The 55742-nt window shown below is 62.8% G+C and carries 56 protein-coding genes, 1 tRNA gene, 2 pseudogenes and 1 riboswitch (2 of these 60 running past the window's edge); of the genes and pseudogenes, 32 read left to right on the forward strand and 27 right to left on the reverse strand.

The window, feature by feature from the left end; genetic code table 11:
• On the forward strand, positions 1-444 hold the 3' end of the coding sequence (polA, locus tag RM190_RS17710) for a DNA polymerase I (protein WP_311760794.1). The gene continues 2358 nt to the left of window position 1, outside the view; only the last 444 of its 2802 coding nucleotides appear in the window; the start codon falls outside the window, past its left edge; its stop codon occupies positions 442-444.
• A 76-nt stretch (positions 445-520) separates the two neighbouring features.
• Here the strand turns inward: polA and hemN are convergent, their stop codons facing one another.
• Positions 521-1876 carry an oxygen-independent coproporphyrinogen III oxidase gene (hemN, locus tag RM190_RS17715; RefSeq protein ID WP_311760795.1) on the reverse strand — a complete coding sequence of 452 codons (1356 nt, stop codon included), beginning with the start codon at positions 1874-1876 and terminating at the stop codon, positions 521-523.
• A gap of 49 nt (positions 1877-1925) precedes the next feature.
• Between hemN and fnrL the strand changes: the two genes are divergently transcribed.
• Positions 1926-2651: a transcriptional regulator FnrL gene (gene fnrL / locus RM190_RS17720; RefSeq protein ID WP_311760796.1), complete on the forward strand. Its 726-nt coding sequence runs from the start codon at positions 1926-1928 to the stop codon at positions 2649-2651.
• On the opposite strand, the gene RM190_RS17725 is transcribed toward fnrL, so the two are convergent.
• Entirely contained in the window at positions 2648-3481 is an 834-nt protein-coding gene (locus RM190_RS17725; protein WP_311760797.1) for a universal stress protein, read from the reverse strand. The two genes, fnrL and RM190_RS17725, sit on opposite strands and share 4 nt — an antisense overlap.
• 310 nt (positions 3482-3791) lie before the next feature.
• Positions 3792-5438, reverse strand: coding sequence for a serine hydrolase (locus tag RM190_RS17730; RefSeq protein ID WP_311760798.1), 1647 nt, complete (start codon positions 5436-5438; stop codon positions 3792-3794).
• 278 nt (positions 5439-5716) lie between these two features.
• On the opposite strand from RM190_RS17730, the gene clpS reads away from it, so the two are divergent.
• Genes clpS through RM190_RS17745 form a run of 3 tightly spaced genes read left to right on the forward strand, consistent with a single transcriptional unit; the run spans position 5717 to position 7866 of the window.
• Positions 5717-6034, forward strand: a complete 318-nt coding sequence (clpS, locus tag RM190_RS17735; protein WP_311760853.1) for an ATP-dependent Clp protease adapter ClpS — start codon at positions 5717-5719, stop codon at positions 6032-6034.
• 3 nt (positions 6035-6037) lie between these two features.
• Positions 6038-7057 carry a methyltransferase gene (locus RM190_RS17740; protein ID WP_311760799.1) on the forward strand — a complete coding sequence of 340 codons (1020 nt, stop codon included), beginning with the start codon at positions 6038-6040 and terminating at the stop codon, positions 7055-7057.
• Positions 7054-7866 (forward strand): SDR family NAD(P)-dependent oxidoreductase, encoded by an 813-nt coding sequence (locus tag RM190_RS17745; protein ID WP_311760800.1) that lies wholly within the window; start codon positions 7054-7056, stop codon positions 7864-7866. Before RM190_RS17740 ends, RM190_RS17745 begins: the two co-directional genes overlap by 4 nt.
• A gap of 2 nt (positions 7867-7868) precedes the next feature.
• On the opposite strand, the gene RM190_RS17750 is transcribed toward RM190_RS17745, so the two are convergent.
• Positions 7869-8276, reverse strand: a complete 408-nt coding sequence (locus RM190_RS17750) for a hypothetical protein (RefSeq protein ID WP_311760801.1) — start codon at positions 8274-8276, stop codon at positions 7869-7871.
• 80 nt (positions 8277-8356) lie between these two features.
• On the opposite strand from RM190_RS17750, the gene hemF reads away from it, so the two are divergent.
• Positions 8357-9217, forward strand: coding sequence for an oxygen-dependent coproporphyrinogen oxidase (gene hemF / locus RM190_RS17755; protein ID WP_311760802.1), 861 nt, complete (start codon positions 8357-8359; stop codon positions 9215-9217).
• The gene (locus RM190_RS17760) at positions 9208-9777 is read left to right on the forward strand and encodes a histidine phosphatase family protein (RefSeq protein ID WP_311760803.1); all 570 of its coding nucleotides are present in this window, start codon (positions 9208-9210) and stop codon (positions 9775-9777) included. Before hemF ends, RM190_RS17760 begins: the two co-directional genes overlap by 10 nt.
• On the opposite strand, the gene RM190_RS17765 is transcribed toward RM190_RS17760, so the two are convergent.
• The 4 genes from RM190_RS17765 to RM190_RS17780 form a co-directional block, all read right to left on the reverse strand.
• Positions 9774-10301 carry a sugar O-acetyltransferase gene (locus RM190_RS17765; protein ID WP_311760804.1) on the reverse strand — a complete coding sequence of 176 codons (528 nt, stop codon included), beginning with the start codon at positions 10299-10301 and terminating at the stop codon, positions 9774-9776. The genes RM190_RS17760 and RM190_RS17765 overlap by 4 nt on opposite strands.
• Positions 10302-10315: 14 nt before the next feature.
• Positions 10316-10675, reverse strand: coding sequence for an SUF system Fe-S cluster assembly protein (locus RM190_RS17770; RefSeq protein ID WP_311760805.1), 360 nt, complete (start codon positions 10673-10675; stop codon positions 10316-10318).
• A gap of 76 nt (positions 10676-10751) precedes the next feature.
• Positions 10752-11498 (reverse strand): MipA/OmpV family protein, encoded by a 747-nt coding sequence (locus tag RM190_RS17775; RefSeq protein ID WP_311760806.1) that lies wholly within the window; start codon positions 11496-11498, stop codon positions 10752-10754.
• 106 nt (positions 11499-11604) lie between these two features.
• The gene (locus RM190_RS17780) at positions 11605-13452 is read right to left on the reverse strand and encodes an ABC-F family ATP-binding cassette domain-containing protein (protein WP_311760807.1); all 1848 of its coding nucleotides are present in this window, start codon (positions 13450-13452) and stop codon (positions 11605-11607) included.
• Positions 13453-13579: 127 nt separating this feature from the next.
• On the opposite strand from RM190_RS17780, the gene ndk reads away from it, so the two are divergent.
• Complete coding sequence (gene ndk / locus RM190_RS17785) at positions 13580-14002, forward strand: nucleoside-diphosphate kinase (RefSeq protein ID WP_311760808.1); 423 nt, start codon at positions 13580-13582, stop codon at positions 14000-14002.
• Between the two features lie 82 nt (positions 14003-14084).
• Here the strand turns inward: ndk and RM190_RS17790 are convergent, their stop codons facing one another.
• From RM190_RS17790 to RM190_RS17810, 5 genes are all read right to left on the reverse strand, one after another.
• The gene (locus RM190_RS17790; RefSeq protein WP_311760809.1) at positions 14085-15281 is read right to left on the reverse strand and encodes a cytochrome b/b6 domain-containing protein; all 1197 of its coding nucleotides are present in this window, start codon (positions 15279-15281) and stop codon (positions 14085-14087) included.
• Positions 15281-15856, reverse strand: coding sequence for a thymidine kinase (locus RM190_RS17795; protein ID WP_311760810.1), 576 nt, complete (start codon positions 15854-15856; stop codon positions 15281-15283). Before RM190_RS17795 ends, RM190_RS17790 begins: the two co-directional genes overlap by 1 nt.
• A gap of 73 nt (positions 15857-15929) precedes the next feature.
• Entirely contained in the window at positions 15930-17372 is a 1443-nt protein-coding gene (locus tag RM190_RS17800) for a DEAD/DEAH box helicase (RefSeq protein WP_390908622.1), read from the reverse strand.
• 229 nt (positions 17373-17601) lie between these two features.
• A complete protein-coding gene (gene dtd, locus RM190_RS17805) occupies positions 17602-18051 on the reverse strand; it encodes a D-aminoacyl-tRNA deacylase (RefSeq protein ID WP_311760811.1) in 450 nt (149 codons plus the stop codon).
• 1 nt (position 18052) lies between these two features.
• Positions 18053-18277 carry a hypothetical protein gene (locus RM190_RS17810; protein ID WP_311760812.1) on the reverse strand — a complete coding sequence of 75 codons (225 nt, stop codon included), beginning with the start codon at positions 18275-18277 and terminating at the stop codon, positions 18053-18055.
• A gap of 94 nt (positions 18278-18371) precedes the next feature.
• On the opposite strand from RM190_RS17810, the gene RM190_RS17815 reads away from it, so the two are divergent.
• Positions 18372-18623, forward strand: coding sequence for a DUF2312 domain-containing protein (locus tag RM190_RS17815; protein ID WP_311760813.1), 252 nt, complete (start codon positions 18372-18374; stop codon positions 18621-18623).
• Between the two features lie 28 nt (positions 18624-18651).
• Here the strand turns inward: RM190_RS17815 and RM190_RS17820 are convergent, their stop codons facing one another.
• Positions 18652-19527 (reverse strand): hypothetical protein, encoded by an 876-nt coding sequence (locus RM190_RS17820; protein ID WP_311760814.1) that lies wholly within the window; start codon positions 19525-19527, stop codon positions 18652-18654.
• Positions 19528-19991: 464 nt separating this feature from the next.
• Here RM190_RS17820 and RM190_RS17825 point away from each other — a divergent pair, with 464 nt between their 5' ends.
• Entirely contained in the window at positions 19992-20606 is a 615-nt protein-coding gene (locus RM190_RS17825) for a TetR/AcrR family transcriptional regulator (protein ID WP_311760815.1), read from the forward strand.
• 16 nt (positions 20607-20622) lie between these two features.
• On the opposite strand, the gene RM190_RS17830 is transcribed toward RM190_RS17825, so the two are convergent.
• Positions 20623-20698, reverse strand: a tRNA-Thr gene (locus RM190_RS17830).
• A 243-nt stretch (positions 20699-20941) separates the two neighbouring features.
• On the opposite strand from RM190_RS17830, the gene rpsB reads away from it, so the two are divergent.
• The 10 genes from rpsB (at position 20942) to RM190_RS17880 (ending at position 29176) form a co-directional block, all read left to right on the forward strand.
• Entirely contained in the window at positions 20942-21721 is a 780-nt protein-coding gene (gene rpsB, locus RM190_RS17835) for a 30S ribosomal protein S2 (protein WP_311760816.1), read from the forward strand.
• A 108-nt stretch (positions 21722-21829) separates the two neighbouring features.
• On the forward strand, positions 21830-22741 hold the full coding sequence (tsf, locus tag RM190_RS17840) for a translation elongation factor Ts (RefSeq protein ID WP_311760817.1): 912 nt from the start codon (positions 21830-21832) through the stop codon (positions 22739-22741).
• A gap of 143 nt (positions 22742-22884) precedes the next feature.
• Positions 22885-23469, forward strand: coding sequence for a (d)CMP kinase (locus RM190_RS17845; RefSeq protein ID WP_311760818.1), 585 nt, complete (start codon positions 22885-22887; stop codon positions 23467-23469).
• A gap of 239 nt (positions 23470-23708) precedes the next feature.
• Complete coding sequence (gene rpsA / locus RM190_RS17850) at positions 23709-25388, forward strand: 30S ribosomal protein S1 (RefSeq protein ID WP_311760819.1); 1680 nt, start codon at positions 23709-23711, stop codon at positions 25386-25388.
• Positions 25389-25593: 205 nt separating this feature from the next.
• Positions 25594-25881, forward strand: a complete 288-nt coding sequence (gene ihfB, locus RM190_RS17855) for an integration host factor subunit beta (protein WP_311760855.1) — start codon at positions 25594-25596, stop codon at positions 25879-25881.
• 35 nt (positions 25882-25916) lie between these two features.
• Complete coding sequence (locus RM190_RS17860) at positions 25917-26315, forward strand: LapA family protein (RefSeq protein WP_311760820.1); 399 nt, start codon at positions 25917-25919, stop codon at positions 26313-26315.
• Positions 26316-26318: 3 nt separating this feature from the next.
• Positions 26319-26966 (forward strand): phosphoribosylanthranilate isomerase, encoded by a 648-nt coding sequence (locus RM190_RS17865; RefSeq protein ID WP_311760821.1) that lies wholly within the window; start codon positions 26319-26321, stop codon positions 26964-26966.
• The gene (locus RM190_RS17870; RefSeq protein ID WP_311760822.1) at positions 26963-27409 is read left to right on the forward strand and encodes a GNAT family N-acetyltransferase; all 447 of its coding nucleotides are present in this window, start codon (positions 26963-26965) and stop codon (positions 27407-27409) included. The genes RM190_RS17865 and RM190_RS17870 overlap by 4 nt, the downstream gene beginning before the upstream one ends.
• Positions 27410-27462: 53 nt before the next feature.
• On the forward strand, positions 27463-28695 hold the full coding sequence (gene trpB, locus RM190_RS17875; RefSeq protein WP_311760823.1) for a tryptophan synthase subunit beta: 1233 nt from the start codon (positions 27463-27465) through the stop codon (positions 28693-28695).
• Between the two features lie 109 nt (positions 28696-28804).
• Positions 28805-29176: a hypothetical protein gene (locus RM190_RS17880; protein WP_311760824.1), complete on the forward strand. Its 372-nt coding sequence runs from the start codon at positions 28805-28807 to the stop codon at positions 29174-29176.
• Between the two features lie 52 nt (positions 29177-29228).
• Here RM190_RS17880 and RM190_RS17885 read toward each other — a convergent pair whose 3' ends face one another.
• Complete coding sequence (locus RM190_RS17885) at positions 29229-29849, reverse strand: DsbA family protein (RefSeq protein ID WP_311760825.1); 621 nt, start codon at positions 29847-29849, stop codon at positions 29229-29231.
• Between the two features lie 91 nt (positions 29850-29940).
• On the opposite strand from RM190_RS17885, the gene alkB reads away from it, so the two are divergent.
• Complete coding sequence (gene alkB, locus RM190_RS17890) at positions 29941-30579, forward strand: DNA oxidative demethylase AlkB (RefSeq protein WP_311760826.1); 639 nt, start codon at positions 29941-29943, stop codon at positions 30577-30579.
• On the opposite strand, the gene RM190_RS17895 is transcribed toward alkB, so the two are convergent.
• Complete coding sequence (locus RM190_RS17895; protein WP_311760827.1) at positions 30570-30965, reverse strand: VOC family protein; 396 nt, start codon at positions 30963-30965, stop codon at positions 30570-30572. The genes alkB and RM190_RS17895 overlap by 10 nt on opposite strands.
• Positions 30966-31187: 222 nt before the next feature.
• Between RM190_RS17895 and RM190_RS17900 the strand changes: the two are divergent.
• The 5 genes and pseudogenes from RM190_RS17900 to RM190_RS17920 form a co-directional block, all read left to right on the forward strand.
• Positions 31188-31500, forward strand: a pseudogene (locus RM190_RS17900) (IS3 family transposase); the annotation flags it as partial.
• 551 nt (positions 31501-32051) lie between these two features.
• Entirely contained in the window at positions 32052-32513 is a 462-nt protein-coding gene (locus tag RM190_RS17905) for a hypothetical protein (protein WP_311760828.1), read from the forward strand.
• A 121-nt stretch (positions 32514-32634) separates the two neighbouring features.
• Complete coding sequence (locus RM190_RS17910; RefSeq protein ID WP_311760829.1) at positions 32635-34404, forward strand: SulP family inorganic anion transporter; 1770 nt, start codon at positions 32635-32637, stop codon at positions 34402-34404.
• Positions 34405-34425: 21 nt separating this feature from the next.
• Positions 34426-35253, forward strand: coding sequence for a polyphosphate kinase 2 (gene ppk2 / locus RM190_RS17915; RefSeq protein WP_311760830.1), 828 nt, complete (start codon positions 34426-34428; stop codon positions 35251-35253).
• 607 nt (positions 35254-35860) lie between these two features.
• A pseudogene (locus tag RM190_RS17920) lies at positions 35861-36160 on the forward strand (IS66 family transposase); the annotation flags it as partial.
• 113 nt (positions 36161-36273) lie between these two features.
• Here RM190_RS17920 and RM190_RS17925 read toward each other — a convergent pair.
• From RM190_RS17925 to RM190_RS17935, 3 genes are all read right to left on the reverse strand, one after another.
• Positions 36274-37005 (reverse strand): sulfotransferase family 2 domain-containing protein, encoded by a 732-nt coding sequence (locus RM190_RS17925; RefSeq protein WP_311760831.1) that lies wholly within the window; start codon positions 37003-37005, stop codon positions 36274-36276.
• 114 nt (positions 37006-37119) lie between these two features.
• Positions 37120-37929 (reverse strand): class I SAM-dependent methyltransferase, encoded by an 810-nt coding sequence (locus RM190_RS17930; RefSeq protein WP_311760832.1) that lies wholly within the window; start codon positions 37927-37929, stop codon positions 37120-37122.
• Between the two features lie 559 nt (positions 37930-38488).
• A complete protein-coding gene (locus RM190_RS17935) occupies positions 38489-39373 on the reverse strand; it encodes a LysR family transcriptional regulator (protein WP_311760833.1) in 885 nt (294 codons plus the stop codon).
• Positions 39374-39469: 96 nt separating this feature from the next.
• Here RM190_RS17935 and RM190_RS17940 point away from each other — a divergent pair, with 96 nt between their 5' ends.
• On the forward strand, positions 39470-40192 hold the full coding sequence (locus RM190_RS17940) for an SDR family oxidoreductase (RefSeq protein WP_311760834.1): 723 nt from the start codon (positions 39470-39472) through the stop codon (positions 40190-40192).
• Between the two features lie 268 nt (positions 40193-40460).
• Here RM190_RS17940 and RM190_RS17945 read toward each other — a convergent pair whose 3' ends face one another.
• From RM190_RS17945 to puuE, 5 genes are all read right to left on the reverse strand, one after another.
• Positions 40461-40655 carry a helix-turn-helix transcriptional regulator gene (locus RM190_RS17945; protein WP_311760835.1) on the reverse strand — a complete coding sequence of 65 codons (195 nt, stop codon included), beginning with the start codon at positions 40653-40655 and terminating at the stop codon, positions 40461-40463.
• A complete protein-coding gene (locus RM190_RS17950; protein WP_311760836.1) occupies positions 40652-41020 on the reverse strand; it encodes a hypothetical protein in 369 nt (122 codons plus the stop codon). Before RM190_RS17950 ends, RM190_RS17945 begins: the two co-directional genes overlap by 4 nt.
• A gap of 142 nt (positions 41021-41162) precedes the next feature.
• Entirely contained in the window at positions 41163-41696 is a 534-nt protein-coding gene (locus RM190_RS17955) for an RES family NAD+ phosphorylase (RefSeq protein ID WP_311760837.1), read from the reverse strand.
• Positions 41697-41745: 49 nt separating this feature from the next.
• Positions 41746-42585, reverse strand: coding sequence for a bifunctional allantoicase/(S)-ureidoglycine aminohydrolase (locus RM190_RS17960; RefSeq protein ID WP_311760838.1), 840 nt, complete (start codon positions 42583-42585; stop codon positions 41746-41748).
• 5 nt (positions 42586-42590) lie between these two features.
• Complete coding sequence (gene puuE / locus RM190_RS17965; protein ID WP_311760839.1) at positions 42591-44000, reverse strand: allantoinase PuuE; 1410 nt, start codon at positions 43998-44000, stop codon at positions 42591-42593.
• A 217-nt stretch (positions 44001-44217) separates the two neighbouring features.
• Between puuE and RM190_RS17970 the strand changes: the two genes are divergently transcribed.
• Positions 44218-45519 carry an NCS2 family permease gene (locus RM190_RS17970; protein WP_311760840.1) on the forward strand — a complete coding sequence of 434 codons (1302 nt, stop codon included), beginning with the start codon at positions 44218-44220 and terminating at the stop codon, positions 45517-45519.
• Between the two features lie 789 nt (positions 45520-46308).
• Here the strand turns inward: RM190_RS17970 and RM190_RS17975 are convergent.
• Positions 46309-51465 carry a RecQ family ATP-dependent DNA helicase gene (locus RM190_RS17975; protein ID WP_311760841.1) on the reverse strand — a complete coding sequence of 1719 codons (5157 nt, stop codon included), beginning with the start codon at positions 51463-51465 and terminating at the stop codon, positions 46309-46311.
• A 344-nt stretch (positions 51466-51809) separates the two neighbouring features.
• Positions 51810-52151 (reverse strand): hypothetical protein, encoded by a 342-nt coding sequence (locus RM190_RS17980; RefSeq protein ID WP_311760842.1) that lies wholly within the window; start codon positions 52149-52151, stop codon positions 51810-51812.
• A 251-nt stretch (positions 52152-52402) separates the two neighbouring features.
• Positions 52403-52599: riboswitch (cobalamin riboswitch) on the forward strand.
• 151 nt (positions 52600-52750) lie between these two features.
• Here RM190_RS17980 and RM190_RS17985 point away from each other — a divergent pair.
• The 4 genes in view from RM190_RS17985 to RM190_RS18000 are tightly spaced (each overlapping or abutting the next) and all read left to right on the forward strand, a layout consistent with a single transcriptional unit that may run on beyond the window.
• Entirely contained in the window at positions 52751-53761 is a 1011-nt protein-coding gene (locus tag RM190_RS17985; protein WP_311760843.1) for an ABC transporter substrate-binding protein, read from the forward strand.
• Positions 53758-54804, forward strand: a complete 1047-nt coding sequence (locus RM190_RS17990; RefSeq protein ID WP_311760844.1) for a FecCD family ABC transporter permease — start codon at positions 53758-53760, stop codon at positions 54802-54804. Before RM190_RS17985 ends, RM190_RS17990 begins: the two co-directional genes overlap by 4 nt.
• A complete protein-coding gene (locus RM190_RS17995) occupies positions 54801-55631 on the forward strand; it encodes an ABC transporter ATP-binding protein (protein ID WP_311760845.1) in 831 nt (276 codons plus the stop codon). Before RM190_RS17990 ends, RM190_RS17995 begins: the two co-directional genes overlap by 4 nt.
• Positions 55570-55742, forward strand: the beginning of a protein-coding gene (locus RM190_RS18000; RefSeq protein ID WP_311760846.1) for a pseudoazurin. 253 nt of this gene lie beyond the right edge of the window; only the first 173 of its 426 coding nucleotides appear in the window; the start codon lies at positions 55570-55572; the stop codon falls past the right edge of the window. The genes RM190_RS17995 and RM190_RS18000 overlap by 62 nt, the downstream gene beginning before the upstream one ends.

A 55742-nucleotide genomic window follows, 5' to 3' on the forward strand; every position in this document is an offset into this window, starting at 1 on the left:
GAGGCGCAAAGCTTCATCGACACCTATTTCGAGCGTTTCCCCGAAATCCGGGCCTATATGGACCGCACCGTGGCCGAGGCGAAGCAGGACGGCTATGTTCGCACCCTGTTCGGGCGGCGCATCAACACGCCGGGCATCAACCAGAACGGCCCCGCCGCCGGAGGAGCGCGCCGCGCTGCGATCAACGCGCCGATTCAGGGCGCTGCGGCCGACATCATCCGCCGCGCCATGATCCGGATGCCAGAGGCCATTCGCGACCTGCCCGCAAAGATGCTGCTGCAGGTTCATGACGAACTGGTCTTCGAGGTCGAGGAAACTGCGGTCGATGCCCTGATCGACGCCGCGCGGCAGGTCATGGAATCGGCGGCCGAGCCTGCCATCCGGCTGGACGTGCCACTGGTGGTGGATGCCGGACAGGGCGCGAACTGGGCCGAGGCCCACTGAAATGCGGGCGGGCGCCCTTCGCCGAAGGCGGGGGCCCGCGCATAAGCGACGGTGCCTAAGCGGGCTCCGTCAACGGTCAGATCGCGGTGGAATGCCCTGCGGGTGACATGGCGTAGGCATCGAACATCTGTGCGACCATGCGGGTCAGGGGGCGTCCTTCTGGAAGAATGCGCAAGCCGCCTTCATCCGTGCTGACAAGGTCGCCGAAGCGGTGCGAGACTTCGCCGAACAGCGCGGCCAGTGTCTCGGGTCCAAGGCCGTGGCCGGTCGCGAATTCTTCGGACGAAATGGCGAAATCGCACATCAGCGCCTCGATCATCCGGGCGCGCCACTTGTCCTCGGCCGAAAATTCGTGACCGCGTGAGATCGAAAAACGACTGTCGCGGATTGCCGAAACATAGGCCGGGGTCGCGGGCGCGTTTTGCGCATAACCTTGGGGCAGGCGCGAGATTGCCGAGGCACCCATACCGATCAGGATTTCGCCGCCGTCGTCCGTATAGCCCTGGAAGTTCCGCCGAAGGTGCCCCGCACGCTGCGCGCGGGCAAGCCCGTCGCCGGGTCGGGCAAAATGGTCGATACCTATTTCGTCATAGCCCTGCGATAGCAGAATCTCGCGCGCGACCTCGAACAGGTGCAGGCGTTCGTGCGGGTCGGGCAGGGATTCGGTCGGGATCATCACTTGACGCTTGGCCATCCACGGCACATGGGCATAGCCGTAAAGCGCGATCCGGTCGGGGGAAAGCTCCAGCAGCCGGTTCACCGTGTTCGCGATCCGGGTCTGGTCCTGATGCGGCAGTCCGAACAGGATATCGGCATTGACGCTGTCGATGTCTGTGGCGCGGATCATGTCAATGGCGCGACGCGTGACCGCAAAGCTTTGATCGCGGCCGATGACCTTCTGGATCTGCGGGTCGAAGTCCTGCACCCCGATCGAGGCGCGGGTCAGTCCGGCCTGCGCCAAGGCCTGCATCCGCGATTCGTCTATCTCGTTCGGATCGATCTCGACCGAAAATTCGGCGCCCTGATCCAGCGGAAATGCGGTCAGGACCGCATCCGCGACGCGGCGCATGGTATCGGCCGGCATCAGCGTCGGGGTTCCGCCCCCCCAATGCAGCCGGGAAAGGCGGATCCCGCGGGGCAGGGCATCGCGCAGCAGCGCCAGTTCTGCCAGCAGATCCTCGGCATAGGCACGCACAGGATCCTCGGACTGGGTGCCCTGCGTCCGGCAGGCGCAGAACCAGCACAGCCTGCGGCAAAACGGGACATGCAGGTAAAGCGAGATGGACGCGCCTTCGGGAATTTCGGCGAGCCACTCGCGATAACGCGACTCGTCCACCTTGGGCGAGAATTGCACGGCGGTCGGATAGCTCGTGTAGCGCGGGACCCGCGCGTCAAAGAGTCCCATGCGTTCGAGTTGCGATTGCTGTTCCATCTTCCTATCTTGCAGGGGACTTCCCCAATTTCCTTGATCCAGATCAAAAATGGCCCTGAACGTAGCGCCCCATTCGCAGCAAGCCTGCGATACCTGTCCTATTCGCCCGCACGCGGTTTGCGCGGGATCCCCGCCTGACCAACTTGTCGTGCTGGAAGGCCTGAAGTTCCGGCGCAGTTTTACTGCCGGGCAGGTGGTTGTCTGGGCTGGAGAGGAAATGGATTTCGTCGCCTCGGTCGTTTCGGGCGTCGCGGAACTTGGCCGCGAGCTTGAGGATGGCCGCCGCCAGATGGTCGGATTGCTGCTGACGGGCGACTTCCTTGGGCGGCCCGGCCGGGCGATTGCCCCCTATACGGTTGTTGCTGCGACGGACATGACATTGTGTTGTTTCCGCCGTCCGCAGTTCGAACAGCTTCTGACCAAGATGCCTGCCCTTGCCAACCGCCTGTTGGAGATGACGCTGGACGAATTGGACGTGGCGCGGGACTGGATGCTGCTTCTGGGGCGCAAATCCGCGCGCGAAAGGATCGCCTCGCTTCTGGTGCTGTTGGCCCGGCGCGAATCGGCGATGATCGGTCAGATTCCCACGGATCGCATCGCGATCGAATTGCCCATGACCCGGGAGGCGATCGCAGACCATTTGGGCCTGACCCTGGAAACCGTCAGCCGACAACTGGCTGCGCTGAAGGCTGACAAGGTGATCGTGCTGGACGGGAAGCGGCGCGTGACCGTCCCGTCCTTTGCCGCCCTCGTCGCGGAAAGTGCGGCGGCCTAGCGCGCCATCAGCACCGGCACCTTGGCCTTTTCCAGCATGCTGCGGGTCGCGCCGCCCAGAATCGCCTGGCGGAAGCGCGAATGCCCATAGGCGCCCATCACGACCATGTCAGCCCCGATCTCGGTCGCGCGGCGGCTGAGGATCTCGCTGACCAAGGGCAATGTTCGGGCGAGGACCGCGATTTCGGCCTTGACCCCGTGGCGGGTCAGCATCTTGCAAAGGGCGGCGCCCGGTTCGGACCGCTCGGGCCCGTGCGGAGAAGGATCGACCACCGTGATCTCGACCGATTCCGCGGCTTGCAGCAGCGGCAGGGCGCGACGGACCGCCACCAGCGCTTCGCTTGACTGGTTCCAGGCGATCAGGACTTTCTTGCCGAAGGGCTCGGTCAGTGTTTCGGGCACGATCAGGACAGGGGCCGAGCCTTCGAACAGCGCAGCTTCGGTGATCGCCTCGGCGTCCTGGGTCGCGCCCTCGCAATAGGGACGGCTCAGCACCACCAGGTCGGCATAGCGCGCGCGCATCCCGACCAATGTCGACAATCCACCGATCTGAGCCACGGCGGATTCCACACCCCAGCGAATATCCTCGGCCTTCAGGCGATCGCGGATCTTGTCCTCAAGCTCGCCCGCGGCGGCGATGGCCTTGTCGATCGATTCCTGGAAGACATAGGCTGAGGCCCCGGCATAGTAATACCCGCTTTGGGTGTGGTCGACGCCAAGACAGAAGACATCCAGATGCCCCTCCTCGCGTCTGGTCATGGCGATGGCCGATTCGAGTTGCTTGTGCTGCCGTTCATCGGTCAGCACGGTCAGGATGGATTTATATGCCATGAACCTCTCCTTTCGCCGCGATCCGCGGTTGCCTGTGGCAGAGGTGGTTCGCCCGGTCTGGATGGGCCACCCCCGATCCGATCTTAGCGCGCCGGGCCTTGGCCCGGATTGATGCATGTCAAAGTGTAACTCTTCGGCCCGCTTCTATAAATCGCCTTGTCGTTCCGACCCCTGCATCCGTTTCATCAACGCGAAAGGGCCGGGCTGGGTTGCAACAGATGGCGCAAGACCGGGCAGACCAGAGCAGCGTGCTGGCATGAAAAAGGGCCGCGCGGATCACCGGCGGCCCAATCCTGAAATTTCCGAAACCTCAGCGCGGGATGACGTTGCAGCTTTGCTGGCGAGCCATCAGTCGACCGCAGGCCAGTTCGGCCATGTCACGCGACATGCCGACGAAGTTCGCCTCATATCCGCGCTTGGTGGTCGTGACTTCGCTGGACGCGTTGCCCAGGGCATGGCTCTCCTGCAAGGCGGCACGTACCAGAAGCTGTTGCGCCTCAGCTTGCGAGCGGAAAAGCCCAAGCGTCACGCCAAAGCCCTTGCCAGATGTATCGCGGCTGATGACCTGTGCGGGTTCGTCATCCGTGGTGTCAACGGGATCCAGCGAGGCAAGGATGATTGCGTCGCCCCGCGGGGCAGGGGCGGCAGAGGCGGTCAGCGCCATCGTCGGGGCGGCCACGTCCGCCGCGTCGTCTTCGGTCGCGGCCGCAGGGGCGACCGCGCTCAGGACGAAAAGCGAAGCGGCCTTGGGTGCATCCAGACTGGCCCTTTCATCGCGGCGCGGCGCCGGAACCGGCCTTTGCGCGGGCAGGGCGGCGTCGGTGGGCGCATCCCCTTCGGGGCGGCTGCTGGGGCGCGGCGAAGTGGCGACCATGTCCTGATCACCCTTGGTCGAGGCCGTGGCGACCGGCGCACCCGGCTTGCGATGTGGCCGTGACCCGTCCGAGGCCGAGGCTTCACGGGCGCGGGACACCGCCGCCGCAATTGCCGCCGGGGTCACGATTCCCGCTGTCGAAGCGCGCGCCGCTGGCCTGTCAGACGAAGAGAGTTGCGGGACAGCGGCCGAATTGGCAGCCGCAGGAACTGGCGCGGCCGGCTCGACACGCGCGACCTGAACGCGCCGCGTTACCTCTTTCTTGACCATCAGCATCTCGGGCGGTGCGGGGCGTGCCTCGCGCGCCGTGCTTGACGCGCTGCCGAAGCCCGCATCCAGAAGCTGCGCCATGACCTGGTTGCGATGCGCGGTCGAGTTGCCGCCCATCACGGTCGCGATGATACGCTTGGAGCCCCGCTTGGCCGAAGCCGTCAGGTTGAAGCCTGCGGCCCGGGTGTAGCCGGTCTTGATCCCGTCCGCGCCCTCATAGCTGTCCAGGAACCTCTTGTTGGTGCTGGACACTTTCGCAATCCCCGCATCCGCCGAGCGGCGCGAGAAGATCGAGTAATATTGCGGGAAATCATAGAACAGGCGGCGGCCCAGCGTGGACAGGTCGCGGGCGGTGGAATAGTGCCCTTCGGTGGTCAGCCCGTTCGCGTTCACGAAATGCGTGTTCCGCATTCCCAGCGCCTTTGCCATTGCGTTCATCTGGGCCGCGAATTGCTGTTCCGAACCGCCCAGCCCCTCGCCGATGGTGGTGGCGGCGTCGTTCGCCGATTTCACCGCCGCGGCGCGGATCAGATAGCGCAGCTCGATCCTTTGACCTGCTTTCAGCCCCAGGCGCGACGGCGGCTGCGAGGCCGCGTGGCTTGATACCAGGAACTTGCTGTCCAGCCGCACCTGACCACGCTCAATGGCGTTGAACGCCAGGTAAAGCGTCATCATCTTCGTCAGCGATGCGGGGTGAAGCCTGGTGTCGGCGTTCTGGGAATAGATTTCCTTGCCCGTTCGCGCATCCATGACGAAAGCGGCAAAAGGCGCCGCGGCGACAGCCATCGGCAGCGCCCACGCAAATAGGATCATTAGTCCGAGGCGGACGTTTTGGGTGATTCTGCTCACTGTCCCGGTCTCTTCTGCCACTGAGGGTCCGTTCAAGGTGCGGACCCTTCATTAATAATTGGACAATATCACGCAAAGCCGGTTTCGAAAACCGTAAGTTTTCTTCCATTCGGCGAGCAAAGGCGGGGCTTTGCCACGCCCCGCGCGAGCGTCGCGATGCGGGGCTTACATCGGGCGCGAAAAATCCTATATTCGATGCCTGACATCAACCCATCCCATTGCAGGACGTGACAGATCCGCTCATGACCAACCGGCCAGATGACCGCGAGGATGTCGATCTCGCGGTCAAGACAAAGCCGCGCACCAAGCGGCCGCCCATGTACAAGGTGCTGCTGCTCAACGACGACTTCACGCCGATGGAGTTCGTCGTTCACGTGCTGGAGCGCCTGTTCAACATGACCCGCGCGCAATCCATCGAGATCATGCTGACCGTGCACCGCAAGGGCATCGCGGTCGTTGGCGTGTTCTCGCACGAGATTGCGGAAACGAAGGTCGCGCAAGTGATGGAACTTGCGCGTCGCCAGCAGCATCCGCTGCAATGCACCATGGAAAAAGAGTAGCAAGTGGCTAGTTCCCGATTGGAGCTGGTTTTCGGCGGGACACCGCCCGAAGGCCGCATTTTGTTGATCGGAGCAGGCGCGGACAGCGACCTGGTCCATTTTGATCCCGCGCGCACGCAGATCGTTCAGCGCATGTTCCCCGACGTGGCCGCGCTGAAGGTTCAGGGCTTTCAGTCCGTGACCGAGGCCGAGGGCGATTTCGACGCCGGTATCGTCTTTCTGCCCCGCGCGCGCGCCGAGGCGCGGGCCCGGATCGCGACGGCCGCAGAGCATCTGCCGCCCGGAGCTTCGCTGTGGATCGACGGCCAAAAGACCGACGGGATCGATTCCGTGCTGAAGGAATTGCGCGGCCTTGCGCCGGTGGACGAGGTCCAGTCGCGCGCGCATGGCAAGATATTCCGGATGGAACTGCCCGCACCCGGCTGGCTGCCCGAGGACTGGGCCGCCCGGGACCACGAGGCCGCTCCGGGCTTTGTTACCCGGCCGGGCGTCTTTTCTGCCGATGGGCCGGACCCGGCTTCGCAGGCGCTGGCCGCCCATCTGCCGGAAAAACTGCCGACCCGGATGGTTGATCTGGGCGCGGGTTGGGGCTGGCTTTCAGCCCAGGTTCTGACCCGGCCGGGGGTCGAGGTCCTGCATCTGGTCGAAGCCGATGCCGTCGCGCTGGACTGCGCGCGCCGCAACGTCTCCGATCCCCGCGCGCATTTCCACTGGGCGAACGCGCTGGACTTCCGCCTGTCCGAGCCCGTGAACGGCGTAGTCATGAACCCGCCCTTCCACGAAGGTCGGGCGGCCGACCCCAAGCTGGGCGCCGGTTTCATCCGCGCGGCAGCTTCTCTGCTGACAGGTGCCGGGCGGCTGTGGATGGTGGCGAACCGCCATCTTCCCTATGAGCAGACCTTGCGCGAAGTCTTTGGCGACGTGGCAGAACTGGGCGGTGACAGTCGCTTCAAGATCCTGACCGCGACCGGTGCGAAGCGCGCGGGCGCGCGGGGATCCATTCCGAGAGGACGCAGAAGATGAGCCTGTCCATTCAGGGCAAGACGGCCATCGTTACCGGGGCCGGGCGCGGCATCGGGCTTGCGATCGCGCGCCATTTCGAAAAGGCGGGCGCCAGGGTCATGTTTGCGGACAGCGACGAATCCGCGCTGGATGCTGAACTGGGCGACAGCGCGCAAGGCGACGGCCCGATCCGGTCCTTCGCCGGTGATCTGGGACAAAAGCTGACGTTGGCGAACCTGGTTTCGGCCACGATCGACGCCTTTGACCGCATTGACATTCTGGTGAACGCCCATCGGGCCGTGCAGGCCTGCGATCCCCTGACGGTAAGTGACGAACTGCTGGGCGACATGATGCGCGAGAACATGATCTCGGGGCTGAAGCTGTCGCAGATGGTCGCGAAGCGGATGGTGACGCAAGCGGACGAGGATGGGCAGGAAGACGCGCTGCAGAACGGCGCCATCGTCAACATCGCCTCGCTTGCCGCGGACCGTCCGCAGCCGCAGATGCTGGCCTATTCCATCGCCAGCGCGGCGCAGGCCCAGGCCACGCGTTCGCTGGCAATGGCGCTTGCACCAAAGCGGATCCGGGTGAACGGGGTGGCATTCGGCTCGATCCTGTCGAACCATGTCCAGATGAACCTGCGCGAGGATCCGAACCTGCGCGACCAGCTTGTCGCCGCGACCCCATTGGGGCGCATCGCCGGACCGGACGAGCTGGGCGACACCGTGCAGTTCCTGGCAAGCGAGGGCGCGGCTTTCATCACCGGGCAGATCATTCGCGTCGATGGCGGGCGCAGTCTGGGTGATCCCTTCGCGCCGGGTGTCTTCTAGGGCTACTTGGTTTCGGGATAGGCAGCCTTGCAAGCCTCGACCGCTTGCCGGGCCGAGGGCGTCAGTGCCTGCTTTCGCGCCTGCAGGTTGTCCCGCTTGCGCGTTTCCGCAGCCGGATCGATCGGCACACGATAGCGTTCGGTATCGACCACGTCGCGAAGGCAGGGGCGATACCCGACCATCCACGCACCGTCTGCGGCGTAGCGATAGGCGCACTGATCCCATTCGGTGCGCACCGTCTGCCGCTCTTCCCAGGCATAGCCGCGGGCCAGGTTGCCCTCGACCTCGGCCAGCAGGCTTGAAACGGCCCGATACTCGCCGGTATTGCGCCCGATGCAGCGTTCCTGCGGGGTTCCGCAGGCTGCGACAATCAGGACGGGCAAAAGGCCAAGCGCGATATTGCGGGGCATCGGCGGTATCTCTAGTTGTTCATTGCAAGCATATGGCCGGAGGCGATTTCCGGCAATTCACGAATGCAGGGGAACGGCGCATGGAAATGCAGGCAGAGCGTGGACAGGCAGCGGCGTGGTTCAGGGAATTGCGCGACCGCATCGTCGCCGCTTTCGAGACGTTGGAGGATGCGGGCCCCGGCGACGCGCCCGCGGGGCGCTTTGACGTGCGAGAGACCCGCCGCGGCGAGGATGGCGGTGGTGGGCTGATGTCCGTGATGCGGGGCGGCCGGGTTTTCGAGAAGGTCGGCGTGAACTGGTCGGCCGTTCATGGCACCCTTGCCCCTGCGGCGCGGGCTGCCATGGCCGATCGCGGGGTGCCGGGGATCGACCGCGACCCGCGCTTCTGGGCCTCGGGCATCAGCCTTGTCGCGCATATGCAGAACCCGCATGCGCCTGCGGTCCACATGAACACGCGCATGTTCTGGACCCCCGGCGCATGGTGGTTCGGAGGTGGAACCGACCTGAACCCTTGCCTTGAATATGCTGAAGACACAGCACATTTCCACGACACCTTGCGTCTGGCCTGCGCGCCGCACGACTGCGATTACTATGCCCGTTTCAAGGCTTGGGCGGACGAGTATTTCTTCATTCCGCATCGCGGTCGCGCGCGCGGCGTCGGCGGCATCTTCTATGACGACCTGAACAGCGGCGACTGGGCCGCGGATTTCGCCTTTACCCGTGCGGTGGGCGAGGCGTTCCTTCCTGCCTTTCTGCCGCTGGCGGAACGGCGCATGGCCCAGCCATGGGACGCCAAGGCGCGGGACGCGCAGCTTATCCATCGGGGCCTCTATGCAGAATATAATCTCGTCTATGACCGGGGCACGAAATTCGGCCTTGCGACCGGCCATGACCCCGAGGCCGTGCTGATGAGCCTGCCACCGCTGGCCAAATGGCCCTGAGCGTCTGGCCCGACCTGTACCTGCTGCGGCACGGACAGACCGAATGGAATGTCCAAAGCCGCCTGCAGGGCCGGCTCGATTCGCCCCTGACTGCATTGGGGATCGCGCAGGCGCGGCGGCAGGCCGAGATGGTCGCGGATCTGCCTAATGACCTCGCCTGCTTTTCCAGCACTGCCGGACGCGCCTTGCAGACGGCCCATATCGCGCTGGCGGGGCGCGACTTCCGCAAGGACGAACGCCTGCTTGAAATTGATGTCGGGAATTTTACCGGCGAACGCGAAGCTGATCTGCGCGCTGCGCATCCCGCGATCTTTCACGGTCATCCCCTGGCCTGGTACGACCGATCACCGGGGGGCGAGGATTTCGCCGCGTTGAAGGCGCGGGTTCTGGACTTCCTCAGCGAGTTGTCGGGGCCATCCGTCATCGTGACCCACGGGATCACCCTGCGGATGATCCGGCAGCTAGCGATGGGCACGGCAATGGAGCGGATCGCCGACCTGCCGGTGATGCAGGGCGCCCTTCACTGCATTCGTGGGGGCGCCGAGCAGGTCTTGCGTTAATCGGCCGAAATCTGGCGCGCGGGGTTTCCCGCGACGGTCGCCCCAGCCGGGACATCGCGTGTCACGACGGAGCCTGCCCCGACGATCGCGCCATCCCCGATGGTCACGCCCGGCAAGATGATCGCCCCACCGCCGATCCAGACGTCGTCCCCGACCAAGATCGGGCGGCCATATTCGATACCCTTGGCGCGGCTTGCCGCATCGCGCGGATGATCCGGGGTCAGGAACTTCACATGCGGCCCGATCTGGCAGCGCGCGCCGATGCGGATCTCGCACACATCCAAGAAGACGCAGCCATAATTGACGAAGCAATCGGGGCCGAAATGGATGTGCCTGCCGTAATCGACCTGAAAGGGGACGCGGATGACCGTGCCGTTCCAGGTTCCCAGAAGCTGCGTCAAGGTCCGGGCGCGGGTCTTGTCGCCGACTATCGTGGCGTTGTAGTCGCGCATCAAACCCTGGGCGGTCTTGCGCAAGGCGACCAGTTCACCGTCGCCGGGCTCGTAGGGACGGCCGGCCAGCATGTCCTCACGCGCCGTCAAATGAAGCCAAGCTCCAGCCGGGCTTCATCGGACATCATGTCCATACCCCATTGCGGTTGAAACGTCATTTCGACGTCGACCTGCTTGACCCCCGGCAACGGTTCGACCGCGTCGGCAACCCAGCCGGGCATCTCGCCCGCGACGGGGCAGCCCGGTGCGGTCAGCGTCATGATGATGCGGACCACGTTCTCGGCATTGATGTCGATGGTATAGATCAGCCCCAGGTCAAAGATATTGACCGGAATTTCCGGGTCGTAAACCGTCTTGCAGGCCTCGACCACGCTGTCGTAAAGCGGATGTTCTGTTGTGGAAGCGGCGATCAGCGGGTCGCCTTCCTTAAGATTTTCGGTCGTCATGCGGCACGTCCTGTCGATGCTTACGAAGTATATAGGACTCGGGGCCGCCGGGGTCCAGTGCGCAAGCGGGACGTGATCAGAAGCGGAAGTTCAACCGTCGCGCGATGCCCAGGTTGATCTCGGGCTGGTTGCGGTCCTGGACGACGGGGCTGTCGCCTGCATCGTAAAGCAGCCGACCATAGGTGATCTTGCCCAGAATCGATGTCTTGGGCGTCAGGCTGTAGCGCGCTTCCAGCGCGACATTGGCCGCATAGATCCCGCCCGAGGGGTCATAGCTGCGCAATCCGCTGGCCACCGATTCATCTTCGGTGACGCCGAAATAGGTGTCGGTGAAGCTGTCATCGCCAAGCTGCAGTTCCGCCGTAGTCCACAGCGTCAGCTTGTCGTTGATGATGAAGCGGTATTTCGTCCCGATCTCGCCCACTAGGCCATCATGCCCGCCGATCCCCACGCGCGCGGCGGCATAGCTGGTCGAATCGCCCGCGACATAGTTCACGCGCAAGCCGACTTCGCCCGTCCAGTCGATGTCGTCCAGTCCGCGCAGCTCTTCGTGGTCGTCCGCCTTGCGGTCGCCGATATAGCCGAATGAGGGGATCAGCGCGAAGCCCTGCTTTTCCTCACCGTCTTCGGTCCCAAGCGTCAGGTTGCGCATGGTGCCCCAAGGGCCCAGCTCGACGTCGTCGTCACCGAAATAGCCGGGGCCATAGCTGATACCGGCGCCGACGTCGAAAGAGGCTTCGCTGATGTTGTTGATCCACTGCGCATGCGCGGGCATGGCCAAAGCCGAGGTCGACAGAAGGGCAATGGCGAACAGGCAGCGCATCGGGGCATCCGGGGGAGGGGTGGTTGGTCGCAAGCTATTGACGATTCTGCCCCAAATCTCAACCCGGGAACATGCGGAGCGCCCGCATAATTCCCGAGTGTTGCATTCAGGTCCGCTCGGCCTCTTCCAGCCGCTCAAGCGCCTTCATCCACAAGCCCTCGGCGCGCAGCATCGCCTCACTCGCCTCGGCATGCTTCCGGCCGAATTGCTCGACCTTCAGCGCGTCGTCATAGGTCGATGGATCGGCCATGATGGCGTCCAGCTTTTCCAGCATCGCGCTCAGCTTCTCGATCCGTTCCTCAGCCTTGCGTGCCTCGGCCCGCAATTCCAGAATCCGGTCGCGCGAGGGGCGCTTCTGCACCGTCTTCCCCTCGGCACGGATCTCGGCCTTGTCGTCGCCCGACAGCAGCATCCGCCGGTAATCGTCAAGATCGCCCTGCCAGGCAGACACGCCACCCTGATCGACCAGCCACAGACGATCCGCAACCAGGTTCAGCAAGTGCATGTCGTGACTGACCAGCACCACCGCCCCGGTATAGTCGTTCAGCGCCTCGGTCAGCGCCTCACGGCTTTCGATATCCAGGTGGTTGGTCGGTTCGTCCAGGATCAGCAGGTGCGGTGCGTCGATCGTCGCAAGCAGCAGGGAAAGGCGCGCCTTCTGGCCGCCTGACAACTGGCCCACTTTGGTCTGGGCCTGCGCCTCCATCAGCCCGAATCCGGCCAGCCTGGCGCGGAGCCGTGGCGGTGCTTCATCGGGACGCAGCCTGCGGACATGATCCAGCGGCGTGTCGTCCAGTTCCAGTTCGTCGACCTGGTGCTGTGCGAAATAGCCGATCCGCAGCTTGCCCGAACGGGCGATGCGGCCTTCCATGGGCTCAAGCCGGCCGGCCAGCAGCTTCGACAAGGTGGATTTGCCCTGGCCATTGCGGCCCAGCAGGGCAATGCGGTCGTCCTGGTCGATGCGCAGATCCAGCTTCTTCAGGACCGCGCGGCCGTCATAACCAACGGACAGCCCGTCCAGAGAAACGATGGGCGGCGAAAGCTGGTCCGGCTGGGGGAAGGTGAAGCGGTGAAACTTCGCCTCTTCCGGGGCGGTGATCGGCTCCATCTTGGCCAGCATCTTGATGCGTGCCTGCGCCTGCACGGCCTTGCTGGCCTTGGCGCGGAAGCGGTCGACAAAGCTTTGCAGATGGGCGCGGCGAGCATCCTGCTTCTTGGCCTCGGCGGCCTGCAGGGCGCGTTTCTCGGCACGGGTCCGCGCGAAGGTGTCATATCCCCCGGTGTAAAGCGTCAGCTTGCGGGCTTCGACATGCAGGATGTGGCCGACGGCCCGGTTCAGCAGGTCGCGGTCGTGGCTGATGACGATGACGGTATGCGGATAGCGCTGGAGATAGCTTTCCAGCCACAGCGCGCCTTCAAGGTCCAGATAGTTCGTCGGTTCGTCGAGCAGCAGCAGATCCGGTTGCGAGAACAGAACCCCGGCCAGCGCAACGCGCATCCGCCAGCCGCCGGAATAGTCGCTGGTCGGTCTGGCCTGGTCCTCGGTCGAGAAGCCCAATCCGCGCAGGATCGTCGCCGCGCGGGCTTCGGCCGACCAGGCGTCGATATCGGCCAGCCGGGTCTGGATCTCGGCGATGCGGGTGGGATCGGTCGCGTGCTCGGCCTCGGCCAGCAGGCCGGCCCGTTCGGTATCGGCAGCCAGAACGGTGTCCAGCACGCTGGTCGCGGTTCCGGGCGCCTCTTGGGCGACGCCGCCGATGCGGGCGCGCGGCGGCAGGGTGATCGTCCCCCCGTCCAGCGTCAATTCGCCCCGGATCAGGCGGAACAACGTCGTCTTGCCTGCCCCGTTCGGGCCGACAAGGCCGACCTTGTGGCCGCCGGGAATGGTTGCTGAGGCCTGCTCGAACAGCGGCCGACCGGCAATGGAATAGGATATGTCATCGATGCGCAGCATGGCGTCCGGCATGGCGCAAGGCGCGCCGGGCGTCAATGCCGCAGCGCCTTTTCAATGCGCGGCGCGCGTGATAACCGGGCGCGGATTTCAGGGCCAATCGGCCCCCAAAACCAAAAGGACATCCGACATGGCGACCGAACGCACCCTTTCGATCATCAAGCCCGACGCCACCAAGCGCAACCTGACCGGCAAGATCAACGCGAAGTTCGAAGATGCGGGCCTGCGCATCGTCGCGCAAAAGCGCATCCAGCTGACCCTGGCGCAAGCCGGCCAGTTCTATGCCGAGCACAAAGAACGCCCCTTCTTCGGCGAACTGACCGAGTTCATGATCTCGGAACCGGTCGTCGTTCAAGTTCTGGAAGGCGAAGGCGCCATCCTGAAGAACCGCGAAGTGATGGGCGCGACCAACCCGGCCAATGCCGATGAAGGCACCATCCGCAAGGAATTCGCCCTGTCGGTCGGCGAAAACTCGGTCCACGGTTCGGACAGCCCCGAAGCGGCAGCGCGTGAGATCGCCTTCTTCTTCTCGGGTCTGGAACTGGTCGGCTGATCAGGCGTCCCGCCTGACGGTTTTCACCGTTTCATAAATACCCCAAAAAAAGGGCCGCCTTTCGGGCGGCCCTTCATTTTTCCTACTGTCGCTTCGCCGTCAGATCAAAGCGGATGGTGACCGGAAAGCCCACCGTGCTTTCGTCGGCATAGCCCGCGCCGATCCCGAAATCGCGGCGGTCGATCTTCATCTCGCCCTTGGCCTTGGCCTCCTCGCCCGCGATCTCAAGCGAGAAGGGCAGTTCCGCCGGGACGGATTTTCCCGCGATACTCAGTGTTCCGCGCGCAAGATGCGGGCCGCCCTCGGTTGCCGGTGGCAGAATGTCTGCCTTGAACTCGGCCGTGGGGAACTGGGTGGCATTCAGGAAGTCGGGGCCCTTGGCATTGTCGCTGACCGCGCCCAGCGACAGCGAGGTGATGTCGATCTTGACGGCGACATGCCCGCCCCGGGCGTCGGGGTCATAGTCGATTGCGGCTTGCCAGGACCCGAACTGGCCGGAAATGGGCGATCCGCCCTGCGCGACCTCGATCCCCAGAGCGCCCTGTTCGACGGCCCACCCAGCGGCAGGCTGGGCCGTCGCAGCGACGGGCGCCGCAGTCTCGGCCCCGCTGGCAGCAATGATCGCGGTGCCGATCCAGATGACAATCGCCGCAATCGCTGCCAACAAATGGGGCAGTGTGCTGACCTGGCTTGCCGGTGGTTCGGGTGCCTTCGCGGGATCGCCAGCCATCCGCGACAGGGTGCCATCCCGGTCGATGAACGCGTGCTTCAAGGCGCCTGCGACATGCAGCACGATCAGCCCCGCCAGCACCCACCAGCCAGTCGAATGGAAATGCGCGATCCTTTCCGACAGCGCGGCATCCTGGGGGACAAAAGGCAGGCGCTGTCCCAGGGGCCACAGGATGCGGGAAAAGCCGCCGGGGGCGGCGGAGTGTAGCAACCAGCCGGTCAGGGGCATGATGACCATGCCGATCCACAGGGCCCAATGGACGGCCTCGGCGACGAAAAGTTCTAGCCTGCGGCCGGGATGCAGCGGGCGCGGCTTGCGCTGCGTCAGCGTCCACAGGATACGCAGCAAGGCCAGCAGCAGCGCTGCGACGCCGACGGTCTTATGCCAGGAAAAGGCGGCAAAGATCGCCTGCAACTGTGCCTCGTTTCCCCGCGGCAGGTTGCCCGCGTAAAGTCCCAGGGCAATGGCGGCAAGAATAAGGGCGGCCACGGTCCAGTGGAACAGGCGGGCGATCCCGCCATAAGCGCGGGTCGAGTTTCGGGCGTCCATCAGATTTCTCCCACTGCTTCGCGCCAGTGGCGGCGGCAGAGCGACACATAGGTTTCATTGCCGCCGATCTGGACCTGCGCCCCCTGGCGCAGGACACGGCCCCGGTCATCCTGGCGCACGACCATGGTGGCCTTGCGCCCGCAATGGCAGATTGTGCGGACTTCGCGCATATCGTCGGCCCAGGCCAGCAGGGCGGCCGATCCGGGGAACAACTGGCCGCGGAAGTCGACGCGCAGGCCGTAGCACATCACCGGCAGGCCAAGATCATCCGCGACGCGCGCCAGTTGCCAGACCTGCTCCTCGGTCAGGAACTGCGCCTCGTCGACGAAGACGCAGGCGCAATCACGACCCTGCTCCGAGATCAGGGCGAAAAGATCTGTCCTGGGGGTAAAGGCGGTGGCGGGCTCAGCGATGCCGATCCGGCTGGCGATGACACCCGCGCCGGCACGATCGTCAAGCGCGGCGGTCAGCAGCAGCGTCTGCATCCCGCGTTCGCGATAGTTGTAGGACGCCTGCAGCAAAAGCGTGCTCTTGCCTGCATTCATCGTCGAGTAATGGAAATAAAGCTTGGCCATGGCGGGCAGATAGCCTTGGCCGGACAAGGGCCGCAAGCCGCCGCGCACAGGGGCGCGGCGGCTCACGCAATCTTTAGTCGCGCTGAACCGATTTCGGCGCGCGCGAGGGGCGGCGGGCGGGACGCTTGCGCGCGCCCTGGGCATTGTTGTTGCCCGGACGACCGGCGGGGCCGCCACGTTCGCGGATCTTGCTGGCCTCGAACGGCACCTCGCCACCGACGACGGGGATCTGCGACTTCATCGCCTTTTCGATGGCGCGAAGCTCTCCGATCTCGGCCGGGGCGCAGAAGGCGATGGCCCGACCATCACGACCGGCGCGCGCGGTGCGGCCGATGCGGTGGACGTAGTTCTCCGGCACGTTCGGCAGGTCGTAGTTGTAGATATGCGCGACCTCGGGGATGTCGATCCCGCGGGCGGCCACGTCGGTCGCGACCAGCACCTTGGTCTCCCCGGCGCGGAAGCCGGACAGCGCCCGTTCACGCTGGCCCTGCGATTTGTTGCCGTGGATCGAGGCGACCTTGAAGCCCCATTTTTCAAGCAGCTTGGACAGCTTTTCGCAGCCATGCTTGGTGCGACCGAAAACAATGGCCAGTTCGTCACGGTGCTTGCCCAGGTATTCGGCCAGCAGCGTCGCCTTGTCACCCTGCGTGACGAAGTGGACGCCCTGATCGATCTTGGCCGCTGCCTGCCCCGGAGGGTTCACCGCGACCTTCAGCGGGTCGCTCAGATAGCTTTCGGCAAGCTCTTCCATCAGCTTCGGCATGGTGGCCGAGAAAAGCAGCGTCTGACGGTCGCGCGGCAACATCTTGGCGATGCGGCGCAGCGCGTGGATGAAGCCGATGTCCAGCATCTGGTCGGCCTCGTCCAGCACCAGATACTTGGTCTGCGACAGATCGACGGCGCCGCGCTCGATCAGGTCGATCAGGCGGCCGGGGGTGGCGATCAGAACGTCGACGCCACGCTCCATGCGCATGGTCTGGACGTTGATCGAGGCACCGCCGACAACGCGGAACTGCCGGATCGCCGTGCCGGCAGCATAGGCGTCGATGTTTTCAGCGATCTGGGTCGCCAGTTCCCGGGTCGGGGCAAGGATCAGCGCGCGGCAGGTTTTGGGCTCGGGCTTGCGGCCGATATTCAGCAGTCGCGTCAGCATCGGCAGGCCGAAGGCCGCCGTCTTTCCAGTGCCGGTCTGGGCAAGGCCCAGCAGGTCACGACCGGCGACGATGCCGGGAATGGATTTTTCCTGGATGGGAGAGGGGGCCTCGATCCCCATCGGGGGCAGGTTCACCGCGACGCGCGCATCAATCCCCATGCGGGTAAAGGGCGTGTCGATATCGGGGATCGCGCGGCGGATGAACTTCTCTTCCGGCTCTTCGCGGTGGCGGCGGTGGTTGGTCGTCGGCTTGGCGTTGCCGCCGCGGAATTGCGGCTTGGCGCCCTGTTCGCCGCGCGGTTTGTGGTCGCCCTGAAAACGGGGCTTGCCCGAACGGTTCGGGCGCGGAGTTTCGTTGGTCATGTCATCTTTCAGCCATATTGCCCGCGTATCGGCGCATATGGCACGGGGCCGCGAGCCGGTTGATCCGGGACTGCGGCGGTTGCGAGGGGCGGGTGCGATACGGAACCCGCATGCCTCCCCGCGTGAATGGGAAACTGGAAAATTGGGCCGGCCTGACGCAATCTGACGTCGGCTGCTCACGCGGCAGCGCCCGGCAACGGTCTGCACATGAGGGCGCGGGCCGTAAAAGTCAAGCGCGCTCGGTGGTATCCATCCAGATCGTCACCGGTCCGTCGTTCACCAGCGACACCTTCATGTCCGCGCCGAAGCTGCCGGTTTCCACGGGCAGGCCAAGCGCGCGCAGGGCATCGGCAAAGCGCAGGTACAGCGCCTCGCCGCGCGCGGGCGCCTCGGCTGTTGAGAAACCGGGGCGGTTGCCGGTGCGGGTATCGGCGGCCAAGGTGAACTGGCTGACGACCAGCGCCGCGCCCCCGATATCCGTGACCGATCGGTTCATCTTGCCAGCTTCGTCGCGGAAGATACGCAGTTTCGCGACACGCGCGGCCAGCTTTTCCGGGGCATCGTCGGGATCGCCCTGCATGGCGCAAACCAGCACCAGCAGCCCGCATCCGATGCGCCCGATGCTGTCGCCGTCGACCCTGACCTCGGCCTCTTGAACCCTTTGGATCAGCGCGCGCATGTCATTTGCCCAACGCGATGCCAAGAATGACGAACATCAGCCCGAAGACCGAGGCTGCAAGAGCCGCCATGTTCACGGCGACCACCTTGCGCATGACGCTGCGCATGGCATCGTCATTGCCCAGCTTTCTGGCGCGCGCCGCGGTCAGGATGCACCAGCACAGCGCGGCCAGTCCTGCCACCGTCAGAACAGTTCCGCCCCAGATCAGCCCGTCCCAGATCGTCATTGGCCCACTCCGTCCTTCATCTGCTCGGGGACTAGCGGCGATTGCACAAGCCTGCAAGACCGCCTAGACCGCAGCCAAAGACAAAGGAGCGGACATGAGTGACGACAACACCTATGGCGTCGCGGCGGGCGAGCTGCGCCAGTTCATCGAGCAATTCGAGCAGCTCGATGCGGAAAAGAAGGACGTGGCCGAGCGCCAGAAAGAGCTGATGGCCGAGGCGAAGGCGCGTGGTTATGACACCAAGGTCATGCGCAAGGTGATCGCGCTGCGCAAGCGCGACAAGGACGACATCGCCGAGGAAGAGGCGATCCTTGAAATGTACAAGGCCGCGCTCGGCATGGTCTGAAGCAGGGGGCGAAGGCCCCCTTTTTTCATCAGGGCATGATGAATTCGACGCCTGGCATCGCCGCGATCTCGGCGACATCCTCGTCATAAAGATCGGTGATCTGGTTGACGAGGTCCTGCGTCCAGCCCGGCAGGTTCACCTCGATCTCCATCTGTTCGGGCAAGGCGTGGCGGGCCAGCGCGGCGGCAAAGATGGCGCGACGCTTTTCCACGGTCAGGCGCGTTTCGCGCGACATCTCTTCGCGGATCATTTCGATCCCCTCGGGACGCATGATGTCGCCCAGAACCTGCAGCCCGGCGCGCAGCGGCACATCGCTGGGCATGGTCGCGATGTTTCGCACCACTTCGGGCCAGATCAGCGAGGTGTCTTCGTGGCACCACAGCACCAGCCGCTGGTCGGGCAGCGCAGCCCTGATGCGCCGGATCGCGGGGGCCCAGCGAAGGGACTCGGGCGGGATCGCGGCCATGACCTGCTCATAGGTGCCGGTCGCGTCCTGCGAAAACACAAAGGGCAGAAGCGTGGCCGGGTTCTTCAGCGCCAGATAGATCTCGACATCGGCGCTGGGGAACAGGTTCGCAAGCGCCGCCAGCTTTTCCGCGGCGTTGTAATAAAGCCCGTCCACGGAAATCGCGCGCTCTGCCTTGCCCAGGAAGGTCGGCGTGCTGAAGATCAGGCGCCGGGGGTGGTCGGTTTCCAGTATGGCGTCCAGCAGCACCTGCTCGACCTCGGGGGTGGCGGGGCCGCCGTCCAATGCCTTCAGGGCCTCGTTGAAGACGTCGCGGTGCTTGGCGGGGGTCAGGGATTCGACACCATTCGCCAGAAGCCAGTCGCGATTCTGCATGAGCGTCTTGACCATGCGGTACAGATCGGTGCCATGCGCCCCGCAGTGATAGACCACCTGCATGTATCGAGAACTCCTGATCGTCTGGTCGTGTCGGCGCACACTAGCGACCAAATCCGGGCAGGAAAACCACCTGCGCGCAGATGTCGCCGGAACCCGCCAACGCGCATTTCGAGGCGGGCGGGCACCTGCCGGGGCTGGCCAAGCGGTGTTCCGCCGTTTCGGTCAAGCCGATCATCGCAGTGTTGATTCGGTCGGTTTTTCCATGAAATGCTGCCTGAAAGTATAGGCTTGCCCGAGAATGGTTGCCCAAAGGGACAACTACCGCCGGCTGAGGATCCATGCGATACGGTAGCCAGTAGGTGGCAAGTATCGTTGTTTCCGTTAAGTGGTTGTTTTGTAACTTGTACTGACTTAGCCGGGCGAGCGTTGTGGTGGCGCTCGCCCGGGTATTCTGATTTTGCCCACCCGATTCTGAAAAATCTGACCGGCACCGTGATTCCGGTGCCGGTAGAGGAGCAACAAGGATGCGATACCCAGGTCGTCCAGGCGGCAATCTGTATTCCGACGCGGTTGAGGCGTTTACCGGACTTCTGTCTCGGCATGGCGCGATTCCCTCGATCGGGATGGTCGAGGATGAACTGGGGATTGATCGGGGCGGCCTGCTCGACCTGTTCCCGGATGAGAATGCACTGCTGGGTGCAATGGCACAGAACGCCCTGATGCGGCTGCATGACCAATTCGTGCGTGTCATGGCGGGCGTCACGGACAGCGACCCGATCACCCAGTTCGAGATGCTGGCCGATGTCTATGTCGAATGGGCCTATCTGCACCCGCGCGAGGCAAGCATCATCGGTTCGATGCCCGACAACGAGTTTCGCCAGAACGGCGAACTCATGCGCTATGAAACCGCGATCCATGAATTGATGCAGCGGATGCTGGGGCGCGCCTGCGACATGGGGCTGCTGGACAAGGACGAGGATCTGGAACTGCTGGTGTCGACCGCGCACACCTTTGCCTTTGGCGCGATCACCAAAATGCTGGTGGGCGACCTTGGCCGATGGCTGCCCGGCATGACCGAGCGCGAGGCCGTGCGGAAGATGCTGCACACCTTCGTGCGAAAGATTCTTCGCAAGCAATAAACGGTTCGGGGATTTTTGGTGCCGGTTATAGGAATCGAACCCACGACCTTCTGATTACAAATCAGCTGCTCTACCTGCTGAGCTAAACCGGCATCAGGTTTCAGTTAGCCGTTGGCGGGCGGCGGTGCAAGGGGTCGCTGCCGGCTCTCAGCGAGCGATTTTTCCATGCTTCGCGATCCGTGCTTGCAATCCTTGGGGAAAGCGACTATCCGGCGCGCACTTCACAGGTGGGGTCGGGCCTTCGAGGGGAGAAATCCTTCGCAGGTCCACCGGTTGGGGCATCCGTCGGGATCCCTGAAAACCCCGCCAAGGCGCAAACCGGAAAGGACCTTGATATGGCGCTTCCTGAATTCTCCATGCGTCAGCTGCTTGAAGCTGGCGTTCACTACGGCCACCAGACCCAACGCTGGAACCCCCGTATGGCCGAGTTCATCTATGGTGAACGTAACGGCATCCACATTTTCGACCTGACCCAGACCGTCCCGATGCTGGACGCCGCTCTGCAGGCCGTCCGCGACACCGTCGCGAAAGGTGGTCGGGTTCTGTTCGTCGGCACCAAGCGCCAGGCCCAGAAAGCCATCGCTGAAGCCGCCGAGAAATCGGCCCAGTACTACATGAACCACCGCTGGCTGGGTGGCACGCTGACCAACTGGAAAACCGTTTCCCAGTCGATCCAGCGCCTGAAAGCCATCGACGAGACCATGGCGGGCGGCGCTGACGGCCTGACCAAGAAAGAGCGTCTCCAGATGGAACGCGAGCAGGCCAAGCTTCAGGCCTCGCTGGGCGGTATCCGCGAAATGGGCGGCCTGCCGGACCTGCTGTTCGTCATCGACGTGAACAAGGAAGACCTGGCCATCGCCGAAGCGAAGAAACTGGGCATCCCGGTTGTCGCCATCGTCGATACCAACTGCTCGCCCAAAGGCGTTGACTATGTCATCCCGGGCAACGACGACGCCGCCCGCGCCATCGCTCTTTACTGCGACCTGGCCTCGCGCGCTGCGCTGGACGGCATGACCGCCCAGATGGGTGCTGCCGGTGTCGACCTTGGCGCGCTGGAAGCCAGCATCGCCGAAGAGCTGGAAGGCGAAGTCGAAGCACCTGCCGCCGAAGCCTGAGCCGGTGACCGGGCGTCCGCAGCGCGGACGCCTGAACGGGTTTCACGGAACATTCATCAGGCGGGGATAAGCCCCGCCTGACGCGTTGAGAGAACAAGGAGACATCGGATGGCTATCACCGCTGCGATGGTGAAAGAGCTGCGCGAAACGACCGGCGCAGGCATGATGGACGCCAAGAAGGCGCTGACCGAAACCGACGGCGACATGGAAGCCGCGGTTGACTGGCTGCGCACCAAGGGTCTGGCGAAAGCCGCCAAGAAGGCCGACCGCGTCGCCGCCGAGGGCCTGGTGGGCGTCTCTGTCGCCGCTGGCCGGGGTGTCGCCGTCGAGGTGAACTCGGAAACCGACTTTGTCGCCAAGAACGCCGACTTCCAGTCGCTGGTGCGCGAGATCACCAACGTCGCTCTGGAAACCGCCACCGACGTCGAAGTGCTGAAAGCCACGCATCTGAACGGCAAGCCCGTTTCGGAAGTCGTGACCGACGCCATCGCCCGCATCGGCGAGAACCTGACCCTGCGCCGTCTGCACGTTCTGGAAGGCGACACCGTTGTGTCCTATGTCCACAACGCCGCGACCGAAGGCATGGGCAAGATCGGCGTGCTGGTCGCGCTGAAAGGCGATGCCGAGAAGGCGCAGGCAATCGGCAAGCAATTCGCGATGCATATCGCGGCGACGAGCCCGGTCTCGCTGTCGGAAGCGACGCTTGACCCGGCGCTTCTGGCCCGCGAACTGGAAGTCCAGACCGCGAAGGCGCTGGAAGAAAACGCCTCTTCGGCAAAGCCGAAGCCCGAGGCCGTGATCCAGAACAACATCATTCCGGGCCGGATGAAGAAATTCGTCGCCGAGAACACGCTGCTGGGCCAGCCCTTCGTGGTGAACCCCGACCTGACCGTCGAGCAGGCTGCGAAAGATGCCGGCGTCGAAATCACCGGCTATGCCCGCGTGATGGTCGGCGAAGGCATCGAGAAGAAAGAAGAGGACTTTGCGGCCGAGGTCGCCAAGACCCGCGGCGGCAACTGATCCGTCCGATCTTTACAGATCTGGAAACGCCGGTCCCTTGGGCCGGCGTTTTCCTTTGGGCGCCATGCTTTTGCGCCTTGACCGGCGGGGCTCGCGACGGTTAGCCCGCGCATGAAAAGCCGCTCGGATCAAGGATGCCCGACATGCCATTCACCATCGCCATCGACGGTCCTGCCGCTTCGGGGAAGGGGACGATCGCGCGCGCCCTTGCTGATCGCTTTGGCTTTGGCCACCTGGATACGGGCCTGCTTTACCGTGCCGTGGGCGCGCTAGGCGGCGATCCTATCGTGGCCGCACGCGGGTTGAGCGCGGGCGACCTTCAGCGCGACGATCTGCGCACGGCGGCGGCCGGGCAGGCGGCAAGCCGCGTCGCGGCCATCCCCGAGGTGCGGGCCGCATTGGTCGATTTCCAGCGCAGGTATGCCCGGACCGAACCCGGCGCCGTGCTGGACGGGCGCGATATCGGCACGGTAATCTGCCCCGATGCCGAACTGAAGCTTTACATCACCGCCTCGGATGAGATCAGGGCGCGGCGGCGGGCGCTGGAACTGGGCGCGGATGAGTCCGTCATCCTTGGTGAGTTGCGCGAACGCGACGCCCGGGACGCCGCGCGCGATGTCGCCCCGATGCGGCCGGCCGATGATGCGGTCCTGATCGACACCTCGGCGCTTTCGATCGACGAGGCGGTGGAATTGGCCGTCGGGTTGGCGCAAAAGGCGGGGGCTTGAAGGAGCGGGCAGGGGAAAATGCCGGTTCCGCATTCGCCCCTCTGACCCGGAAAGCCTTGCCAGCCTGTGGATTAATCGCTATATCGCCCGCGTTGGGACAAGAGATGGGGCCATGACAGGCCATGTCACTCAGGGGTCGGGCCTTTGCCGCGACCCTTTGTGCTTATCCCGACGCCCAGAACAAGACCGGCGGAGACAACCGCCAGGCCAGAAAACCACGCAAAGGAAACTAGATTTATATGTGCGCTAAAGCGACCATGGAGGAATTCGAGGCCCTCCTGAACGAAAGCCTCGAAATCGACACTCCGGACGAAGGTTCGGTCGTCAAGGGCAAGGTCATCGCCATCGAGGCGGGCCAGGCCATCATCGATGTCGGCTACAAGATGGAAGGCCGCGTCGATCTGAAAGAATTCGCAAATCCCGGCGAAGCCCCGAACATCTCGGTCGGCGACGAAGTCGAGGTCTATCTGGACCGCGTCGAGAACGCCCGTGGCGAAGCCTCGATCTCGCGCGAGAAAGCTCGCCGCGAAGAAGCCTGGGATCGTCTGGAAAAAGCCTATGCCGCTGAAGAGCGCGTCGAAGGCGCCATCTTCGGTCGCGTCAAGGGCGGCTTCACCGTCGACCTGGGCGGCGCTGTTGCCTTCCTTCCGGGTTCGCAAGTCGACGTCCGCCCGGTGCGCGACGCCGGCCCGCTGATGGGTCTGAAGCAGCCGTTCCAGATCCTGAAAATGGACCGCCGCCGTGGCAACATCGTCGTGTCGCGCCGCGCAATCCTGGAAGAAAGCCGCGCCGAACAGCGCGCCGAAGTCATCGCCAACCTGACCGAAGGTCAGACGGTCGAGGGCGTGGTCAAGAACATCACCGAATACGGTGCGTTCGTTGACCTGGGCGGCGTCGACGGCCTGCTGCACGTTACCGACATGGCCTGGCGCCGCGTCAACCACCCGTCCGAGATCCTGTCGATCGGCGAGACCGTCAAGGTCCAAGTCGTCAAGATCAACAAGGAAACCCACCGCATCAGCCTGGGCATGAAGCAGCTTCAGGCCGATCCGTGGGATACCGTCGCCAACAAGTTCCCGATTGGCTCGGTCCATGCTGGCCGCGTGACCAACATCACCGACTACGGCGCGTTCGTCGAGTTGGAAGCCGGTGTCGAAGGTCTGGTCCACGTTTCGGAAATGTCCTGGACCAAGAAAAACGTCCATCCCGGCAAGATCGTCTCGACCTCGCAAGAGGTTGACGTCATGGTCCTGGAAATCGACGAAGCCAAACGCCGCGTTTCGCTGGGTCTCAAGCAGACCATGCGCAACCCGTGGGAAGTCTTCGCCGAGACCCATCCGGTCGGCACCGTCATCGAAGGCGAAGTCAAGAACATCACCGAATTCGGTCTGTTCGTTGGCCTGGACGGCGATATCGACGGCATGGTTCACCTGTCGGACATCTCGTGGGATACCCGTGGCGAAGACGCCATCCAGGACTTCCGCAAGGGCGACGTGGTGAAAGCCGTTGTTCAGGAAGTCGACGTCGAGAAAGAGCGTATCTCGCTCTCGATCAAGGCTCTGGAAAACGACGCCATCGCTGAAGCCGTCGAAGGCGTGAAGCGTGGTTCGGTCATCACCGTCACCGTGACGGCGATCGAAGATGGTGGCATCGAGGTCGAATACAACGGCATGAAGTCCTTCATCCGTCGTTCGGACCTGGCCCGCGACCGTCAGGACCAGCGCCCCGAGCGCTTCCAGATCGGTGACCATGTCGACGTCCGCGTCACCAACATCGACACCAAGACCCGCCGTCTGGGCCTGTCGATCAAGGCACGCGAAATCGCCGAAGAGCGTGAAGCCGTCGAACAGTTCGGCTCGTCCGACTCGGGCGCTTCGCTGGGCGACATCCTGGGCGCCGCGCTGAAGAACAAGGGCTGATCGCCTTTTGTGACAGTCAAGGACGCCTCCGGCCGGTCGGTCGGGGGCGTTTTTCATGCGAGATCCCGCCGAAGTTCGTGATCTCTTTAAAAAATCCGGCAACCTTTTTGGGGCGCGGCACGTTCTGGCATTGAAAGAAACGGGCGCTGATCTAAGATCGTTTGCGCAGGTAGTTGTTGGGCCCTTGCCAAAATCGGGAACCGAGATGATCCGATCCGAACTGATCCAGAAGATTTCAGAAGAGAATCCCCACCTGTTCCAGCGCGATGTCGAGCGGATCGTCAACACCGTGTTCGAAGAGATCATCGGCGCGATGGCGCGGGGTGACCGGGTCGAACTTCGCGGGTTCGGCGCCTTCTCGGTCAAGCAGCGCGACGCCCGACAGGGCAGGAATCCGCGCACCGGAGAGTCTGTCAGCGTCGATCAGAAGCATGTTCCCTTCTTCAAGACCGGGAAGCTGCTGCGCGAACGGTTGAACGACGGCGACGAATAGTCCAGATTGGCGGCCTGTTCGACTCTGGGGTAAGCATGCGCGCGATCCGGCTGTTTTTCATCGTCCTTCTTGCGGCGGTTCTGATCCTTGTAGCCTTGGCCAATCGCGGTGCGATGACGGTCAGCCTGCTTCCTGAAAACCTGACGCGCTTCACGGGCGGGCAGTGGTCGGTGACGATGCCCGCTTTCCTTGCGCTTTTCCTGGCGATGGTCTTTGGACTGCTGATCGGCCTGGTCTGGGAATGGATGCGCGAATCCAGCCAGCGCGCCGAGGCCAAGGCCCGTGCCCGCGAACTGGCGCGGCTTGAGCGTGAGGTGGGCGACCTTCGTCGCACCCATGCAAAGCCCAGGGACGAAGTCCTGGCGATCCTCGACGACGCCTCTGCGCGCCCGGCCTCGGGTGCCGGCGGCGCCAGCGTTCCGGCTCTGCGCTAAGCCATGTCGGTTTCGGTCAAGATCTGCGGCTTGAATGACCCGCAGGCCGTCGATGCGGCGATCAAGGCAGGCGCGCGCTACCTTGGTTTTGTCTTCTTCCCCAAGTCTCCCCGTCATGTGACGCCGCTTCAGGCGGCGTCCCTGGTGGCCGACGTGCCGCTGGGCATTGCGCGGGTGGGACTGTTCGTGAATCCCGATGATGCCACGCTGGAAAGCACGCTGGCCACCGTGCCGCTGGACGTGATCCAACTCCACGGCTCCGAAACACCGCAGCGCGTGACCGAGGTCAAGGCGCTGACCGGGCTGCCGGTGATGAAGGCGGTCGGCGTGGCCGAGCCCGAGGATCTTGAGGCTGTCTGGGACTACGGCCTCGTCGCCGACATGCTTCTGATCGACGCCAAGGCGCCCAAGGATGCGGCGTTGCCCGGCGGGAACGGGTTGGCCTTCGACTGGCGGATTCTGGCAGGCCGTCAGATCCTGAAGCCCTGGTTGCTGGCCGGGGGGCTGACGCCGGACAATGTCGCCCAGGCGATCCGCCTGACCCGTGCGCAGGGGGTCGATGTGTCCTCGGGCGTGGAAAGCGCGCCGGGCGTCAAGGACGCGGAAAAGATCCGCAACTTCATCGCACGCGCGACCGCGCCGATCCTGTGACCGTCAACTTTCGCCCCGCCAGTCGCGGCGATGTGGCGGCCGTCGTAGCCCTGCTGGCTGATGACATGCTGGGCAAGGGTCGCGAAGGCACGGATCTTGCCCCCTATGTGGCCGCCTTCGACGCCATGCAGGACGAAGGCGCGAACCTTCTGGTCGTCGGGACGGTCGGTGATACCGTCGTCGCCTGCTACCAGATCACCTTCATCTCGGGCCTGTCGCTGACCGCCGCGCGCCGCGCCCAGATCGAGGGGGTGCGCGTCGCCGGCCATCTGCGCGGCCAGCGCATCGGCGAGGTCCTGATCGCGGATGCCGAGGCGCGGGCGCGGGCGGCGGGCTGCACGCTGATGCAGTTCACGACCAACAAAAGTCGCGCCCAGGCGCATCGCTTCTATGACAGGCTCGGCTTTACCCCTTCCCATATCGGTTATAAGAAATCCCTCTGACGGGCTTTCACCGTTTCACAAATACCCAATCGCGACCGCGCACGAGGAGAGCCATGGCCGAGGACCTGATCAACAGCTTCATGAACGGCCCGGACGAACAGGGACGTTTCGGCATTTTCGGCGGACGTTTCGTCAGCGAGACGCTGATGCCGCTGATCCTTGCGCTTGAGGCCGAATACGACCGTGCCAAGTCCGACCCCGGTTTCTGGGCCGAGATGAACGACTTGTGGAAACACTATGTCGGTCGTCCCAGCCCACTTTATTTCGCGCCCCGCCTGACCGAAGAACTGGGTGGCGCGAAAATCTATCTGAAGCGCGAAGAGCTGAACCATACGGGCAGCCACAAGATCAACAACGTGCTGGGCCAGATCCTGCTGGCGCGCCGCATGGGCAAGACCCGCATCATCGCGGAAACCGGCGCGGGCCAGCACGGGGTCGCGACCGCGACGGTCTGTGCGCGCTTCGGGCTGAAATGCGTGGTCTACATGGGTGCGCATGATGTCGAGCGTCAGGCCCCGAATGTCTTCCGCATGCGCCTGCTGGGGGCCGAGGTCGTGCCCGTCACGTCGGGCCGCGGCACGCTGAAGGACGCGATGAACGACGCGCTGCGCGACTGGGTGACCAATGTGCGCGACACCTTCTATTGCATCGGCACGGTCGCGGGACCGCATCCCTATCCGGCTATGGTCCGCGACTTCCAATGCATCATCGGGCGCGAAACCCGCTGGCAGCTTGCCGAGCAGGAGGGTGAAGGCCGTCTGCCCGACAGCGTGATCGCCGCGATCGGCGGCGGGTCGAACGCGATGGGGCTGTTTCACCCGTTCCTTGACGATGCCTCGGTTCGCATCATCGGTGTCGAGGCCGGCGGCAAGGGTGTTGACGAACGGATGATGCATTGCGCCAGCCTGACGGGCGGGCGTCCGGGTGTGTTGCACGGCAACCGGACCTATCTGCTGCAAGATGGCGAAGGCCAGATCCTTGAGGGCCATTCGATCAGCGCGGGCCTCGACTATCCCGGCATCGGTCCAGAGCACGCCTGGCTGAAGGAACAGGGCCGCGCCGAATATGTCAGCGTCACCGACGAAGAGGCGCTTGCGGCCTTCCAGGTCCTGTGCCGGACCGAAGGCATCATCCCCGCGCTGGAACCCAGCCACGCTCTGGCCCATGTCATCAAGATCGCGCCGGACCTGCCGCGCGACCATATCATGGTGATGAATCTGTCGGGCCGGGGCGACAAGGACATCTTCGCGGTCGCGAAGCACCTTGATTTCGACATGAAGATCTGACGCGCAATCACCGCGCGACACAAGCGATGACGAGGACGCGACTGGCGGCAACCGCCGGTCGCGTCCTTGCGTTTCTGCGACATGATCCACTCTGGCTCAGGAGGCCAAGATGTTCATGAATCCCCTGAAAATCGCATTGATCGCTGCGCTGCCGCTGCTGGCTGCGGGACCGGCGATGGCATCGACATCCGCCCGGACCGCAACCGTGTCGGTGATACGGGACTATTCGGTGAAACAGCCGGCGACGGCCACTGACCATGCCCTGATCGACCAGTTGCAGCGGCAAGGCTTTCAGGATGTAGGCCTGATGCGGGACGGCAACCAGATCCAGGTTTCCGGCACGCGTCATGGCGAGGAACTGACCCTGCTTTATGACGGCATGCATGGTCGCTTGACCCATGTGAACGGCCAGCCCGCCCTCATGCAGCAGATGCAACAGGACGCCCAGACAGGTCGTGGTTCGCCCGGCGATGACAGATGAACAAGACAGGGCCGGGCCGGGATCTTCCCGGCCTCTGGCTTTCGGAAATACGCTATTTCCCCGCAGCGCGCGCTTCGGCCACCAACTCGGCCAGATCCTCGCGCGGCAGCGCGCCGAAGACGGCGCGATCCCCCGCAACGAAGCTTGGCGTACCAACCAAGCCGATCTGATCGGCAAGCTCGAGTGATTTTTCGATCTGGGCGGTAATCTCGGGTGCCTGCATGTCGCGTTCCAGCCGCGCGACGTCCAGCCCGATATCCCGTGCGATCCGCAGAACCGACGCCTTTTCGGCCTTGCCCTTCGTTCCCATCATCGCGCGGTGAAATTCGGGATACTTGCCTTGGTTTCGCGCTGCCAGCGCCGCCATCGCGGCATAGCGCGATCCTTCGCCAAAGATCGGGATCTCATGGACCACAAGTTTGATCCCCGGGTCAGATTCCAGCAATGCGGCGACGTCGGGTGCCGCCTTGCGGCAAAAGCCGCAATTATAGTCAGAAAACTCGACAAGCGTGACATCGCCACTCGGATTGCCCATGACCGGAGAAGCCGGATCGTCGAAGACCGCGGCCTTGATCGCCGCAACCTCGGCTTCTGAAAATTCCTGCGCCTGCGCGGGGAACAGCGGCAGGGCGCAGAACAGCGCGGTGACGAGAGCGACAAGGCTGCGACGCATGGGATGCTCCTGCGGAGTGTTCTATCCTGAAAGCCAGCTTGCTTGGCCTTGGTCAAGCATCTCTACATGACATTTGCGTGGGAGGGGGGCGATGACCCTGGACCTGTTCGGCGAAAGACGCGACGAGGCGATCGGGCCGGGGGCAATGATCCTGCGCGGATTTGCCCCGGGCGACGCATTGTTGGACGGGGTCGAACAGGTCGCGCGGCTTTCGCCCTTTCGTCACATGTTGACGCCCGGCGGACGCCAGATCGGGGTCGAGATGACGAATTGCGGTCCGCTTGGCTGGGTCAGCGACAGGCGCGGTTATCGCTATGAGGCAGTCGATCCGGCGACGGGCAGTCCCTGGCCCGCCATGCCCACGGACTTTGCGGCGCTGGCCAAGGCGGCCGCGGCGCAGGCCGGTTTTGCGGGCTTCCACCCCGACGCATGCCTGGTAAACCGCTATGCGCCGGGGGTGAAGATGGGGCTGCACCAGGACAGGGACGAGGCCGGTTTCGATGCGCCCATCGTCTCGGTCTCGCTGGGATTGCCCGCGACCTTCCAGTTCGGTGGGACGGACCGGAAGGATCCGATCGTCCGTCACGCCGTGGCTCATGGCGATGTCGTCGTCTGGGGCGGTCCATCGCGATTGGCCTGGCATGGCATCCTGACCCTGAAGCCGGGCGAGCATCCGCAATTGGGGCGCTGCCGGATCAACCTGACCTTCCGGCAGGCAGGTCAGAGATAGCGCCCGCCGCGCTGAAGCACTTCGATCTGATAGCCATCGGGATCGGCGATGAAGAAGAAGCGTGCAATTACCTCGCCTCCCGGCGCGAAATCGACGATCTTGCGCGGAGCAAGACCGGATTCCGACAGACGGGCATGTTCCGCTGCGACATCGGCCACCGACACGGCAAGGTGCCCATAGCCGTCGCCAAGGTCATAGGGTTCGGTCCGATCCTTGTTCACGGTCAACTCCAGCTCGAACTCGGTTTCGGGGTTGGACAGGTAGATCAGCGTGAAGCTGTCGAAGTCCAGCCGTTCGGCAACCTTCAGGCCAAAGGCGGTGTCATAGAATGCAAGCGATCGCGCCTCGTCCAACACGCGGATCATCGAGTGAATTGCCTTGGCCATCATCGTCTCCTGTCAGCTCGCGCGCAATTTAACGTCTGGCGGAGGAATGCAAAAGGTGGGTTGATGGGGTAGGGGGCAGCGATCGAGGCGAAGGGGGATTGCCCTCAGGATCGCCTTCGACTTCAGCTACGCGATGGTCGACAGTATGGCGGTTGGTATCTGGCCTGCCACGGGTTCTTCCTCCACCGTCTATTAGAGTCCGCCCTAACTTGAGGACGGACAATGAAGCGAACGAGATTCACAGACGAGCAGATCATCGGGAAGCCAGCCGCCCATGAGGCCGGCCTTCGACAATCGGAAGGCCAAGCCTGGCGACATGACGGTGACGGAGACAAAGCGGCTGAAGGCACCGGAGGACGAGAACGCCAACCCAAGAGGTTTCTAGCCAACAGGTGCCGAAACTGGCAGCGGTGAAGGAGTTGGCTTCGAAAAAGCGGCAGGGCCCGTGAAGCGCGAAGTGGCTGAGTCTTCGGGAGGGAGTGGCCTGTCGGAACGGTGGGCCTGTCACATCGTGGGCGCAGATCGAACGATTGTCAGCGGCAACGGCACGGAACTGACCAGTAACGCGACCCTGCAGTGATGTTCCGAGCACCGGTTCGAATGGCAAACATCGCCCTAGGAAAGCGCACGCAGAGCGGTTTGTCGAACGCCTCAACGGTCGGATGCGCGTCAATCTCGCTTATCTCCTCGGTTGCCTGGAGCAAGGGTCGGTTCAGTGCTTTACATCGGAACCGTCGACCGGGCTGGCGTCCTCCTGCCGGACCGGGTCGCCGGCCGGCCGAGGGCAGCGCGCATTGCGGCGCGATCTGGCTATCGGCAACAGGCTTTGGGTCGGACCGGTGCGCCATGTCACTCTCATGGCCGAGCCCGGGTCAAGGGCGGTCCGTGCCCAACGGTTCTGAAAGCGCGGCCTCCCCGAATTTCAGCCGCGATGCAGCAATCTGGCTCAGACCGGCTGCGTTAATTACTGTAAATTACCTCCCGATGCGAGCCAGGCTACCGCCAAATGTGGCATCCTGACGAGGAGCCGGTTGTCCGGAGGCTAACAGCATTTCCTGACAAATTCGGTGCAAGGAGCAACAGGATATGACCCAATCCGACCCCAAAGCCGCCGTCCCGACTGCGGAGGAGCTGCGTCTGCTGCATCTGCAAAAGGAAATGGAGGAAATGGAGCGCCGCGCCAAGCTTCTCGACGCCGAGCGTCAGGAGCGTGCCCGTGCCGCCGAGGAGTTCCTCAAGGGTGAGATCACCGAGCGTGAGCGCGAACTGATCCGCCGCCTTGTCATGAACGCGGTCGAGAAGGGCCTGTTCGAGGTCATGGTTTACAGTTTTCCCTCGAAGCTTTGCACCGATAAGGGCCGGGCCATCAACAACGCCGAACGAGATTGGCCCGAGACGCTGCAAGGCAAGGCAAGGGACGTCTATGACCGGTTCAAGGCAAATCTGCAGCCCAAGGGCTACAAGCTGAAAGCCATGATCATAAACTTTCCAGATGGCATGCCCGGAGACGTCGGTCTTTACTTGGATTGGGCACCGAAGGCGGTCTGATTGCGGCTTGGGATACTTGCATGCAGGCGAAGCGTCGCACAGCAGAGCATCCGGCCAGAAGGGCAGGGCAATCGCCTGCCTTTCATCGTCTGAGCAGGATTGAGTGGCGAGGTCTCAGTGAATGGTAGGCGTCCCACCCAGATTGTCGCCAGAAAACCGGAAGAAAGCCGGATCATCTGCCTGGCTCCGCGTTTTGCCGAGCCTGCAAGGTTATCGACCGGGATGGCTGACCTCTGACGTTTCAGCCGGGCTGGCCATTGCCGCTGTGGGCATTCCCAGCGCCATCGCCTATCCGGCAATTGCCGGGTTGCCCCCTGAGACCGGGATCTATGCCAGCATCGGGTCGGTGATCGGTTATGCGCTGCTCGGCCCCTCACGTCGGCTGATTGTTGGGCCGGAGGCTGCGACCATGGCCGTCATGGCGGCGGTTCTGGCCACAGTGCTGCAGCAAATGCCGGGGTTGCAGCAGGCCGATCTTGTCGGCGCAGCATCGCTTCTGTCGATTGGCGTCGGTCTCATCTGCTTTGCCGCCAGTGCATTGAAGCTGGGTAATATTGCAAGCCTGCTTTCACGGCCCATCCTCGCCGGGTTCTTCATCGGCGTGGCGATCTCGATCATCATCGGTCAGATCGGCCGCGTGACCGGGCTCAAGATTGAATCCGACGGGTTGGTCGGGCCATTGACCGAGTTGATACAGAAGGCGGACAGCATCCACTGGCCTTCGCTTCTGCTTGCCCTCATCATGTTCGTGATCCTGCAATTTGTCAGGATGCGGCCGGTGGGCATACCCGGCCCGGTGATTGTCGTCGTGCTGTCCGGACTGCTATCCGCAATCTTCGATTTCGAGGCCAAGGGGATCAGGATCGTCGGAAACCTGCCGACCGGACTGCCGTCCATCGGTTTCCCGATTCATTCAGGGTTGCCCTTTGATGATCTGATGTTGGGCGCGGCTGCGATTTTTGTCGTCAGCTTCGGCGCCGGCATCATAACGGCGCGAAGCTTTGCCGCCCGAACCGGCGAGGACGTGGACCCCAATGCCGAACTGCGCGGTTTTGGCGCAGCAAACATCGTGTCCGGCCTTCTGGGCGGATTTCCGGTCACTTCTTCGGATTCCCGAACGGCAGTGAACCTCTCGGTCGGAGGCAAGACCCAGCTTGCCGGGCTGGCGGCCGCGATAGTGCTGGCCATCGCTGTCGCCTTCTTTGCCGGATATCTGCGGATCCTGCCGATCCCAGCGCTGGGGGCGATCCTGATTGCCGCGGCGCTGAGCGTGATCGACCTCGACGGCTTGCGGCAGATTTGGCGCATCAGCCGGGTCGAGTTCGGCTTTGCCCTGATCGCCATGGCTGGTGCCATCAGTTTTGGCGTGTTGCAAGGGGTCGTCGTGGCGATCATCGCAACCTTTGTCTATGTGATCCTCAAGGAGATCCAGCCAAGGGTGGCACTGCTGGGGAGGATCCCCGGACGGCTGGGGTTCTACAAGCTGCACCGCTCAGCCGACGTGCAGCCTGTTCCAGGGCTTCTGATCTGCTTTGTTCAGGGCAATCTATTGTTTTTCAACACAGATCACGTCGACGATCAGCTTCGTGAGATGATTGCCGAACACTCCCCCGACACACGCTGGCTGATCATTGACGCTTCGGCGATAACTCAGATCGACAGCACCGCGATTGCCATGCTTGAGGACCTGCATCGCGATCTTGAGGGGCTTGGTATCCGGATGGGACTGAGCGAGGTGCAATCAAGCGTTTGGACGCTGCTTGAGCGCTGCCAATTCAGCTCAAGGCTTGGTCCGACAATGATATTTGACGATTTGGATGACGCATTGCGCGCCTTCAGGGCCGCGACGCCCGAAACGGCTGACGCGAGGAATGGACCAGCGCCGGAGTAACCGGCAAGACAGGAGAAGGTCATGGGCACGAAGAAGGATGTCCCCGTCGAAGTAACGTCGACGGATCAGGGTTCCAAGCTTGATCGCAAGACCTATGAGAAGGAGATCGCCCGCCTTCAGGTCGAGCTTGCCCATCTGCAGGCCTGGGTCAAGCACAGCGGGGCGCGCATCGTGGTGATCTTCGAGGGTCGCGATGCGGCAGGCAAGGGTGGCTTGATCAAGCGCATCACGGAAAAGGTCAGTCCGCGGGTGTTCCGTGTCGTGGCCCTGCCGGCGCCGAGCGATCGCGAAAAATCGCAGATATTCATGCAGCGCTATATCAGCCAGCTTCCCGCCGCCGGGGAGATCGTGATTTTCGACCGAAGCTGGTACAATCGCCCTGGCGTCGAGCGAGTGATGGGCTTTACCCCTGAAGCCAAGGTCAAGAACTTCCTGAAAGGCCTGCCTCAACTGGAAGCCTGGCTGGTCGGGTCGGGGGTGATCCTGCTGAAGTACTTCCTCGATGTCTCGGAGGAAGAACAGGAGCGACGCTTCCGTCAGCGCGTCGAGGACCCCGTGCGGCAATGGAAACTCAGCCCGATGGATGTTGAATCCTATCGTCGCTGGTGGGATTACACTGCGGCCTATTCCGAGATGATCCGCATGACCGACACCGAGCAGGCACCGTGGTGGGTTATCGATTCAAGCGACAAGAAACGCGCAAGGATCAATGCGATCACACATCTTCTGGCGTCCATCCCCTATAAGAGGGTCAAGTTCAAGAAGCCCGAATTTGGAAAGCGACAGGAGCGGCCGAAAGGCTTCGACAAGGATATCCATTTTCGCAATGTCGTGCCAAACGTGACATGACGCCATGCAGGCCCAACAGGCATGGGCGCCTGCTTGGGTTGGGCTTGAAGCGCCAGTTCCGACCATGACGTGGCGCATTTCGACGTCGCAACATTGGTGTCCCGCCTCATAGGCCACGGTCTTGACCGAATGCGCGCCAGACATGCCGACAATCTGACACGGTTCCGAAGTTGTCCGGCTGGCAACCACGATCACGTCGTCACGCTTCTTGCCGGGGCATGGGATATCGCTCCGCCACGCTTCTTCATCAGCCCGAGACCCCGTAAGAGTTTCGCTATCCGCTGCTGCAAGGGCCTTGTTGCGATAGCGCTTGGCTAGCGTCACTTCCGTACCGAACCAGTCCAGCGGCACGAAAGCCTCCGCAGCACCTCCGAAGGGAAACCCCAGTTCGACTGCCATCAACGTCGAGGTCATAGGCTGACCATTGGGAAGCCCATCCTGGAAACGGGTTTTTCCACCAGTATGATTCATGGAAATCGGGCAGAAAAATGCTCTAGTAAGTACCCTTTGCGCAGATCTCATGGGGCAATTTTTGCGCATCCGAGGCTTGTCAGTAAATACACCGATCATCTGCCGTTTTATCGTCAGGCCCAGATCTACAGCCGCCGAGGCGACGACCCACGGCAACCACCCCTCAGCCCGACTTGCCATCCGGTTGGAACGCTCCGCCGCGATCCTCACCCGTGTCGACGCTTGGCTAGGCCACCACCGCGTCCGCGCTTCCGTCAAGTCGCCATTTGGAGAGGCGTTGGCCCATATCGCCAAATATCGCGACGGCCTCAGCCGCTTCCTGACCGATGGCCACGACAAAATGGACAGCGACACCGTCGAGCGCACGATGGCAGCAACGCTTGCCGCCATCGTCAGAGGCCATAAACGGAGCCATATCGATGATCTGCCGTGGCACTCTACGCCGCCACCCTGTGTTCGGGACGCCGCTTACTCCGAGACCGAGTCTTTGATCAGTGCGCGGCCTAACGTTTAGACTCGGAGCAGGGGCAATAAAGGGTCGGAATATAATCAGAGTTGACGGCGTTGCTCCCTCAACGACAGCGCGAAATCGAACAGTGCGATATCTTGCTTCAGCGTGTTTCGGAGAACGGAAAGTTCTGCTTCCGTTGCACCCTCGGATGCCAAGAAGTCGTTGTTCTTGACGGAGCTGACGTTTCGCGTTTCGAACCCATCCGTGCTCCATCCAAGAGCAGCAGCGCAATCTTGGATGGCCTTGTCGAACTCGTGGAAGAATCCGAAGTAGCCCAGTTGCGCAAGCATCTTTTTGGCAGCAGCCAACATGTCATCGTCACATTCACGGACCCGATCAACTCCAGCGAGCAGCTGGGTCGCCTTGCTGACGGCGGAATAGTAAAACTCGCCTGGAGTGGTGGCGGCGCAGTAGTCGCCGAAACTGACCTCCCCGCTGGCAAAGGCCTCGTGCGCCGGATGGCCAGGAAAGTCGTGCTTAATGAACTTGTACTCCGAGATTGCCCGCTCGACCGGATCCCGAAGGAAAGTGAAGTAGTTGCAGGGACGATCCGTAAAATGGTGAACCACGGTTGGAATGTGCCCATACACCACCTGACAGTCCTTTAGCTTCCTTGTGCGCTCAGGCTCAAGTGCTTCAGACATCCCGACTCCCTGAGGGCGGTAAACGGGAAGGCTGCGGTCTTCCGCGTAGTTGGCCTCAATCAGTGAGCGGATGGAGCTTCCAGCGGCTTTGGGCACGTGGATGAATACGTCAATTTTCTCGGTCATGTCGCTCAGTTGATTTGATTGGCGGTGGGACCATGCGAGCTTACCTGTGCGGTGTCAACGCAGGTCCAGACACGTACACCCTCAGCGCGATGACCAATGTGGCCTGCCCATGGTTCACGACCTCAGTTTGGCCATTACAAGCTTTTGATTGCGGGGGTGATCCCACTCGCGGATGAAGTCGATCGTCCACGGCAGGCCGCGCCCGATGTGGGTCAGGTCGTCTTCGCAAAGGTGGAAGGGGTCCTTATGCGGGTAGGTGGTGATGGGGCCGCGAGACTGCTTTGAGGGGCCATCCGGGGCAGTTCCGGGCTCGGCCTCAAACACGGTGAACAAGAAAATGGCCGACCCTTCTAGATGGTTCGCCAGACGCGCAAGACAGTGGCGTAGGTGGTTGAGGGGCAGATGAGTAAATACTGACTGAGCAATGATGTAATCGAAGCGACGAGGCACGCCCTCGAAGGTAAACTCGGCATCCTGTACGAGGTTGCTACGCGGCAGCCGTTCTTGCAGGCCGAGGGGAATGATTTCTTTCTGATATCCAGCATCCATCAGGGCTTCGACAAGGTCGGTGGCCCAGTAGTTGCCGGGATTTAAATAGGGAACAGCCTTGGTCCCGAGGCGCAAGCTGCCGCACCCGATGTCGAGAAGCTTGTGTTCCGGCTTCAGCCCATGCTTCTGGAGAATGTCCAGCTGCAGTTCGCCCATCTCCTCCCACATGCCACCGATAATTGCGCGATGCTGGCCGTCAGTCGCGAGCTTATTGATCTGCTTATCGTTGTAGTAAACGGAATGCATTTTGCCCTCGTTCGGCAGTCTCGGTCCGTCGATTAACGCAGGCTGGATCCACCATTGCAATGCGGTCAGCGAGTGAAAGCGAGGAGGGCATCGCCACAAACATCCAGCGAAGTGATGATCAACGAACATCTTCCTTGCTGGATGCACGCTTGGAAGATCGCGTTTTGTATCTGCCGTTTTCCAGTTGCGCGCTTGGAAGGCACGCTTTCGACTGCCAGAGCGATCCTATGGGATGGGTGAGCCGAAGACGGATGGCAGCTTTTGCGTGATGCGCGCGCGCTGTGTCGCAAGCACTTCCCTCCACTTTCCTTCTCAGAACCAACGCACGGCCACCTCGCTGTGCGCTGCTTAAGTGACCGCTTTTCCGATTTCGCGGCGACCGCCATGCCGCGGTGCCGTCAGTTGGCTCTTCCCTTCAGGTCGATCGAAGCTCTTGGCATAGAGGTTGGGAGGCAAGCGCAGCGAACGGGGGGGTTGTCCGCACCGCAGCCGCTCATCTTCTCGAAATGCCGCGCCCCGTGAGGAATGAGCTTAAGGAAATCCGGCCGCGCAACATTCTTGAGCGCCGACCGGCCGGTAAGGGCCTGATGCTTATACTTGGTGTGGGTCAACCGGACGCTATGACCCCAGGTGCCCACACGCTCAGATAGCCTGCCCCTGACCACCGACCGCCGGAACGCTTATTTCGCTAGACCGCGCGAAAGCGCCGGACGTGGTCGATCATCGCACGGAGCTTTGGGGCAAGGTTTCGGCGACTGGGAAAGAACAGATAGAAGCCCGCAAAGGGTGGCAGGAAGTCGTCGAGTAGCGAGACGAACTCACCGCTATCGATCCACGGTCGGAATGTCTCCTCCATCCCGAAGGTAATTCCACCTCCGGCAAGGGCCGTGCGGATCATAAGCTGCATGTCATTTGTCGTGATATGCGGGGGCGCCGCCACGGAAAAGGCGCGACCGCCCTCCTCGAATTCCCAGCGATAGGGCTCGACGGAGGGATCCGGGCGCCAGCCGATACAACGATGGGCGATCAGGTCGCGCGGGTGCGCTGGCGTGCCATGCGCGGCAAGATAGCCGGGTGTTGCCACGCAGACCTGCCGTTGCGGGCCGGTCACCGGCACGGCGATCATGTCCTGCGCGATGACCTCGCCCAAACGCACGCCTGCGTCGAACCCGCCAGCGACGATGTCTGTCTCTGCATCGGTCACCGTCACGTCCAGCGCGATCTGGGGATGGGCGTCGACAAAGCTTGCGAGCAGCGGGCCGGACAGGAACCGCTCGGCGATCGAGGCAACGGCAATGCGTAGCGTGCCCCGCGGCGTATCGCCCAGCATTTCCAGCGCCCCGACGATCTCGGCCAGCGGCCCGGACAGCGTGGATTGAAGCGCCGCCCCGGCCTCGGTCAGGCGCACGCTTCGGGTCGTGCGGTGAAACAGCGCGGTGCCATAAGTATCCTCCAGCCGCCGCACACCTTGGCTGACAGCCGAGCGGGTGACGCCAAGGCGGTCGGCCGCCTCGCGGAAATTCCCGGCCTCGCCCACCGTGACGAACATTCGCAGGAGATTGAGATCATCCATTGGTTAGCCTAGCTGGACACTGCAGTCAGGACGCGACAAATACCGTCGACAGCACGCGCCGTCTATCCTTGATCTCACACAGACAAGGAGACGAAGATGGACAAGGTCATTCTGATTACCGGCGCATCCAGCGGCATTGGCGAAGGCATTGCCCGCGAACTGGCGGCAACCGGCGCCAAGCTGATGATCGGCGCACGGCGCATCGACCGGCTGGCCGCATTGGCGGCAGAGCTTGGCGGTAACGTGCGATACCGCGCGCTTGACGTTACCAGCCGCGAAGATGTGGCGGCCTTCGCCGATGCCGCCCGGAACGATTGGGGTCATGTCGATGCGATCGTGAACAATGCCGGCGTGATGCCGCTTTCGCTGATGGCGTCGATGAAGGTCGAGGAATGGGACCGGATGATCGAGGTCAACATCAAGGGCGTCCTTTACGGCATCGCTGCGGTTCTGCCCGATATGGTTTCGCGGAAATCTGGGCATATCATCAACATCGGCTCGGTCGGCGCGCTGTCCGTCGTGCCCACCGCGGCGGTCTATTGCGCAACGAAATATGCGGTGCGCGCGATTTCGGACGGCTTGCGGCAGGAACATGCGGATCTGCGGGTGACCTGCATCCATCCGGGCGTCGTGGAAAGCGAGCTGGCCGACACGATCACCGATCCGATCGCAGCCGAAGGGATGAAGACCTATCGCGCGATTGCGCTGCACCCCTCGGCGATCGCCGGTGCGGTGCGCTTTGCGCTTGAGCAACCCGAAGATGTCGATGTGAACGAGATCGTGGTGCGCCCGACCCGGACGCCGGTAGGGGTCGCATGAGGGCTTTGACATTAACGAAAGCCAAGGCGGCAACCGCCCATGAGCTGCTAGACGAAGCGCCGATATGTCGAGACACGAGATCTTTCAAAGATTTGTGCAGCACTCCTGCCGAGTAACTCGTCGTGAAAGCCGATGGCGGCCTCGTCCGCGCCGTTGCGATAACAGGCATATGCGCAGGTAAGCCGTGCAAGGGGACTAGTCCCGCGGCGAAGACATCCCTGACTTCGGCCGATCCGACGAAGCCGAGGGTATCGCAAACTGGTCGAGGTCAGGGCTCTGGCTGGAAGATGTCCTCGATTTTCAAGGAAAACAGCTTCGAGATACTGAATGCGAGAGGGAGGCTTGGATCGTAACGCCCCCTTTCGAGAGCGTTGACTGTCTGTCGCGATACGCCGAGATGAAGCGCTAGATCCTGTTGCGACCACCCTTGCAGCTGGCGCAATTCCTGAATGCGGTTGTTCATCGGTGGCGCAAAAGCCCTACCATTACTCCAGTGAACCACAACGCTGACATAAGCGGCCAAACTGCGAACATCGAGAGCTTAGGCAACCCGTTGCCTTCCAAAAAGCCGTAGCCGAACGTGATCAAGGCCGTCCCGGCAAACGCTACAGCCAACGCCTCGAGTTGCAGCTTCCGCTGCATCTCGTCCAGGTTGCGGATGGCCTGTACCACGACCCCGCAAATGAAGACGGCCGGGATGATCGGTGCCACCGCCAGAAGCGGGGTCATTGTGCTGTCTGGTCCGATACTGGCAAGCATTCGTTGCGACACGATGAGCACTACAATATAGGCGGTCAGTCCGAAGACAAAGAAGGTAAGGCTGCGCATCAACAAGTTCCAAAAGTAAAGTTACCTTTACATTTTCCAGAACCTCGCCGGTGTCAAGCTTGCTTTACAATCTTTCAGGCTAAACAATTGGAATGCCCCGCCTGGATGCCATATCCGAGGCTCCTCGCGGACAGCCCTCCACCTAGCCGATCTGTCGAACCTGCGCCGCTCCTTCAGTATTCCATTCGAACAAAACCAAGTGCCAAAGGCCCGGAGCTTTCCTCGATGGATCGATAAGGCCCTTTGCATCCAGGCGGACAAGGCGGTCTCTAACGTTCCATGATGGTGGCCTTTTGCCTTCGGCCACAAGTTCCTGCCAGGGGGCGGTGGCATCCTGCAGGGTGACGCCAGCCAGAAAGCGGGCACGCTCGTCGCGCAGGTCCAGAATGCGATGCGCGCTTACCGAAACCTGGATGAGTTGACGCTGGTGGTCGTGGTCCGACCCATGTGCCATCATGGCCGCTTCCACACCTTCGGGCGAGGAGCTGAGGTAAAGGGTCGGCTGATCTGCCCTTGAATAACGACCCGCCCGCCTGGACCCGGACAGGCCGGTGGCGAGGTAATTCGCGTCAACGGCGCGGAAAAACACACCCTTCACATTACGAAACATCTCGTCGTGGTCCGCTATCATGGATTGGCCCCAGTTTTTGCGCGCGAGATGGTAGTGCGGACGCACTTGCCCTACCTTCGCGCCAAAAGGAAAGGGCCCCCGAAGGGGCCCCGCTTCAACGCCACAGAGGTGCGTGGCGGTTCACGTCCTTGTAAAGCAGATAGCGGAAGTTGCCGGGGCCGCCGGCATAGCAGCATTGCGGGCAGAAGGCGCGCAACCACATGAAATCGCCGGGACCGACCTCGACCCAATCGCGGTTCAGGCGATAGACGGCCTTGCCTTCGATCACGAACAGCCCGTGTTCCATCACATGCGTTTCCGCAAAGGGGATCGAGCCGCCGGGAGTCAGCGTGACGATGGTGATATGCATGTCGTGGCGCATATCGGAGGGGTCCATGAAGCGGGTCGTGGCCCAGCTTCCGCCGGTGTCGGGCATCGCAATCGGGGCGATGTCGCGTTCGTTGGTGACGATGACCTCGGGCTTCTCCAGCCCCTCGACCTCTTGCCAGCGCTTCCTCCACCAGTGGAAACGCGACACGGCGTTGCCGTTCTCGACCGACCAGTCCATGCCGGCGGGGATATAGGCGAAGCCGCCGGGTTCAAGATCATGGACCTGCCCGCCGATGGTCAGCCGCAGCCCGCCATCGGTGACGAAGATCGCGGCCTGCACGCCTTCGTCCAGTTCGGGGCGGGTGGATCCGCCGCCGGGCTGAAGCTCGACGATATACTGGCTGAAGGTTTCGGCAAAGCCGGACAGGGGACGCGCGATTACCCACATCCGCATGCCCGTCCACCCCGGCAGGAAGCTGGTGACGATGTCGCGCATCGTGCTGGCGGGGATGACGGCATAGGCCTCGGTGAAGACGGCAGTGTCGGTCGACAGGTCGCTTTGCGGCGGCAGTCCGGCGAAGGGCCCGGCATAGCTGGGCTTCGGTCTCGGGGAATGGTGGTTCATCTCGCTCATCCTTTCAAGGCGTCGATCAGCCGCAGTTCGGCGATCCGCATGACCTGACGCTCGGCAGTGCCGCGCTCGGTCGGGGTGTCATTGGCAAGGCGGGCCTGCATCGCCGCCATGATGCCGGCCTTGTCGTGGTCGCGCACCGCAATGATGAAGGGGAAGCCGTGCTTCTCGACATAGGCGGTGTTGACGCGCTGGAACTCTTCGCGCTCTGCGTCGGTCAGCGCATCAAGTCCGGCCGAGGCCTGCTCGGACGTGCTTTCCGCCGTCAGCCGCTTGGCCAGCGCCAGCTTGCCCGCAAGGTCGGGGTGCGCGTTCAGGACACCCAGCCGCTCGGCATCACTGGAGCCGCGGAATACTTGCGCCATGCGCGCCGCCAGCCCGCGCGGGGTGTCGTGGATCGCACCCATCTCGCCGTCGAAAACGCGCTCGGCGATAAAGGGCGAATGTTCGTAGATGCCGCCGAATTTCGCCAGGAACGCGTCGCGGTCCATCTGCGACGGGCGAAGCCGGGGCTGGAACGGATGCTCCTTGGCCCAATGGCGCGCGATGTCGAGGCGGCTGGCGAACCACACGCCCTCATGCTTCATCGCGTGTTCCAGGAATTTCTGCACCGCTATGGCGCGGCCGGGGCGGCCGGCAAGGCGGCAATGCAGGCCGATGGACATCATCTTGGGCGCACCGGCCTGGCCTTCGGCATAAAGCACGTCGAAGCTGTCGCGCAGATAGTCGAAGAACTCGACCCCGGTGCCGAAGCCTTGCCCTGAGGAGAAGCGCATGTCGTTGGCGTCCATCGTATAGGGCACCATCAGCTGCGGCTTGCCATTGTGAACCTGCCAATAGGGCAGGTCGTCCGCGATGGTGTCGGCCAGGTACTCGAACCCGCCTTCCTCGCAGCCCAGCTCGACCGTGTTCATCGAAGTGCGGCCCTGATAGAACCCGCGCGGACGCTCGCCAGTGACGCGGGTGTGCAGCTCGACCGCCTTGGCGATATGCTCGGCCTCGACCTCTCGGGGGATGTCGCGATAGTCGATCCACTTCAGCCCGTGGGTCGCTATCTCCCATCCGGCGGCCTGCATGGCGGCGACCTGCTCGGGCGCGCGCTCAAGGGCGGTCGCGACGCCGTAGACGGTAAGCGGAATATCCTTCAGCATGCGGTGAAGCCGCCAGAACCCGGCGCGCGCGCCGTAGTCATAGATCGACTCCATGTTCCAGTGACGTTTGCCCGGCCAGGGCTGGGCGCCGATGATCTCGGACAGGAAGGCCTCGGACGCGGCATCGCCATGCTCGATGCTGTTTTCGCCGCCCTCTTCATAGTTCATGACGATCTGGACCGCGATCTTCGCTCCGCCGGGCCAGCGGGGGTCCGGGGCGTTCTCGCCATATCCGATCATGTCGCGGCTATATCGCATCACTGGCTTCCTTCTGGTATTCCGATCTCAGCGCAGTCACCATTCCCGGAGGGCATCCGGCAAGAGTGCATTTCATATAAACAACCCCGAGATTCGGTTGAAAATGGTGTTTTTGTATATATTGCATTGAAACTCTGTCGTCAGAGCCTGCATTCCCGTGATAATCCGCTGAACCTAAGGTGCCCGCATGGCGGGCGAACCGCCGGTGGGAGGATACATGCTCGAAAACCAGTTTGGCCTGTCGGCCAAGGGGACCAATGTCAGAACAGAGGTGATCGCCGGGATCACCACGTTCCTGACCATGGCCTATATCATATTCGTCAACCCCGACATCCTGTCAACGACCGGCATGGATCGGAATGCTGTCTTTGTCGCGACCTGTCTTGCGGCCGCGCTCGGCTCGACCGTGATGGCGCTTTGGGCCAACTGGCCGATCGGGATGGCGCCCGGCATGGGGTTGAACGCGTTCTTCGCCTTCACCGTTGTCGGGACGCTGGGCTTTACCTGGCAGCAGGCGCTGGGGGCGGTCTTCATTTCGGGCCTGGTATTCCTGTTCCTGTCGGTCACGGGCATCCGGCGCTGGCTGATCGCCGGGATCCCGGCATCGATGCGCAGCGCCATCGCGGCGGGCATCGGCATGTTCCTGGGGTTGATCGCGCTGAAGACGGCGGGTTTCGTCGTCGACAACCCGGCGACGCTGGTCGGACTGGGCGACCTGACCCAGACGCCGACGCTGCTGGCCGCGGCGGGCTTCTTCATCATTGCCGCGCTTGACACGCTGAAGGTGCGCGGCGCGATCCTGATCGGAATTCTGATCATCACCGTCGTTTCCATCGCAATCGGCGCCAGCCCGTTCGGCGGGATCATCTCGATGCCGCCGTCGATCCTGCCGACCTTCCTGCAACTTGATATCGGGGGCGCGCTGACCGTCGGGATCTTCCACGTGATCCTGGTCATGGTGCTGGTCGAGGTCTTCGACGCCACCGGCACGCTGATCGGCGTCGCCAAGCGCGCTGGCCTGCTGTCCGAGGGGCCGACCCATACCAGCCCGAACCTGGGTCGCGCGCTGATGGCGGATTCGACCGCGATCCTGGCCGGATCGGTTCTGGGGACCAGCTCGACCACTGCCTATGTCGAAAGCGCGTCTGGCGTGCAGGCGGGCGGGCGCACGGGTCTGACCGCGCTGGTCGTCGCGGGCCTGTTCCTGCTGGCGATTTTCTTCGCCCCGCTTGCAGGCTCTGTCCCCGCCTATGCTACCGCGCCGGCACTGCTGTACGTCGCCTGCCTGATGGTGCGCGAGTTCGAAGAGATCGAGTGGCACGACATCACTGAATCTGCGCCCGCCGTTCTGACGGCGCTGATGATGCCCTTCACCTACTCGATTGCGAACGGGCTGGCCCTTGGCTTTGTCAGCTATGCGGTCATCAAGCTGCTGACCGGGCGTGTCCGGGACGTTCACATGGCCACCTGGATCGTCGCGGGCCTGTTCGTAATCCGCTTCGCCTTTTTCATGGAGTGACGCGAGAACCGAGGCTCTGCACGTCCCGCTGCGATGCAGAGCCGCGGATCACGCTGCCAGAAAGCCGAAAAGGCCCGCCGTGATGGCGGGCCTTTTTTGTGATGGCTTTATGAGCCAAAGAAAGCAAATAAGTGCGCAAGAGCTCTGCGGCACCCGATTCGTAGCTTTTGAAACTTGTTTCCAATCAACATGTTGGCAAGCCTAGTTGAGGCTCGGAAAAGGTAAAGCTTACGCAGAAAAGCAATAACGTGCGCAGGCGTAGAGAATTGAATTAAAGTGAAATAATCGGGAAAGATGGTGGACGATCGACGCGTAGACTGACCGTTTGGGCCGCTGGCTACGGGTTTGGGTGTGATTTCGCGCTCGAAAGCGCGATCTCCCCAACGCGTGCTTTATAGATGCCATGGAACCACCGAGCGCTCTCACCCACGCCAACGGATGACAGCCGCTCTTGTCCATTGCATGAACTGCATTGCGTCGGCCGGTCTACTGACCGCCGATTGATGTTGGTAAATATCTCTTGCTTTGTAACGGATCTGTGAGAGCAGTTTGTTACTCACCTCCTAACCGCAATTTCAGTTTCTTGTTTAGGGCGAAGCGCGCCACCCGCGCATGAGCTTGTTGTTTCGGGGTTTCGCCGCGCGCACCCGGTTCCTGACCAGCGATATGTTGGAACTGTTCGACGTTACACGTTGGGCACCGCAAGCGGCCGGGCAGGCGGCAACGTCCGCTTTGCGCGTCTCGAAGTATCCCACGGCAAGGTTGATCACGGACGCCGGGAGTGACTGCTCACGCGTTTTTCTGGTTTTGTGCGAATACGAGCTCGGGCAATACGACCTCCCACGCGTCCCGTCTGATGCTGCCCTGAAACTCCTCGCCATTGTCGCACTTGCGCCAGCGAATGATTGCCGCTGCTGATCCTCGGACGAACATTAGGTCTCTTGGCGGCTGGTAGCTCCTTGCCATCCGCCCGATGAATATTCCGGCTGCATTCGTCATCATCCAGCGGCCGTCGTGATCGACAAGATCCACGAGGTCGCCCGTGCATATTTCTGAAAGCGCCCGGAGCGCTGGATGGCTGTCCGACAATCTTCCTGCCCAAGACAGATCCACGTCTTTCGGTTCGATGCACTGATATCTCAATCCGGCGAGGGTCTCGCTATTTGAGTTGCGTTGGATCGACCGGGGTAACAGGGTAGCCGCGACCTCCCGAAGGATCAGATGGTGATCTTGCTCCGACATGATGGCCAGACTGCGCTTGGCCCTCGTCATGGCAACGTAGAACAGCCGCCGGGGTGCATCGCGATCCTCCCCTTTTGACGTGCGGTCCCAGCCGCCGTCGAGGATCACAACATGGTCAAACTCCAACCCTTTGGCGCGGTGCGCGGTCAGCAAAAGCAACCCATGCTGGTCCTGCCGCGCATCCCGCATCCAGTCCGCAAGCCATTCGATGATGTCGGTGACGGGCGCGGGCTTGTCGGCAAGCTCTATACCTATGGCAGTCACCGCCTCGAAGATCAGATCCCACCACCGGTTCGGTGACTGTGTCCGGACGAAGTCCAGCATGGCTTTCACCGTTAGCATTTTTGTCGGTTCCGTTCGCAGGAAGGCGACGAGGACTTGAACCTCGCGTAGCCGCCAGAAGGGTGGCCTTGCCTCGCTGGCGAGTTGGACCGGGATGCCCTTGGCCTCGCAATAGCTTCGCACTGGTTCGAGGAGTCGCCACTCGCGGGCAATGATCGCCGCCTTTGCCCAGGACCAGTCCGGGATGAGACTGGAATACCGGATCAGCTCATCAACGGCGGCAATGGCTTGGGCATCTAGCCCCGTTTCTGTCTGAAGAAATTGAACACGACCTTGTGCGACCGGATCGATTGCTTGCATCGTGCCGCCGGCTGCAGCCTTCGCCCGCGACCGGTCGATGACGATGTCATGCCCGGCTTTCATCCGGTCGGCGGCCGGTTCAATCACGCGGTTCGCCGCTTCGATGATTGCCGCAGTGGAGCGGTAGTTCTCGGTCAGATAGCCCGGTTTCGCCGAATAATCCGCCTCGAAGCGCCGGATGAAATCGACCGAAGCGCCGGCGAAGGCGTAGATGTTCTGATCGTCGTCACCGACTGCGAAAAGGCTGAGGCGCTGTTCGGGGTCTTCGATGGACCGACCGGCGACAGCCGCAATCAATGCATATTCTTCTGGTCCGATGTCTTGGTATTCGTCGACCAGAATCCAGCGGTAACCTTGTATCAGTGTTTCACGCAGCGCCTCGGCATCGGTTTTGGACAGCCCCTCGCCCCTCAACAGATTGACGGCCTCCAGCACGATCTTGTCGAAATCCCGCGGGACTGAAGCATCCTCCGCCTGCCCGGCAAAGCTTGCGCCGACGAGGCGCATCGCGAGGGCGTGGCAGGTGGAAATGGTGACCCGGCTTGCCTCGTCACCGATCAGCGACTTCAACCTTTCGCGCACTTCGACCGCGGCGTGACGGTTGTAGGTCAAAACCAGAATGCCGTTCGGAGCCTCGCGCCGCACCCGGATCAGATAGGCGATCCGGTGCACCAATACCCGCGTCTTACCGGAACCCGGCCCGGCAAGCACCAGCACATTGGTTTGCTCGCGATCATCGGAAACGATTTTGGACTGCGCCGGATTGCCGAGACTTTCGACGATCTGGCGCCAGCTTTCCGGTGTTGTCTGACGCCGAAGCTCCCCGGCTCGATCTGGCATCCAGCGCTTGAGGAAGCTTTCCTTGTCGAGCTGGAAATAGTCATGCGCGAGCCCCTCGGCCTCGGTCATCGAACTCAGGCCGCGTTGTGCATAGGCTGCCATGATATGGGTCTGGACGGTCTGCTCCGCGTAATGCTCCTCCAGGGGAAGGAAGTCCTTTTGCGTGAACTGCCCTCCGCCGGGATTGAGGTGAACCGTGATCGCCGGACGGAAAATGGTCAGGCCGCGCCCAAGCGTCACCGTGCCTTGTTCGTGCAGCCACATTAGCGCTCGGCCCATCAGCTTGTTCGGGTCGCGAATGGCACCTCGCAGAAGCACATCCCCGGTGATCGCGGCCTGAAGCTTACCCATGGTGGATTCGACGCGGATATCCTTGCCCCGTGCGCCCTTGCTCACCAGGCCTTCGAGATGCTGCAGCAGAAGCTCCGCGCCCCGACGCCGCAGCTCGGCTGTGAGCGAGAGCATATCCCACGACCGTTGCAGACGGACCAGGCAGGTGTTGCGGTTCACCTTTCGGAGATGGATGTTGCCGCGACCGCCATCCTCGTCCCGCCCGTCTTGGGCAAAGCTGCGCAAATGTGCCTCGACAAGATGAGGCCGGACCCCCTCATGCCCATCATCGCGCAACGCCTGACAGGTCGCAGCGAGGTTCAGGGGTTGTGGATCACCGTCCTCGGCATCGGGTGCTGCCTCGCGCATGGCTGATATCAGCGCGGTCTCCAGCGCGGACGACCGCCTGAAACGCAGCCTCGAGGAATCCTCGCCGCCGACATGAACGAAGACGGTGAGCTTCGTGTCGTCGGTGGCGATCCCCAGTGCCTCGAGATCGGACAATGCCTTGCGCAGCGCCCCTCCCTTCAGTCCGCTGACACCCGAAAGTTCGTCTGTCGAGACCCCGGCTTCCGGTGAAGCATTCATCAGATGCCGCACCAGATCCAAAAGCTGCTTGCGGCGAGAATTGGCGATCCCGGCCTTTGCGAGGATCGCTTCAGCCTCCGCCATGCTGTGGACCCGCAGCGAGGATGGAAAGACCGATACCCGGTTCTCCTCGCGGGTCAGCAGGACCGATTCCTCGAGCCATGCTACAGCGGTCTTGACCCGGGTGTCGTCGGTCGTCGTGTCACGCTCGAACTCCCTTTCGGTTTCCTCGCGGACGATCTCCCCGGTGGTGGCGACCACTGCACCGCTTTGCTTGCCGCGCGTATCGAGACGACGCAGAGCCTTGAGGATGGCGCCGATCTCATGCCGGGCCAGCCTCGATCGGGCCGACAGCGAAAACTGCCGCTCGACGTCTTCGTGGCTGAAGAGCAGGACGCAGACAGCCGGGTCGCGGTCCCGTCCGGCGCGCCCCGCTTCCTGCAGGTAGTTTTCCAACGAACCCGGTATATCGCAATGGACCACGAGCCGGATGTCGGGCTTGTCGATCCCCATGCCGAAGGCATTGGTCGCGGCAATGACGCGCAAGTCGCCAATGCGAAAGCGTTCCTGCACCTCCTGCTTGCGTTCGGGCGTCAGCCCGGCGTGGAAATAATCCGCGTCCAGACCCTGCTGCCGAAGGAACTCGGCCACGCGCTCAGTTGTGGAGCGGGTGGCGCAATAGACCACCGCGCCGGATACACCTTCCTTCGGAAGCGCGCCTTCGATCGTGTCGAGGATGTCTGCGAGCTTGCGGCTGCTATGGGTCTCATGGACCTCGAAAAGCAGGTTGTGTCGGGTGGCGCCGCCATCGAGTAACAGCAGGTCCACCCCAAGGCGCGACTGGAAATGATCGCGGATGTCACGCACGACTTCAGGTTTGGCGGTTGCGGTCAGGCAGATCACTGGCGCCGGATCCTGATCTCCAGAGAACTCGCGGATGAAGCGCGAGACATAGCGATAGTCCGGGCGGAAATCATGGCCCCATTTCGAGACGCAATGCGCCTCGTCCAGAATCCAGTAGCCGATCTCCCGCTGCGCCAAAACCGAGCGAACCGATGGTGCGCGAAGTTGCTCGGGTGAAATCAGCAGCATAGAGGCGTCACCCATGCGCACTTGGTCCAGTGCTGCCTGTCGCTCCGGCATGGACAGAAGGCCGTTGATGGTGACGCATCCGCTGATGCCATGCCGGACGAGCCCCTGCACCTGATCCGCCATCAGGGCGACAAGCGGCGAGATCACCACCGAGAGCGAGCCGATCTTATCGAACCGCGAGAGCGCGGGAATCTGATAGCAGACAGACTTGCCGGTCCCGGTCGGCAGGATGCCAAGGACCGATTTCCCGGCCATGGCCTCGGCGACGATGCGTTCCTGAAGCGGAACGCCGGCATCATCCTTTGGTTCGGGCCGGAAACCGTCGAAGCCAAACCAGCGGGACAGAGCGTGCTTCGGGTCGCTCATCTCGCGGCACCAATGGCAGGCTGGATCGGCGCAGGCGCGGTCGCGAAGATGGCGCACGATCATCGAGGCTTCACGAAACTGGGCCCGGACCCAGGGCGGCATGACGGAATCCCCGCCGGCCACCGAAATCCAGGACAGGGCATAGGCCATCGGCCAGCCAAGTTGCGGCGATGACAGCCGGTTGATCGTCTGCAAGGAGCGGAACGAGCACGCCTTGCCTTCGAGAAGTTCGCCGATGGCATTCTCTGCTTGGACGGCGTGAGGACGAGGCGCTTGCCGAATTTCGGTGAACAGCGCATCGAAGCCGCTGCTGTCCGGCGAACACGTGGACAGAAAGTGATACGCTGCCAAGGCGGAAGGATTTTCGCGGTTGAGGGCGGCAAATGCCGCGATCTGGTTCCCCAGCACCGTCAGCACCAGCCGCGCGTCAAGCTCCGGGTCATTGACATGTCCAGCCTGCAAGCGGCCGTCATGATGGTGCTTGACGAGGTGATGATAGGGGTTTCGCGGGAACGCGAGGGGATTGAGCCAGAGCGTATCGATAGGCCTTTGTGCCAGTTTGGCCAAGCGCGGGCGCATCGCTACCAGATGCGGCAGATCGTGGCGGATGATGTTGTGGCCAAGCAGAAAGTCCGCTTCGGTTGCCAGAAATTCAAACCGATCTAGCGCCGCTTCCCGGTCACCTTTCTTGAACAGGATTTTCTGATCGTCCGAGTGACGCACCGCGGCAAATGCAAATGTCAGCGCGCGGGTCGGATCGACTTCCAGGTCAACAGACAGGCATCGCTCGATGAGCGGTATGGATCTTTGATCGCGCCCGGCGTCGTTCATGTCGAAGTTCTTCATTGAGAACGAAAACTTACCGATTTGTGATCATAGGCATGGCTCGCCACACATTACCAGCCTCGAGGCCGAGGCTGCCTCCGCTCACCGTCATACTGATTCACGTGCCTTCTCATCTGGGAGAAGACCCGCGCCTGTGCGGACTATTTTCGCTGTTCGACCTGAGCGTCCTCAGCCGGCCCTGGAGCGGACTTGAGGTGTAGCGGCAACTGGTTGTTCGAATGTCCGCTTTAGCCCCATTGCGGTCATTCGCTATAAGTAGGGCTGACGCGATTTATATCTGCTTTCCAATTGTATGCAGCTGGGCGCACCTTACGATCAACTTCGGTGTGAGCTATCGCGTTTGGTTAGGAGATGTCTGCTGTCCCCAAATAGACGATGTCTATCCTGCCGGGGCCAGTGGCTACGGTCGCCATCATCAAGCCAAGACGATTGGGATTAAGAGCGGTCTGCAACGTGCCGAGCGCTGCGCCGTCGGCCGATAGCATGTGGAGTTGACCGCCCCAATCGTGGACTTGCGCCGGTGTGCCAGAGAGCGGCGGAACGCCGAGCCATTTGAAGGCAGCCCAATATCGCCGGTCGGACGAGGTCCGGTTTTCAGCAGGTGTGAAGCTCTGCGCAAGTTCCAGCCAAATCGACTTAGTTTCGACCCCGTCAAGCGAACATGCGTCCGAGACAGGCAGGTTCAAGAACCCGGAGCCTCGGCCCCGCTCTGTGCGCGATGCCGGGTGAGGTCGACTGGTCCGGAATAGGGATAGGAAGAGCTCAGTCTGATCGAAGATCACGAATTCAATGTGCTCTCCTTGCGCGGACTGGATAAGACGGTCGAATCTTGCGGCATCGTATGTCTGCACTTTCGCATCCGCAAAATCGACGTGCCTGACGCTGAGGCGACGTGCGCGAGGCGTAGACATTGTCACTTGCGTGCTTTCGGCTCTCTGGCTAACAGGATCGCGTCGGTTTCCGAAAGGAATTGAAAGGGAATCCGTTGGGGCAATCGCCTCGAAACGGAACTGCCCCCGCAACTGTAGGCGGCGAGCAGGATGCGAATACGCCACTGTGGCCCACGGGCCATGGGAAGGCCGCATCCCGCGATGACCCGCCAGTCAGGAGACCTGCCGACGGATGAAACTCTAACGATCCGGGCGGGGTGTCCGGGGAGGTGCCAGATGCTTCATGCCTGCCGAACTGTCGGTCCGGTCCTTCGTTGCTGCGTTCCGTATCCGGACGCGGCTTTGCCATGGCCATTCCCCAAGCCCTTCGCCTGCAACCAGACCGGAGACTTGAGATGTTCCTGAAATCTACCCTGACCGGACTTCTTCTCGCTGGCGCCGCCATGCTGCCCGCCGCGGCAGAAACTTCATATCCGTTGAAGCTATCGAATTGCGGCATCGGTCTGTCCTTCGACGAGGCGCCGGAAAGCGCGGTGACCGTGGGTCAGGCCGCGACCGAGATCCTTTATTCGCTGGGTCTGGCCGACAAGGTCGCCGGCACCTCGGTCTGGTTCACGGAAATTTTGCCCGAGTTCAGCGAAACGAACGCCGGGATCGAGCGTCTGGCCGACAATGACCCGAGCTTCGAAAGCGTCGTCGCCAAGCGTCCCGGCATCGTGACCGTGCAATATGAATGGCATGTCGGCCCGCAAGGCATCGTCGCCACCCGCGAGCAGTTCTCGGACCTCGGGATTCCGACCTATATCCTGCCCTCGGATTGCACCGGAAAGGACAATAGCAAGGGCTCGGACGGCACGCGCAGCGACATGTATGCGATGGAGAGCATCTATCGCGGTGTCTCGGACCTGGGGCAGATTTTCGATGTGGCCGACAAGGGCGAGGCGCTGATCACCGATCTGAAGTCGCGCGAGGCCGCCGCGATCGACAAGGCCAAGGCGCTGGGGCTGAAGGATGCCTCGGCGGTGTTCTGGTTCTCCTCGGCCGAGATGGACATCGACCCCTATGTCGCCGGTCGCAAGGGTCCGCCAGCCTACATGATGAATGCGCTTGGCCTGAAGAACGTCGTCGATAGCGACGAGGAATGGCCGGTCGTCAGCTGGGAGACCATCGCGCGAGCCAACCCCTCGGTCATCGTCGTGGCGAAGATGGACCGCCGCCGTTTCGAGGCCGATGATTATGAAAAGAAGATCGGCTTCCTGAAATCCGATCCGGTGACCAGCCAGATGGATGCGGTGAAGAATGACCGCATCATCGTGCTGGACGCGCATGCGATGGACCCCTCGATCCGCAATATCGACGCGCTTGAGACCCTGGCCGGGGCGCTGCCGAAGTTCGGCCTGAAATGACCGAGGCCGCCATCCCCTGTGCCGCCGCTTGGCGGTCGCGGCTGATCCTACGTCTGACGCTGGGGCTGGCGGTGCTTGTCCTTGCCGTTCTGGTGGGCGTGGTTCTGGGCGAGACGCCGCTGCCGCCGTCGCAGGTGGCGACGGTGCTCGCACAGAAGCTTTGGGGTGCAGCATCGGGCGTCGATCCGATCGACGCAGGCATCATCTGGAATTACCGCCTGCCGCGCACGCTGGTCGCGGCGGCCTGTGGCGCGGGGCTCGCGCTGTCGGGGCTGGTCCTGCAGACGCTGGTGCGCAATGCCCTTGCCGATCCCTATCTGCTCGGCGTCTCGGCCGGGGCCTCGACCGGTGCGGTCGCGGTCACGATCATGGGCGTCGGCGCGGGGGCCATCGGCATCTCGGCCGGGGCCTTTGCGGGGGCCGCGCTCGCCTTCGGCATCGTCGCGGCGCTCGCGCGCGCAGCGGGGGGTGGATCGGCGCAGCTGGTCCTTGCCGGGATTGCGGGCTCGCAGCTTTTCAACGCGCTGACCAGCTTCTTCATTGCCAAATCCGCCAATGCCGAGCAGGCGCGCGGCATCATGTTCTGGCTGCTCGGCAATCTCTCGGGCGTGCGCTGGCCGGATGTGGCGCTGGCGGTGCCGGTGGCGCTGGCGGGGCTGCTGGCATGCGCGGTGCATATCCGGGCGCTTGACGCCTTCAGCTTCGGCGCGAGTGCGGCTGCCTCGCTGGGGATCGCGGTGCGACGGGTGATGGTCGTCCTGCTGGGGGCGGTGACGCTCATGACCGCGGTGATGGTCAGCCTTGTCGGGGCCATCGGCTTTGTCGGACTGGTCGTGCCTCATGCCATGCGCATTCTGGTGGGGGCTCGGCATGGCGCGCTGGTCCCGGCCTCGGCGCTGGCGGGAGCGGTCTTCATGATCGCGGCGGATGTGGTCTCGCGCGTGCTGATCCCCGGTCAAGTCGTCCCCATCGGCGTCGTCACCGCGCTGGTCGGCGCACCGGCATTCGCGCTGATCCTGATCCGCAACCGGAGTCGCGCATGAGGATCAGTGCAACCGACCTCTCGCTGCACGCGCAAGGCCGCAACATCGTCGACGGCGTCGATCTGCAGGTCGCAGCGGGCGAGACGTTTGGCCTGATCGGCCCGAACGGGTCGGGAAAATCGACGCTCCTGCGTCTCCTCGCTGGGCTCGACCGCCGCGCCAGGGGGATCGTCGAATTGGGGGGCGAGCCCGTGAGCAAGTTGCCCCGACGCGAAATCGCACGCCGCCTTGCCATGGTCGAGCAGCAGGCCGAGACAGGTGAGGCACTGACCGCCCGTCAGGTTGTCGAGCTTGGGCGCACGCCCTGGCTTTCGGCCCTGGCCCCCTTTGGCCCTGCCGACGCTGCCATCGTGGACAACGCGCTGCAGGCGGTCGGCATGAAGAGCATGGCCGCCCGGGCTTGGGCCACGCTTTCGGGCGGCGAGCGACAGCGCCTGCAAATCGCGCGCGCGCTAGCGCAACGGCCCCGCATCCTGCTTCTGGACGAGCCGACGAACCATCTGGATATCCACCATCAGCTTGCGCTGCTGCGGTTGGTCCAAGATCTGCCCCTGACCGTGGTGATCGCGCTGCATGACCTCAATCAGGCGATGGGCTGCGACCGACTGGGAGTCATGGCAGGGGGCCGCATGGTCGCCTGTGGCCCGCCCGACGCGGTCCTGACCTCCGATCTGCTGCGCAACGTCTTCCGGGTGGGTGCCACCACCCTGACCGATCCGAGGGACGATGTCAGCCTGCTGCGCTTCCACAACTTGGAGACGTTCAATGAAATACCTGCTGCTGCCGCTGATGCTGCTTGCAAATCCCGCCCTTGCCGAAATCCATGAGATCAGGATGCTCAATCGCGGCGATTCCGGCCCGATGGTCTATGAGCCGTCCTATCTGAACATCGCGCCGGGCGACACGGTTCGCTTCCTGCCGACCCAGCCCGGCCATAA

This window comes from Paracoccus broussonetiae, from assembly GCF_031854425.1.
Lineage (GTDB): Bacteria > Pseudomonadota > Alphaproteobacteria > Rhodobacterales > Rhodobacteraceae > Paracoccus > Paracoccus broussonetiae.

Coding starts and splice junctions, on each gene's coding strand:
- hemN (WP_311760795.1), bottom strand. CDS start 1,876: ATGGAACAGCAATCGCAACTCGAACGCATGGGACTCTTTGACGCGCGG.
- fnrL (WP_311760796.1), top strand. CDS start 1,926: ATGGCCCTGAACGTAGCGCCCCATTCGCAGCAAGCCTGCGATACCTGT.
- RM190_RS17725 (WP_311760797.1), bottom strand. CDS start 3,481: ATGGCATATAAATCCATCCTGACCGTGCTGACCGATGAACGGCAGCAC.
- RM190_RS17730 (WP_311760798.1), bottom strand. CDS start 5,438: ATGATCCTATTTGCGTGGGCGCTGCCGATGGCTGTCGCCGCGGCGCCT.
- clpS (WP_311760853.1), top strand. CDS start 5,717: ATGACCAACCGGCCAGATGACCGCGAGGATGTCGATCTCGCGGTCAAG.
- RM190_RS17745 (WP_311760800.1), top strand. CDS start 7,054: ATGAGCCTGTCCATTCAGGGCAAGACGGCCATCGTTACCGGGGCCGGG.
- RM190_RS17750 (WP_311760801.1), bottom strand. CDS start 8,276: ATGCCCCGCAATATCGCGCTTGGCCTTTTGCCCGTCCTGATTGTCGCA.
- hemF (WP_311760802.1), top strand. CDS start 8,357: ATGGAAATGCAGGCAGAGCGTGGACAGGCAGCGGCGTGGTTCAGGGAA.
- RM190_RS17760 (WP_311760803.1), top strand. CDS start 9,208: ATGGCCCTGAGCGTCTGGCCCGACCTGTACCTGCTGCGGCACGGACAG.
- RM190_RS17765 (WP_311760804.1), bottom strand. CDS start 10,301: ATGCTGGCCGGCCGTCCCTACGAGCCCGGCGACGGTGAACTGGTCGCC.
- RM190_RS17770 (WP_311760805.1), bottom strand. CDS start 10,675: ATGACGACCGAAAATCTTAAGGAAGGCGACCCGCTGATCGCCGCTTCC.
- RM190_RS17775 (WP_311760806.1), bottom strand. CDS start 11,498: ATGCGCTGCCTGTTCGCCATTGCCCTTCTGTCGACCTCGGCTTTGGCC.
- RM190_RS17780 (WP_311760807.1), bottom strand. CDS start 13,452: ATGCTGCGCATCGATGACATATCCTATTCCATTGCCGGTCGGCCGCTG.
- ndk (WP_311760808.1), top strand. CDS start 13,580: ATGGCGACCGAACGCACCCTTTCGATCATCAAGCCCGACGCCACCAAG.
- RM190_RS17790 (WP_311760809.1), bottom strand. CDS start 15,281: ATGGACGCCCGAAACTCGACCCGCGCTTATGGCGGGATCGCCCGCCTG.
- RM190_RS17795 (WP_311760810.1), bottom strand. CDS start 15,856: ATGGCCAAGCTTTATTTCCATTACTCGACGATGAATGCAGGCAAGAGC.
- RM190_RS17800 (WP_390908622.1), bottom strand. CDS start 17,372: ATGACCAACGAAACTCCGCGCCCGAACCGTTCGGGCAAGCCCCGTTTT.
- dtd (WP_311760811.1), bottom strand. CDS start 18,051: ATGCGCGCGCTGATCCAAAGGGTTCAAGAGGCCGAGGTCAGGGTCGAC.
- RM190_RS17810 (WP_311760812.1), bottom strand. CDS start 18,277: ATGACGATCTGGGACGGGCTGATCTGGGGCGGAACTGTTCTGACGGTG.
- RM190_RS17815 (WP_311760813.1), top strand. CDS start 18,372: ATGAGTGACGACAACACCTATGGCGTCGCGGCGGGCGAGCTGCGCCAG.
- RM190_RS17820 (WP_311760814.1), bottom strand. CDS start 19,527: ATGCAGGTGGTCTATCACTGCGGGGCGCATGGCACCGATCTGTACCGC.
- RM190_RS17825 (WP_311760815.1), top strand. CDS start 19,992: ATGCGATACCCAGGTCGTCCAGGCGGCAATCTGTATTCCGACGCGGTT.
- rpsB (WP_311760816.1), top strand. CDS start 20,942: ATGGCGCTTCCTGAATTCTCCATGCGTCAGCTGCTTGAAGCTGGCGTT.
- tsf (WP_311760817.1), top strand. CDS start 21,830: ATGGCTATCACCGCTGCGATGGTGAAAGAGCTGCGCGAAACGACCGGC.
- RM190_RS17845 (WP_311760818.1), top strand. CDS start 22,885: ATGCCATTCACCATCGCCATCGACGGTCCTGCCGCTTCGGGGAAGGGG.
- rpsA (WP_311760819.1), top strand. CDS start 23,709: ATGTGCGCTAAAGCGACCATGGAGGAATTCGAGGCCCTCCTGAACGAA.
- ihfB (WP_311760855.1), top strand. CDS start 25,594: ATGATCCGATCCGAACTGATCCAGAAGATTTCAGAAGAGAATCCCCAC.
- RM190_RS17860 (WP_311760820.1), top strand. CDS start 25,917: ATGCGCGCGATCCGGCTGTTTTTCATCGTCCTTCTTGCGGCGGTTCTG.
- RM190_RS17865 (WP_311760821.1), top strand. CDS start 26,319: ATGTCGGTTTCGGTCAAGATCTGCGGCTTGAATGACCCGCAGGCCGTC.
- trpB (WP_311760823.1), top strand. CDS start 27,463: ATGGCCGAGGACCTGATCAACAGCTTCATGAACGGCCCGGACGAACAG.
- RM190_RS17880 (WP_311760824.1), top strand. CDS start 28,805: ATGTTCATGAATCCCCTGAAAATCGCATTGATCGCTGCGCTGCCGCTG.
- RM190_RS17885 (WP_311760825.1), bottom strand. CDS start 29,849: ATGCGTCGCAGCCTTGTCGCTCTCGTCACCGCGCTGTTCTGCGCCCTG.
- alkB (WP_311760826.1), top strand. CDS start 29,941: ATGACCCTGGACCTGTTCGGCGAAAGACGCGACGAGGCGATCGGGCCG.
- RM190_RS17895 (WP_311760827.1), bottom strand. CDS start 30,965: ATGGCCAAGGCAATTCACTCGATGATCCGCGTGTTGGACGAGGCGCGA.
- RM190_RS17905 (WP_311760828.1), top strand. CDS start 32,052: ATGACCCAATCCGACCCCAAAGCCGCCGTCCCGACTGCGGAGGAGCTG.
- RM190_RS17910 (WP_311760829.1), top strand. CDS start 32,635: ATGGTAGGCGTCCCACCCAGATTGTCGCCAGAAAACCGGAAGAAAGCC.
- ppk2 (WP_311760830.1), top strand. CDS start 34,426: ATGGGCACGAAGAAGGATGTCCCCGTCGAAGTAACGTCGACGGATCAG.
- RM190_RS17925 (WP_311760831.1), bottom strand. CDS start 37,005: ATGACCGAGAAAATTGACGTATTCATCCACGTGCCCAAAGCCGCTGGA.
- RM190_RS17930 (WP_311760832.1), bottom strand. CDS start 37,929: ATGTTCGTTGATCATCACTTCGCTGGATGTTTGTGGCGATGCCCTCCT.
- RM190_RS17935 (WP_311760833.1), bottom strand. CDS start 39,373: ATGGATGATCTCAATCTCCTGCGAATGTTCGTCACGGTGGGCGAGGCC.
- RM190_RS17940 (WP_311760834.1), top strand. CDS start 39,470: ATGGACAAGGTCATTCTGATTACCGGCGCATCCAGCGGCATTGGCGAA.
- RM190_RS17945 (WP_311760835.1), bottom strand. CDS start 40,655: ATGAACAACCGCATTCAGGAATTGCGCCAGCTGCAAGGGTGGTCGCAA.
- RM190_RS17950 (WP_311760836.1), bottom strand. CDS start 41,020: ATGCGCAGCCTTACCTTCTTTGTCTTCGGACTGACCGCCTATATTGTA.
- RM190_RS17960 (WP_311760838.1), bottom strand. CDS start 42,585: ATGAACCACCATTCCCCGAGACCGAAGCCCAGCTATGCCGGGCCCTTC.
- puuE (WP_311760839.1), bottom strand. CDS start 44,000: ATGCGATATAGCCGCGACATGATCGGATATGGCGAGAACGCCCCGGAC.
- RM190_RS17970 (WP_311760840.1), top strand. CDS start 44,218: ATGCTCGAAAACCAGTTTGGCCTGTCGGCCAAGGGGACCAATGTCAGA.
- RM190_RS17975 (WP_311760841.1), bottom strand. CDS start 51,465: ATGAAGAACTTCGACATGAACGACGCCGGGCGCGATCAAAGATCCATA.
- RM190_RS17985 (WP_311760843.1), top strand. CDS start 52,751: ATGTTCCTGAAATCTACCCTGACCGGACTTCTTCTCGCTGGCGCCGCC.
- RM190_RS17990 (WP_311760844.1), top strand. CDS start 53,758: ATGACCGAGGCCGCCATCCCCTGTGCCGCCGCTTGGCGGTCGCGGCTG.
- RM190_RS17995 (WP_311760845.1), top strand. CDS start 54,801: ATGAGGATCAGTGCAACCGACCTCTCGCTGCACGCGCAAGGCCGCAAC.